We start from the raw sequence: 57,671 nt of genomic DNA on the forward strand, positions 1-57,671 counted from the left end.
CGAGGCTCCATGAAGCCACTGGCTTTATACTTGCAATCCTTGTACTTGGATGGTATTTGTTTTTTCTCCTCCAAATATATCGTTAGACGGTTCTCATATAAAACATGCTTTATAGGCTTCTTATCGAATCCAACAATATCAAAATACTCTAATATTCCTTCTGGTAATATTAAACTTAACAAGGATAACTCAGTGCCTTTATTCATCAATGTAATTTAAAGCACAAAGAAAATTATTTTTCTCTTTAGACCCAACTTTTGAGATTGATCCGAGGTTTCTACAGGGAATGAAAAAAATGGTTCGCGTCAGCGAAGTGTGGTTTTCTATTTGCAAAAGTGGGCATTACTGGTCCACGAGCACTGCGAGCTAACCTAGGTGGGACCACCAATAGAAGTGTCTGGTTTATTTATTAAGTTGGATTTTTTAACCCAATATTGATGGAGGTTTTTGGAATATTGAATATGCTCCAATAGAAATCAACTTGATTAGTTATTTGATTGTTGTAGGTATCCTAATATTAGGCATCTGAACCGTTGGATACTAATTAACAAAATTAAATATTCTGATAATTTTGTCCGAAATATAAAAATGAAATATCTTTACCGTGAATCCAAAAGAAAAGAATGTTCTCAAAAGCCTGTGAATACGGAATAAAAGCTGCTATATATATTGCCCTGCAGTCTTTGTTGAATAGAAGGGTGAGCCTGAAGGAAATTGCGGAAGAAATTGATTCGCCTTTGGCATTTACGGCAAAAATCCTACACCAACTGGCCAAGAATAATATTTTGGATTCAACCAAGGGACCTTCCGGAGGATTTCAGATATCAAGGGAACGAATCGAGGTTATAAATTTAAGCGATGTGGTCTATGCCATTGATGGGGATTCTGTATATGTTGGCTGCGGACTTGGGCTGAATAAATGTAATGCCAATAGACCCTGTCCTGTACATAATAAGTTTGCTGTAATCCGGGAAGAACTTAAACAAATGTTGAAAGGAACAAATCTTTTATCATTGGCAACAAGTTTTGAATCTGGAGTAACATATTTAAAAAGGTAAAATTTTAACAATATTTAAGATAAAATGGTCTTAATATCTGAATTAGTAAAAAATTGGAAATATTACCCCAATTTCCTAATGCCCGTCATACCAGATTTTGTCATGGTGCAAGCCCCTTTAAACTCCGATAATTGGGCAACGAGTCCGGGAATTATTGGGACATTGGTTTTAATCTTCATTGTACTGTTCGTTGCATGCATTATATTCTTGGTAAAGTTAAATGGATATATCGACAGTCTTAAGGCGAGGCAGATAGAAAAGAAAAAATTGGCCTTTAACGAAGAATTGATGGCGTTGGAAGAAAGTGATATAGACCATATTCTGGACAAACGGAAAAAGGCGTTAAAGTATAAGTTATCAGGAACCGAATTGGGCGGTCAGGAAAGGGTAATGGACGAAAAGGGTTTGGTCAATCGGGTTACCCATGAACCTGAAAATCCAATGTTCGATGAAAAGAAAAAGACACCTTTGAGCATCGAGACACCCGAACCACTTAAAAGTATTATTATATATTATTTGGGTGCAGCCGTCTGTTGGCTTGTATTCGGTACTTTGGTCGGCCAATACATAGGTATGAAATTCATTTGGCCCGAAATGGACAATTTATCCTGGCTTTCCTTCGGTCGGTTACGTCCAGTACATACCAATGCCGTATTTTGGGGCTGGGCCTCGTTGGCGATGATCGGTCTCGGCTACTTTGTGATCGCACGCACCACAAACACCATAATCTATAGTTATACGCTTGCATGGCGTGCTTGGATATTGATCAACTTAACGGTGTTATTGGGGACTATTTCATTAATGTCAGGAATAAACAACGGGGGAGGGGAATACCGGGAATATATCTGGCCTGTGATGATACTTTTTGCTATAGGGCTGGTCATAACCTTCTGGAATTTTTATAGAACAGTTGCCAGTCGCAAAATATCCGATATTTATGTTTCCAACTGGTATATCCTGGCGGCATTAATTTGGACAACCGTTCTGGCGATTATTGGTTATCTGCCTTTTTTTCAGAATGGACTTGGGGAAACGGTAATTCAGGGCTATTATATGCATCAAGGAGTAGGAATGTGGTTTATGACCTTTACCTTAGGTTTGGTCTATTACTATCTACCGTCCGCTCTCAACAAACCTATATATTCCTATTCATTGGGCGTATTGGCGTTTTGGACGCAAATGCTGTTCTATACGATGATAGGTACCCACCATTTTGTATTCAGTCCATTGCCTTGGTGGCTGCAGACCACCGCCATTGTATTTAGCGCAGGTATGTTTATTCCTGTTGTTGCGGGCACAACAAATTTTTTAATGACCATGAAAGGGAGTTGGAGCCATATCTCCAAAAGTTATGTACTGCCCTTCTTTTTGGTGGGGGTCATCTTCTATTTCGTAGGTTCTACCCAGGGCAGTTTTCAGGCCTTCCGGTTCACGAACTATGTATGGCATTTTACCGATTTTAATGTGGCACACTCGCATATGACCATGTATGGCATAATCACCTTTATACTTTGGGCATGTTTTTATACTATTCTGCCTAAGCTTACTGGAAAGGAGCCTCCCCAGGTATTGGTGGGGGCCCATTTTTGGCTGGCCTTTATCGGCCTCTTCGCCTATATGATTTCATTGATGGTTGGAGGCACCTATAAGGGCTTGGGTTGGATTGATGGTAATGCCTTTCTCGAATCTGTTATATTGATGAAGCCATATTGGGTTTGGCGCGCCATAGGAGGTTCGCTAATGTTCATCTCCCATCTGGTTTTTGCTTATAACTTTTATTATATGGTCCGGAAAAGGAAAGCTATAATCACTCTGGATGTACCCATATTGGAACGTGTGATCAATTAAAACAAGACAATATGTTCGATTTTCATAAAAACCACAAAACCCTTGTTCTTGCCACCTTTATAGGCTTTGTAATGCTGAGTTTTATCGTTGCCGTATTTCCCGCCTCCCAAATGCAGAACGTAAAGCCTTTGCCCAATCAGCCTTTTTTAACCGAGAATGAAAGGGAGGGTCTGCACATCTATATAAGTGAAGGTTGCGTTGCATGTCATACTCAACAGGTACGGAATATAGAGATGGATAATGTTTGGGGAAATCGTCCTTCCATTCCTTCCGATTATTATTACAGTAAAGAACGTATGGATTTTTGGCGACAATCACCCTCCCTTTTGGGGAGTGAACGTACAGGACCGGACCTTACGAATATCGGCGCAAGACAGTCGAGCAAAGATTGGCACTTGCTCCATCTTTACAATCCACGTACGGTTGTTGGGGAATCTGTAATGCCTTCGTATCCTTGGTTATTCGAGATTGTTGACAGTAATTTGGTAAAAGATGAGGATGTTGTGGTTAATCTACCGGAAGAGTTTGCCACACCATCAAAAACCACAGTAATCGCCAAGAAGGAGGTATTGCAATTGGTGGTCTACCTACAATCTTTAAAGCAAATGGAGTTGCCGGATGGAGAGGGAGGCAAATTTATCCCCCGATCGCGACAAATACATTCAGAGGGATTGGATGGGGATTTAAAAAGTGCAGCTCTCAACGGTGAAAACCTTTACAAACAAACTTGTGCCGTCTGCCACCAAGACAATGGTAAAGGAGTCGTTGGCGCCTTTCCCCCTCTGGCCGGCAGTGCCATTGTAACTAACGAAGACCCCGAAATGATGATCAAGATAATATTGCAAGGTTATGATGCCCGGACCGAATTTGCATCGATGCAGCCTTTTGCCGATCAACTTTCTGATGCCGAAATAGCGGCCATCGCTACACACGAGCGTAGTAGTTGGGGTAATAATGCACCAGAAGTAAAAGAGGAAGATGTGAAAAAAATTCGAGAATTCATTGCTAACGATCTAAATCCTTAAGAAATGAAAAGAAACATTTATTTGTACAGTCTATTTTATGTCTTTGGTCAAAAGATTATGATGGCCTGCGATCTATGCAAAAAGAACCAGCCAAAAGGCTTCGAGAATATCACACATGGTGAAGGACCTTCCGGTAATATTGATTATTTTATCACATGGTCTGCCATTATATTAGTGGCAATTACCTTATTTTTTAGCGTTAAATATTTGGTGCGCCCAAAAGAAAATCGTCCTGATCATATCAAGAACATTGTATGGGACAATAATTATAAAGAGCATGGAGGACAATAGAATTATAAAAGTGTATTTGGATGATGAGCCTAGACCCTTCGCCGAGTTTGCACCTCCTGTCAAATTTGTTTTGGACACAACCAAAATTCCTGACGGTCAGCACATATTAAAAATTGTGGCCAGGTCATCCAGTAATGTCGAGGGAATACGCACTATTCAATTCGAAGTGCGAAATGGACCAGAAATCTCAGTTGTCGGACTTAAGGAAAACGAAGTTGTTGATACGCTGGTTCCCATTACCATTAATGCCTATGGAAGTGAAACCAAGGATTCTTTTGTAATTAGGGGTTCTGAGACCCCAAAAGCGATTCCAGCGTGGGTCTGGGCATTGATAATTGCTTTCGTGGGCTTTGCGCTGTTCTATGTGATTATGTATTGGAATCCTGAACTCTATAAATCCTTTTTCTGATGCAAAGGGAATTACAAAATTTTGACGATATAATACTTTTGGTGGATGAATTCTATACCAAAATACGAAACGATGAATTATTGGCACCTATTTTCAATAAAGTGATCCACGACCGTTGGCCCTTCCATCTAAACAAAATGTACACCTTTTGGCAAACGGTATTACTCGAGGAGCACACGTATTACGGCAATCCGTTTATGCCCCATGTCGATCTTCCTGTTGAAAAACAACATTTTGTACGTTGGATCGAGTTGTTTTACCAGACCTTGGATGAACATTTTGAAGGAGGTAAGGTTGATGAGGCAAAATGGCGGGCAGCGAAGATGGCCGAAATGTTCCAGCATAAAATTGAACATTATAGAAGTACCAATACAAGACCTTTGATATGACCACAACTTTAAAATATCCGTTGGCATTGGCATCCGTTTTCCTATGGATCGGTTTCGTAAGTGCCATTAGTTTTATGGAGGCTTGGTTAAAATTTCGTGCCCCGGGCGTGACCATTGCTTTAGGCCTTGAAATTGGTCGTTTGGTCTTTGGTGCACTCAATAAGGTGGAGTGGATTTTATCTCTTTCCGTTTTAGCCAATTTGGTATATGTCGGAAAGTCGATGTATTCATTTAAGAACATATTTTATTTTGTCCCTTTCTTAATACTGGTTTTGCAGACTTTTTGGCTTCTGCCCGATTTGGATTTCCGAGCCGAACTTCATATTCAGGGAAACGTACCTGCAAACTCTAATCTTCATTGGTATTATGTGGGTATGGAAATTGTAAAGGTAATATGTCTTTTTATTTTTGGCATTAAACTTATTAAACTTGAATAACCTGTAATAGTAAAAGGGTGATGGGCTAATAGTAAACGAAATTTTTGTGACGATCAATTACAAGGGAAAAGAAACGTTTATTGCTGACGGGGGTGGGCATTACTCCTTTTATTTCCATCGTAAGGGATATAAGGGCCAAGGACAAAATTGGTAACAATCGGATGCTATTTGCCAATAATACCAAAGTAGAAAATATACTCAAAAGGGGCTTATAGAAATAATGTCCAATATTTTATCGGATGAAAGAACGGAAGAATATACCTACGGCTTGATCAGCAAAGATTTTATGAGGAAAAACTGTGCTGCTTTAGAAGGATATTTTTCATGTCTGTGGATATCCTCTGAGGATGGAATCCTTAGAAAAACAATTGTCCAAATTGAAAATTCATAAAAATTGATAGTATAGTGTAAATTTTAAGTTTAAATATTATGGTAAGATCGAGTACCAATTAAACTCAATTATTGGTACCCGACGTATAGATTACTCACCAGCAATTCAGCAAAATTTAGGATTTTCCTAGGTGTTGGATTTTTTAAATTATAATTAATGGAAAACAAACAACATATTTTGTATAAACCCATTGGCCAAATAGTAGCAGATGACTACCGTACTTCAGAAATCTTCAAAAATTATAACATTGATTTTTATTTTGAGGGGAACAGGAATATAAAGAAGGTTGCATACGACCATAAACTGGATCCAAAACTACTCTTGAATAAAATAGATACTATACAAAGGATTGAACGATTGGAATACATTTATTTTCAATCGTGGCCTCTTGATCTTTTAGTTGATTATATTGAGAAGAAGCACCATCGATTTATAAAGAATAAGGAATCTAATATTAAAATTCTTTTGAAAAAACTCTGCAAAACAAATGGAGAAAGTAATCCTATATTATACACCTTGGCGGAGGAGTTTAATGAATCCATTAATGGACTTTCAAGTTATATGAAAAATGAAGAGTTATTTCTTTTTCCAACTGTTCGTGAAATGATACGTGCAGAAAATGCTAAGGTAAAATTAACCAAAAGTATCTTCGGCAGTCTTGAGAATCCAGTAAAAAAAATGATAGAGGGACATAAGATTGAAAGTCTTCGTTATAGACGTCTTGAACAGTTAACAAATAATTTTGAAATACCGGAAAAGGCCAATGACTCTTATGGTGATTCTTTTAAAGCACTCCAAGAATTTGTCTGGGATCTAAAGACACATATTCATCTAGAAAATAACATTCTATTTCTTAAGATAAAAAGATTGGAAAAACAATTAAAGCATCAAGCTTAAATGCTTTGTTCAAAAAAGGTAGATATCCAGAGAGGTGGGTAGTTAGAATCTTAATAAGCAAATAATTCCTTGAGATTAAACATTTATTCGCCCTGATTCTTCCCGTTTTATTCTGTCTGGTTTAAAGGGAGGAGGGTATTCTAATAAAATTATACGCTCTAAGTAGGTGATAGTTTCTGTAACCTATTCGATAAACCCACTAAATTCAAAGTGAGTCAATTGTAATTGTTACGATTGATTTTCCAGGAATGGAAATCATATCATTTTCTATCAGGTCTACGAATTCTAAATTTTTACCATTGGAAGTAACATAGCTTTTGATTTGTATTATTTTTTCACCTTGATGCTCTAATTGAATATTCTTTTTATCTGAACCTGAGTTCACCAATACAACTATAGCTTCATTAGTGTGAGGGTTCTTATAACCTGAGAATAAAAAATTGGAATTTAAGGATCCAATATCTTTTGAATTTGCTTGTGATGTTAATTTTATACGTTTGTAGCCTGGTTTGATAAATCTACTATAATTGCCTAATGCCCAAAGCATTTTACTCTCATGGTAGTTTCCATCATGTTTATTTTTGTCTACATATATCAAACCATCTTTATAATCATAAGGTGAAATAGCCAACCACCAGTGCCAAGCCGTAGCATTTGCAATGGCCAAATCGGAATGAATCACTTTCGCAATATATAAGGCAGGATTGATACCAAGGTCACGCCCCTGACCTTTAATTTCTACGTTGTCTTCTAAAATTGTGTATTCAGACATCCAAAAGCGTAGGCCATTAGTGCTTTTTATTTTTTCTGCTAGTTTGGTTCGTTTCTCTATAAGCGTTGAAAAAGGATAGGTTGTAAAATAACTATGTCCTGAAATAGTATGACTCACATTGGTTAGATCACCAATATAATTTGATGAGCCTGTTGAGAAGAATTCGTTTATTTGATTACCGCGGTCTCCTTTATTACCTTTTTCATATAGAAAGTTAAGTTGCCCTGCTTCGGCAATATCAATTTTAGTCGTTATGTTCTTTTCAATCAATTTTGTGTTTAACGACCTAACAATGGCTGCAATTTCATCGTTAAAGAAAGGAGAGCCTTCTTGACCATCAGCCCAATCCCATTGAGGCTCATTTACAGGACTAACATAATCTACGGTTAAGCCTAGATTTTGTAATCCTTCAATGACATTAGCTAAGTAGTCACCAAAGGTCTCATAATTATTTTCAGTAAGATTAGAAATTGCACCATCAGCATTTGCCCTTCCATTTTTAGTGAAGTTTATATGGGGGCTATTGGGAAAAACTAAAAGTTTATCCACACCTTTCGTTTTTGCAGCTTGTGCAAACCATAGCTGTCCACGTTGTTTGGACCAATCATAGGTTCCGTTTTTTTGCAGAAAAGACTCGGTTCTTCTCCATTCATCATTAATATTGCTGGAAGCTCCTTGAGATGCACTTCCAGCTCCAATATTAAAACGCCATAAGGATAGCCCAATACCCAACGGATTTCCTTGAACGTCAACTTCATTGCTGAACAATAAATTGGCAATAGCTTCTTTTTTTTCATTAGGCCAATTACCTATATATTGACAGGACCATGCATCTGAAGCTCCAAAATGTTCTAAAGTCTGAAATTCTGTTTTAGCGTCTATATCAATAGTTGTTAATTGTACATGATTTTTTATAATCTGATTATTACTATTTTTATCGTATGACTCATTTTCTTCACAAGAAGATGGGAGAATAAGCACCAAACCCAATAATAATTTGAAGATATTCATTTTTTTTACTTTTAGAATGATACCTAATCGTTGGTGTAAAATTGAATAACAAATCCACCTCTAGGCGCGAGTGTAGTAGACCAATTTGAATCTAAAGGATAAGCGTTCGAAGCAAACTTCATTAAAGGGTCATCCCCTTCGGAAATCACTCTGAAATGGGAATAGATACTGCGATATTTTTCAAGGTTCAAAGTAACTGGTATATCTTGTGTAGTTCCATTAATTCCAACAATGTAAGAAAGGGAATCTTTTTCTCTTGCTAAAACAATTATTTTACCTGGTTCACATGTAATGCATTCTGTGTTATCCCAAGTAGCAGGCATTTCCTTCAATAAATTTTTAACATCTATAGGAAATGAATCAAACATTTCACGAGAATCTGCAAAATGGATAATACCAGAGGTGTACATCATTGCTGTAGCCAATTCATGCGCAGCAGAATTAAGACGAGGAAATTTTCGAATAGTCAGCGCGATTGGAGTGTAATCTGTTGGGCCTGCTACACTTCTCGTAAAAGGCAGCACGGTATTTTGTTGAGCTGCCAATGCAGGGTATCTTTCTTCAAAAAAATAATGCTCGGTTCCTACCACCGCCTCAGAGGTAATGAAATTTGGCCAAGTTCTATGCCACCCTCTCGGGATTGTAGTACCGTGAAGATTAACCATTAAATGTTCATTAGCAGCATCTTCAAACAACGAATGTAAGTTAGCCATTACTTCCTGTCTATCCGAACACCAGAAGTCGAGTTTAACACCGCTGACCCCCATATCGGCAAGTTCCTTAAACTTTTTCTTTCTTTCAATAGGGTCGAAGTAATTTGCCGAATATCCCCAAACCAAAGGTTTAATCCCTTTAGATAGGGCATAATCTAAAGTGCCACCATCTAAATTGGCTTGTTCCCATCCTGCATCAAATAATGTATAATCCCAGTTTAAAGAAGCAGCAAGATCCGTAAACTCATTATATATTTCTGGTGTTCTATCACGGGGGTGAGACCACCAGGACCAAGAAGCCTTTCCAGCAGCAATCCATGAAGTATCTTCAATTTTTGATTCAGGAGCTAAATCTGTAATTAGTGTTGATAGCATGATATCTCCAGCGTTATCACCCATTATTATAACTCTCCAAGGCATCGTCCAAGGTAGTGAAAATGTTGGCTCAACATTCGTATTCTTATCAATGGGTAGCGTTACTAATTCGTCTTTTTTTGCAAATGCAATAGTGTAAATACCATCTTTTGAATCTGGTTTCAAATGGCAGCCACTATAAGAGCCATCTGTTCCGGATTCCGCTATAAGAATCCAATTTGCTTTGTTGTTGACATTAAAGAGTGCTGGCATACACCAACCAACTGAAGGATTTCTTGGATTTGAAATGGTATCACCAGGACTTACATTAAAATAGAAATCTTCATAACCAGGGGTGACTTTTCCCGCTTTGTTGTATGGTTCTAACCAACCTTTTGCATTATTCTCTATTTTAAACCCAGTAATTTCTTCTTTAATAACTCGTAATTTGTCTCGATTTTCTGGAAATCTATAGCGAAAGGCAACGCCTTCTGCACCGGCAATCAAATCAATAATAATTAATGCTCCCGAGGCATTTTTAAATGTGGCACTTTTGGTGGTGAATACCTGATCTATTTGCTTGCTATTTCCAACTTTTAATTGATATTTCTCTCTTTGTTCTTCAATAGGGGAAGTTTCTACCAGTTCTAAACCTTGGGTGAAATCTTGGTCATCACTTAGTAAACCTAAGGGAGAATTTTCTATCATCACGTCACCTCTTCTTCTAACTTGGTAATGAAGTTCACCACTTTCATGTAACGATAAGGTTATTTTATTTAACCCATCTTTTGAAGTTAAGGTTAAATCTGAATTTTGTGTCTCACAATTGACAAATAAAATCAAGATTAATGAATAAACAAAATTGCTTCCAATACTTAAAATACAATGCTTCATTTTATTTGAAAATTAAGGTTTGACACGTGTTTGGTTTAATTAGTTTGATTCTATGGATAAATAATTAATTATAAGAAGGTGCTCCATTCTTCTATAACTAGTTTAGTATTTGTTGATAATGGGCATTTATTTGGATGGTTTTATAGCGGCGATTGTAAGTTCTTTATCTGGAAGATTTTCGGACTTTACCTTTATTTTAATATTCCCTTTATCCCCTGTACTTTGTATATAACCCCTTAGTTTTCCTAAATAGGTTTTTTTGTAATCTAGTTTATAGTTCTCCGTGTCTGATAAATTACCGCTTTCTAGGCCTATTAATTTAGCGGGACCTTTTACTTTTACGTATATTATTTGGTCATTATCCATTATTTCAATTCCATTTCTATCCGTTAAAGTAATATCTAGAAATATAACCTCCTTACCATATCCTGTTAGTGTTTTTTTATCCGTGACTACAATCCAATCCGAGAGCGAACCTGGGGTTAGAAGTTGGTGCTCTGCCACGATATCTTCCCCATTATATCCTTTAATTATAAGTTTACCGGGTTCATAGGGCACCTTCCAGGTTATTGATTTGTTCTCCTCATAAGATCCATTCTGTTTTCCGAGCGATTTTCCGTTTAAGAACAACTCCACTTTATCTGTATTGGTATAGCAAACGACCGATTTCAATTCACCCTTTTCCCCTATCCATGAAGATGACAATGGGTTATATGATTTTCCGGATTTTTTAATCGATTTTGTTCCGATATATACCATTGGCTCATCATTCCATAGACTTTTTCTGAAATAAAAGCTTGGCTTGGGTTTACCGGCCAAATCTATAATACCTGCACCACTGCTTCTTGCGGGCCAGGCACGCGCTTCTCCTAAAAAGTCGAAGGCAGTCCAAATAAATTGGGATGCTATATAATCATTGTTTTTCACAGCCAACCATGCTTCAAGGGAATCACCATTTTCACTTCCATATATCACCCTGTTTGGATAGTTCTTATGGTCTTCTTCATAACGGCGTTCTTGATAATTATATCCCACTATATCCAATGTAGAAGGATAATCTGAATGATTTGACATGGTAACACCTGCCAATGCAGCTGTGATGGGCCTAGTAGGGTCATATTCTTTGGCAGTTTTGACCAAATCTTTTGCTATTTCACCAAGTCGGCCCACTGGAGGGTTATCCTTTTGATAGCCTTTTCCATAAATTTGGGGGTTATTACCTTCATCTAAAATTGGGTGGGTATAAGGATCGTTCGGATAGTCTATTTCATTGCCAATACTCCACATGATTATTGAGGGACGATTTCTGTTTCTCAATATCATATCGGCAATATCTTTTTTGCCCCATTTTTCAAAAGAAATATGGTATCCATCTTTACCTGGCTTGCCTACATTCCATCCTTCTATCCATTTGTTTTTTCCTAGCTCCCATTCGTCAAAAGCTTCATCTTGTACTAGAAACCCCATTTCATCACACAATTCATATATATAATCTTGGTGAGGATAATGGCTCATTCTAATAGCATTACTTCCTAATTCTTTTAGGGTTTTTAATCGTTCTGCCCAAACCTCTTTTGGTACCGCTGCACCCAAAGTTCCTGCATCATGATGAATACAAACACCTTTGAGGAGCATATTTTTTCCATTCAAAAAAAATCCATGGTCTGGGTCGAATTTAAAATTTCTTATACCAACTTTTTCTTCCCATCGATCTATGGTTTTGCCATTTGTTTGAAGTTTAACGGTAAGAATATAAAGATTTGGAGATTTAGGTGACCAGAGCTTAGGGTTCTTGATTTCGAGATTTAATAAAGCTAGGTTCTTTTCATTTGGATTATTATGAATAGTTTTCTGCGATTGTGCCACAGTTGTACCCTCTAAATCTGCTACAGTTGCTATTAAAACTACTTCATTCGCATTTTTTTCATGGTTTTCAACTGTTACTTCTACTTCAGCATATGCTGATTTTTTGGTTATTTTTGGCGTCTTAAAGAATACCCCCCATTTAGAGATATGGTTGCTGGATTGTGTAATCATATATACATTTCTATAGATACCGGATCCAGTATAATATCTAGAATCTGCGTAATCACTATGATCTACTTTAACGTAAATTTGGTTTCCCTTAGCTCGTAGATAAGGAGTAAGGTCATATTGTATGGGTATAAATCCGTTAGGGCGCTTGCCTAAGTACTTTCCGTTAATCCAAACTTCACTATTTTTATATATTCCGTCAAAATAGATGGCATATTTTTTTTTGGGATTGTAGTGATTTATGGAAAATGATTTTTTGTACCAGCCAACACCCCCTGGTAAATACCCTGTTCCACTGGCCCATTTTTTATCAAAAGGCCCTTCTACACTCCAATCATGTGGTAGATCTAAATCTCTCCATTTCGTTGGGCCGACCTCTTTAGCTTCTTCCAAACCCGAATCTCCTAATTTGAACTGCCAGTCACTATTGAAAAGCACTTTTCCTTCTTCTTGGGCATAGAGGCCAATGTCCTGACAGCAAAGTACTATGATGAGGATTATACCTTGGAAGAAGTGTTTTTGGTTTTTCATTATAATTTGATATTAATTGTGTTTGGATTATATTTAGGACCATAAAAATGGTCTAAAATTAATTTTAAGAGGGTGTCTTGGTTTTGACCGAAACCGCCCAATATTTATTGAATATCAATTAGTTGTAATAAATCATTGTTCTTGGCTATAACTAAGGCCTTTCCTTTATTGGGAGTTGTAATTAGTTGAGCTTTTCTTACATCACCGTCAATATATAAGCCACTTTGATATGCAGGAACCTCTTCAAAATTACCTTTACCATCACCTTTTAAGAACAATCCGTAAGATGCATCATTTCTAGGTGTTTCAACTTCAGAAACATACCAATTGCCAGCAATGACAATATCCAAATTCCCGTCATTGTCAAAATCATTAATATTTATTGTATTAACAGATGATATTTGGGAGGAAAATTTTAATGGGTGTACTTGAAATGTTCCATCCCCTTTATTTTCGAAATAGCTTGTAGCAAATGTATTTGCGCTATAATGCAATGCATTGTTTAAATTGGGTTGGCCATAAACATCCATAAGTGTAGCCTCGGCAAATTGATGATATGTGGCGAATTTTTCTTTGATTGTAGGAACTTGATTGGAAGAACATTCACGTCCCCGTAACGGATACAAATTACCCAAATCATAATATCCTAAAACTATATCTTTGGTTCCGTTAGAATCAAAATCCTTTTGATATATTTCAAATGGTTCTTTTTCACTGGCATTGTATTTGTAGTTCATCCCCAAATTACCAGCAATAATGTCCTCATCACCATCGCCATCAATATCTGATGAAGCAACGCTAAACCACCATCCTGTTTGATTTTCAAGTTTCGTTCTTTCGGTTACGTCCATGAAATTACCATGTTCGTTTTGTAGTATTCTTGGAGACATCCATTCCCCTACAATAAACAAATCAGGATATTCATCCCCATTGCTATTAAACCAAATTGCATCTGTAACCATGCCTACGTTTAGCAATGAAGGGGCAACCTTCTTTGTTACATCCACAAATTTTATACTTCCTGTGGTACTATGGTTTTGCAGAATAAAACTATTTACCGGTTCAGGGTAGTTACCTGGCTTCTGTCTTCCGCCAATAAATAAATCAAGATCCCCATCTTGATCAAAATCACTCGCTTTTACACAAGAACCGCTGGTTTTTAATGATGGTATAGTCAATATTCTATTAAAACCCCCATTTATATTTTCATATAAACGGTCATTTAATCCTTCTGAGTTGTGTTCTTCTTCATTGCCGCCGCTTACAACGTATAAATCCAGATCACCATCATTATCAGCATCGAAAAATAGTGCCCCCGTATCTTCAAAATTACTATCGCTATGAAATGCAGGCTGGGTATGTTCAATAAAATTTCCTTTTTCATTTTGGAGAAAAATTTTTCCGGCCTGGGCCTTTGCACCTCCTATATAAATATCGTCTAAACCATTGTCATCAATATCGCCAATAGCCAATGCGGGCCCTGTTTGTGATAATTTATGAGGTAATAAACTCTCTCTTTTAAAATCATCATAATCATTTTCTTGATGTAGAAAAGAGAGTGATTTCTCAATAGTTATATCTTTAAAATATAGATTTTCTTTATCTGCAAGAGAGGTGTCATTTTTTGCGGATAAATAATCAGCCTCAAAAAGTTGATTTACCTTTAGGTTTTTATAGCTACTCTGTTTGCCATCGGGCCAGCTGACCGTTAGTTCATCAATCTCTTCTAAACTGCTTAGGCCAAAGTGAATATTTGTAGAAGAAGCTGACTGAAACCCTCTTGTTGGATAAAATTCTTGGACTTGTTTATTCTTGCCATACACAATTTTTACCCTGGCACCAACAGCATTTAAATTACCCTTAGGGCCTCTTAATTTGACTTTAAAAAAATTACCGGTTTCATTATTTCGTGCAGTGTTTTCGTAAATAAATGCAAGATTATCCATGTTGTTTACTACAATATCCAAATCGCCATCATTGTCTAAGTCGCCATAAACTGCTCCATTTGAATTTGTGGCTATATCTTTTGCCCAGAGGTTGTTTTTTTTTTCGTAACCTTGGCCATTTTTATTTTTAAAAAAATAATTGGGTTTACTTCTATTAGGCATTTCACCGACCAATTCAGAGATCAACGCTCTTGCTTTTTGTTTGTTTTGCGGGGTTTGTTCTCCATTTGCAGCAAAAAAAGCATCGAACCTTTTTTGTTTATATTTCAAGAAGTCGTTATTTCTAAAATCCTTTTTTATTCCGTTGGAGATGAACAAGTCTTTCCATCCGTCATTATCCATGTCAAATAATAAAGGCCCCCAACTCCAATCTGTGTTTGATACATTCGAAATTTGAGCTATATCCGAAAAAACAGGAACACCTTCCTTTTCGTTTAAAATGCCATTGTTCAATTGTAAGGCATTGTACATGTACTGATGATGCAGCCCTTTTTTAGTTAGGTCGTAGAACTTTTCAGGGTTCATACCGCTCATGGAGGTTTTGATATCATAGTTATGCTCGGACATCATATCCAATGTTATAAAATCTAGCCAACCGTCATTGTTGATATCCGCAATATCATTACCCATTGAAAAATAGGAAATATGTTTAGCAGCTTTTTTAATAACTTCTTCAAATTTTCCATTTCGTTTATTCAAATAGAGATAGTCTTTTTCTGAAAAATCATTTCCGACCAAAATGTCTGGCCAACCATCATTATTTAAATCGCCGATTGCAATACCTAAACCAAAACTTAGCCCGTTATCAATAATTCCACTTATTGCTGAAACATCTTTATAAAATCCTTTTTCATTTTTGAACAACCTTGAACTTTGAAAGGGAGCGGAAGTTTTTTGTAAACTGTCGATCATTTCATCCTCGTAGGGTTGTGTTCCGTGATTTATGAGAAACATGTCAAGGTCATTGTCCCTATCGTAATCAAAAAAAGCGGCTTGTGTAGAATAGTGAGGCAAATCTAGACCATAGTCTTTCCCTTTTTCTTCAAAAATTGGTATGCCATCTTTGTTGTTGCCTTTATTGATCAATAACTCATTCCTTCTATCGTCCGGATTGTTATACTTTCCTGATTTGCAAATGTAAATGTCAAGTTTTCCGTCAGAATTAATGTCCACCACAGTTACCCCTGTGGAATATCCATTATTACCTTTTGTATTGGATGTCTTTGTAATGTCTTTAAACTTTAAACCACCACTGTTCAAATATAATTTGTTCGAATTTAGATTCGATATAAAATAAAGATCTGATAGACCATCGCCATTAAAATCGGCCAAAGCCACCCCACCACCATTGTATAGATATTCATATAAGATACCATTTAGATTTGCGTTTTCGACAATGCTATTTTTGAAATCTATTCCAGTATCTTCAGATGTCCTTATGGTAAATAAATTGGGATCATCTCCTGCATTTTTTATCTCTTTCACCAGTTTATTACATCCCATTAGGACGAAAAAAGAAAGATAGGCGTAGCGCAGTTTTTGAGTATTTAATATTAATAAATTCATAAATGCTTTTTAAATAATCGTTTAATAGGAACAAGAGGTTAACTATACCCCTTGTTCCTTGATAAAGGATCAACACAACTATTTTCAAACGATAAACTCAAAAAACTTTATTAATATCCGGGGTTTTGTTCCAAAGCTCCACCCGAAGCCGTGATGTCTTCCAAAGGAATTGGGAACCAATAATGTTTTTGATCGAACGACTTTCCGTCAAGAGCTATTCTAGAATAATCGTAAGTAAATGAACCATCATTCTCCTTGGTAATAGTAACGCCCCTTGCAGGACGATTTTCAACATCCTCGGCAATCATCCATCTCCTAACATCAAAATACCTGTGTTCCTCAAATGCCAGTTCTACTCTTCGTTCATTCCAAATTCTTTCTCTCATTTGTTCTTTGGTAAGACCAGACAATAAAGGCATACCTGCTCTTTCCCTAATTGTATTTATAGCATCATATACATCTGATGTAGGTCCGGAAACTTCATTTTGTGCTTCAGCAAAATTTAGTAGTATTTCGGCATATCTAAAATATCTCCATGGTGTAGTACCCATATCATCCCATGAATTTAAATCGATATCTTCGCGCATAAATTTTCTCATCAGATACCCCGTTTTTGATGTATTCCATGGTTCATTACCATCGGGACTGTCCAATCCACCTGGTAAAAAAGACTCGTAAGGCCTATCCCTAAAAGTCATACTATTGTATACTACTGTTGCATAAAATCTAGAATCGCGGTCTGCATATGGATTTTGATCGTCATAACCTGAGGCAACATCATCGATTGGTAATCCGTTAGACATTTCAAAATCGTCCACAAAATTCTGCATTGGGCCATTACCTCCCCAGCCACCGGAACCGTTTGGTCCGTTCATTCTTTCAATGGGGATTGCTCTTCCTCCAGAACTGCTACTGGGCACATAGAATCTCATAAATATATCCTCACTTGTCATTGTCTGGGTTACAAAATATTTTCTGAAGTTTTCTACAGGATCGCTATCAAGGTTGGTCACTAGACTATATTTACTCAAATTCATGACATCCGTGGCCGCATCGGCTGCCATTTGCCACTTTGAGGTATCATCTGTCCCACCGGTGTAAAGAGGGCTGGCAGCATATAGAAGCACTCTTGATTTAAGAGCCATTGCAGCACCTTTGGTAGCTCTTGCACCATTTTCTTCAGGTAAATCGGCGATTGCTAATTCTAATTCATTCGAAATATAGTCAACTACTTCAGGTATTTCCTTTCTATCATATAAAGGGGAAAAGTCACTATCTAATTGAAAGACTTCATCACCTACTATTGATGTTTTACCAAATCCCCTTAAAAGTTCAAAATATCTAAATGCACGAATAAAATGTAGTTCGGCCGATAACCCCTTTTTGGTTTCTTCATCAAAAGGTGAAGATTCACTATCAATTTGTTGTAAAGCTATATTTACTTCACGAATATTTCGATAACTTCTTCCCCAAACGGTACTCATGAAACCATAATTACTAGGCGATAATTGGCCTCTTTGTACCAAATATGTGGCATCATCATTACTATAAATACACTCATCAGAAACTGAGTTCCACATCGCCCAATGAAACCCTCTACCAAAACCTGCGGGAGTATCACCGCCATTATGACCAGGTTCTTTATCTGCAATGCGAATACTTGTATAGAGTCCCCTTATAAATGCATCAGCTAATTCCGAATCGGCAAAAACTGCTTGATCTGTTAAATTGGAGCTATCTGTTTCAAGAAATTCCTTTTCACAGGAACTAAAAAGTAGTGATATGCTTAATAACACTAAAATTGATAAAATTTTATTTTTCATAATAATTAAAAATTAACATTTACTCCTATATTATAAATCTTTTGCTGAGGATAAAATCTACCATTTGATGCATCCCCCTCGGGATCAACATCTTTAGCCTTTGTGAATGTTGCCAAGTTAAAACCGCTGATATATAGTCTAGCTGATTTTAGACCAATGGAAGACAAGGTACTCTCAGGAATATTGAAACCAAATTCTACATTCTTTATTCGAAGGAATGAGGTATTTACCAACCAAAAATCATTGGTGAACAAGCCCTCATTTATACTTGAGGAGGTTCTTGTATCCACTCTAGGAAATGTACCATTTTTATTGTTCGGACTCCATCTATTATCCGCCCAGCTACTAAAGTAGTTGCCTATTTCGCCAGATTCGGCTACAATGTATTGTTCTGATTTTGCCTGTCCTTGAAAAAGCATGTTAAAATCAAAATTTCTATATTCCCCACCTAATGAAAAACCATAGATGATTTGAGGAACATTGGTTAAGTCACTCCTAACCCTGTCCAAATTGGTTATTTCCCCATCACCATCTACATCACGGTAAATAAGGTCACCCAACTGTTGGCCGGGGAGTGTAACATTATTGTCCAAATCTGCTTGGGTTTTAAAAATTCCCAACGCTTCGTATAATACTGGGGCATTAAGAGGTTTTCCTTTTGATAATTGATAATCTGGTAAACCGGCTGCGTCATCTAAGAATATTACTTCATTTTTGTTAAAGGTAATATTGGCATTCGCGAACAAACTAAAATCATTTATATTCCTTTTATAATTCATTATAGCCTCAAAACCACTGTTCTTTACTTCCCCTATATTTTCTTGTGGTATGATGGCGGACACATCTCTTTCGTTCACGATTCCCGATACCAATGGAAGTGATCCTGACCTTGCGGTAAGTAGACCTTCTCGGGTCTCATCAAAATAATTCAATTCTATATCGAAATCATCAAACAAACCGATATCTAAGCCAACATCCAATTTCTTTGCCTTTTCCCAGGTAATGGCGGGGTTAGCCAATTGAGCGATAATGAAGATAGGAAGTGGATTTTGATTTTGATCCACAAAATCAGTTGGTCTTAATCCAAATGTATTTAAATATTGAAAGGCATCGATTCTGTCATTTCCTAAAAGACCGTAGGTTGCCTTGATCTTAAAATTGTTTATGGATTCGCTTTTGAACCACTCTTCTTCCGATAGTCTCCAACCACCTGATACACTAGGGAAAAATCCAAATCTACTATCCTTTGCAAAACGTGATGAGCCATCGTAACGCGCCTGAAGTTCTAAAAGGTATTTTTGAGCAAAATCATAGGAAATTCTACCAAAGTAATTTTCTCTGGTAAATTTTTGACTATAGCCGTTATTACTGCTTTGTGTTGGGTCACCTCCGCCTAAGTCAAATTCTGGTATTTCTGCGGATAAAAATCCACTTCTGAATGCCTCGAACCTGCCAAAATTTCTTTCCTGTCTTTCAAAGGCCACAAAGGCACTCACATTATGGAAGCCAAATTTTTGTTCATAATTAAGCCTTAAGTTGGCAGTTTTCAAGGAAGTATTTTCTTGTCTCTGAGTCAGTTCAGGGGTGCCACTATTTGGTCCACCAATTACTTCGTTGAAAACGGGTGGGTTTGTATTTCCGTCTATTTGATATACGGTATAAGGCACTACAAATCTTTTTATGCTATGCAGGCTTTTATCTTCGGAATAAAACCCTTTTAGTGACAAACCGTCCAAAAAGGGAAGACTGTACTCAAAGTTTAAGGTAGTATTCACAACTGTTGTTTCTTGATTATCAGTCCCAGGTATAGCAGTTGGTAGAATGATCGGGTTTTGGGCATTTTCCACACCTGCGGTTGGAAGGCCATTGGAGTATTGGGCGGGGATTGTAGGGTAAGTTCTGTATATTGCCCTAAATATGTCCCCAGCACTTCTTGTAGGGTAATGGCGATTCTCTTTTCGAACATTGATATCAACTCCTAAATCCAAATTTTTTGAAACCTGCATATCTAAATTGGTACGTAGATTAATTTGATCATATTTGTTGATTCCATTTTTATAAATCCCTTCTTGGTAGGTTCTTCCCAATGACGCAAAATACGACATGCTTTCGCCACCTCCCCTTACGGATACATTTTCGCTGTCCTGTAGGGAAAAGTCCTGAATGGTTTCTGCGATCCAATCTGTATTCGGAAATAGATCTGGATTTGTACCATTTTCAAACGCTTGGATATCAGCTTCTGAATAAATTTGATTCATTCCGCCTGTTGGATTGTTGTAATAGTTTATCTCGTTAAGAATTCGGGAATACGTAGGCGAGTCGGCTAAACTTGGTAATTTGGTTGGTGTAACAAATCCTTGGTTATAGGACAAACTCACCTGTGGTGCTCCTTTAGCTCCTCTTTTTGTAGTAATTAAAATAACCCCGTTTGCGGCTTGTGAACCATAAATTGCTGCAGAAGCATCTTTTAAAACGGTTACATTTTCAATGTCATTAGGGTTTAATCTTTCCAATCCACCAAGACGATTGGCTATCCCGTCAATTACTACCAACGGGTTATTATCACCTGTTGTACTTATACCCCTAATTCTAATGGTAGATCCATCTGCACCTGGTTCCCCAGAACGGTTAAGGGCTATTACACCCGAAAGTCTACCCGCAAATGAATTGGATACGTTTGGCTGTGGGCTTCTGACCAATTCTTCGCCCGTTGTTGTGGAAACCGAACCGGTTAGGGTAGCTCTTGATTTTTGACCATAGCCTACAAGTACAACCTCATCCAAACTTGAAACATCTTCAGACATGGTAATATTAATTGTCGACTTACCACCAACTTGAATCTCTGTCGATTCAAAACCAATAGATGAAAACACAAGTACATCATCTGGAGAGGCTGATATATTATAATTTCCGTCAAAATCTGTGGCAACACCAGTGGCAGTGCCTTTGATGATAATACTGACCCCAGGTATGGGTTGTCCAATGTCATCTATTACTAAACCTGTAACCGTTTTATTTTGGCCGTAGGCACTGATTATTGTAAAAATAAAAAGTGCATTGGATAAAATCACTTTTTTAGTTGACCAAAACGACGAAAATGCGTTCCTTAAACGTTTCTTCATACTTTTAATTTTTTGGGTTGGTTAAATTTATTGACACCTAAACTTTTGTTTTTTCAGTTCTAAATCCTATCTTTTTAATTAAGAATTTATTGTGAACCAAAATGTGCAATACAATATTATTTAATGAATACTGCACATATAGGGGTCAAATTGGCAAAAATAGGGGCACAAATCGTTAATATTGATAAATTGAGGTATGGGTAATTGTGAATTTGGTAATCTTGCTAAACCAAGTTATTTTTAACACTTTTTTAAGGCTGTCATATGGGTAGGTCGTGTTTTTATTAAAATGTAGAAAGATTTAATGATTTTGCGTTGGATGGGCGATTAATTATCAAACTTGAATTGAGCAGTATAATTTCCCGTTTGTTAGTGAACAAAAATTTAGGGTTAGCCATACACATTCCAAAATGTAAGTTACACCATCTCAATAAAGTTTTCGTTTTATGATCGATTATTTAAATATCCAAAGAATATGTTTTGGCGAGTAAAATACTTATTGATTATCAGAAATAATAATTCAATTGACTCTATTGGTTAATTACATTATATTAAAATTGTTATTGGGAATTTCATATTGTTGTCTCCATTTATTTATAAAAGCAAGGAAGAAGATATTTATGGGAAAATTATTTTTGCTCTTTTCGGTAGTTTTTTTTACTCAATTCCTGTATTCCCAAAATAAGCACAACAATAACACTGTTGAAAGCCAATTGAATTTTTATTTGTTGGATGTAGAAGAAGGTCTCTCCAATAATTATATAAACGATATAGAACAAGACACGCTTGGTTTTATTTGGGTGGGCACTATAGATGGGTTAAATAGATATGATGGATCAAAATTCCAGCATTACAAAAAGAATTATAAATCAACAGGTACTGGTCTACAAAACAATCACATCAAACAAATTGAATTGAATCTTAATGGAGATTTATTGCTTGCTACAGATAGTGGACTAAGCACCTATCTCGCAGATTATGAAAGTTTTAATTCACTTTTGGATTATGAAAAATTAATTGATAAACCCATAAACTGTTTTACTTATGGACCTAATCAAGAATTAATTTGTGGTATGGTAAGGGCACCTGAAGGAGTGCATATAATCAACAAAGAGCAAAAACTTGAATCATATAAGTCCATTCCCAATGATAAAAATTCACTTTCATCCAATCATGTTTCAAGTCTTACAATGCAAGGCGATTCAGTTTTATGGGTAGGAACCTTTGATCGTGGTTTAAACAAGCTAGATTTTAAGACTAGGGTTATTACAAGAATTTCATACGAAAAAAACCAATCTATATCTTCTTCCTCAGTAAACTCTCTTTACACCGATCAAGAAGGGAATGTCTGGATCGGCTCAAAGGATGGTATGTATGTTATTACCACTACAGGGGATACCTTATCTTTAAAATCATCAGCTAATGTGGGTAATGGACTTACAGATAATAATGTACTTGCCTTTGAAGAAGATGATAACGGTCAAATTTGGATTGGTACCCGAAATGGCGGTTTAAATATTATAAACAAATCTCAATTTCTAAATAATGACCCTGACTTTTATGTAAAGTGGTATTTACCCAAATTAGATGGTACTAGCGTTTTTAATAGAACTGTATCATCTATAAAAAAGGATAAGAATGGTAATATGTGGATAGGTACCAGTACAGGATTAAATTATGTAAATCCTAAAGGTGAACCTGTTATTTTGTTAAAGAGAGATGAATCCAGTACAGAAACTCTTGGCCATATGCGAATTGGATCCTTAGCAGAAAGTAAGGATGGTAAAATTTGGGTAGGTACAGATGGAGGAGGGCTGGACTTATTTAATCCAAACACTTCACAATTCAAACATTATAGGCACAAAGCGGATAACCCGGCTAGTCTGAGCAATAACTATGTTATTTCATTGTTGGAGGATACAAGCCAACGTCTTTGGGTAGGAACCTACCACGGTGGTCTCAATAGATTGGATAATCAGAAACATATTTTTAAGAAATATTTACAAGGAACTATAGAAGAAGGTAGTGATGTTCGTAAAATTTTTGAGGACTCAAACGGAATTATTTGGGTAGGTACCAATAGAGGTGGGCTATATAAATATATAGAAAAAGAAGATGATTTTCAATATATAGAAACACTTGGGAAAATTGATGTTCGAGATATTAAACAAGGCAAAAAAAATCATTTGTGGCTAGCAACTTTTGGAGACGGGATAATAAGTTACGACGTCAGGGCTAATAATTCTACTTCATATAAATCGGAAAATACAGATTATTTGCCAACGGATGTGATTTTCTGCATTCAACCGCTATCTGATGGTACAATTATGGTAGGAACACGTTATAGTGGACTTCTGTTCTTAGATCCTGAATCAAGAAAAACAACTGGCTTAACTGAAAGGGAAGGTTTGAGCAATAACACCATTTGTAGTATGGTGATGGATTCAAATAATAAAGTATGGCTTAGCACCTTTAATAGTGTAGATTATTATGACATAGCAACCAAAACAATACACAACCTTAAAAATCAAAATAATCTTCAGCAGGGCGAGTTTAATATTGGTGCGGCAATAAGTAGCTCCTCTGGTTTATTATATTTCGGTGGAAATAAAGGTCTAAATATTATAAATCCGGCACAGCTAAATCGGATAGTTGAAAAACATTCCATTATTCTGGAAAGTTTAAATGTACTGAACAAACCCGTACCTATTACACCCAAGGATAACAATAGTGGAATACTAAATAAATCAATCGCCTATCAACATGAAATTGTTTTGAACCACAATCAAACATTATTTTCCGTTGATTTTACTTTGTTAAAATTTCCTGTGGCCAAAAACGTTTCTTATTCTTATTTTTTAGACGGGCATCATACACATTGGATAGACAATAAAAATATTGGTACTGCAACCCTTAGCAATATCCCTCCAGGGAATTACGTATTAAAAATGAAAGCAGAGGTAGGGCCCGAAACAATTTATTCAAAAGATCTGAGGATAACCCTAACACCTCCTTTATGGAAAACCTGGCCGGCATACCTTCTTTATTTTATTGTTCTTCTAGGATTGACTCTTGGTGTTATGAAATATTACTCCGTGAGGATTAAACTGAAAAACTCTTTACTTTATGAAAAAAAACAAAGACAGTTAGAACATGATTTAAACGAAGAGCGGATTCGTTTTTTTACCAATTTTTCACATGAGCTCAAGACTCCTCTAACATTGATATTGGCGCCAGTTGAAGATTTAATTTCCCAAATTAATGACAAAAAGCAGTTGATGAGTATTAAGTTAATTCAAAAAAACGCGAAGTACTTATTTCAAACTATTAATAAACTACTTGAATTTAGAAAATCGGAAGTTGATGCGAGTGATATAGTGGTCGGTCGATATAATTTAAATTCTTGCCTGAAACATTTAGTAGAAAATTATATCCCACTGTCAAAAAAGAGACACATAAAACTTATTTATTCTTCATCGGATGATACTTTCATGGCCTGGTTCGATTTGGAAAAATTGCAGATAGTGGTCAATAATTTGCTTTCGAATGCATTTAAACATACCCCAAATAATGGCACAATTGAAGTTATTACAGATTATGATAATTCTCACTTTAATATTAAAGTAAAGGACTCTGGATCAGGTGTTCATCCTAAAGATCTACCTCATATTTTTGAATGGTATTATCAATCGGGAAAAACAACAAAGAAAAAAGGTTCCGGTATTGGTTTGGCATTTTCAAAAAATTTAATAGAATTACATAAGGGAGAAATACTTGTATCTACCCAAATGAATGAAGGTACTATTTTTACGGTTTCCGTGCCAAGAAACAAATCATTGTTCGCAAATAAAGTAGTAAAGCAGTCCTTCGATTTTGTTGAAAAGGAGGATGTTTCAGCTTCAAATATTTGGGGGCCAACAATTCTTGAATCATCACTTGAAGAAAAGCATGCCCAAATTGAGCTTGATAAAAATCGAGAAGTATTACTATTGATTGATGATAATCCTGATATTCTCCAATATTTACAAGGACTCCTATCTGAAGACTATGATATTATTTTTGCAGAAAACGGTAAAAAAGGAATCGATAAATCCCTACATTACGTACCAGACCTTATTATTTCTGATATAATGATGCCAAAAAAAAGTGGAATAGATTTATGCGGAATATTGAAAAAAAACATATCAACTACGCATATCCCCATTATTTTGCTGTCGGCCAAAGATAACCACGAAAGTATTATGTTAGGCTTCGAAGAAGGGGCAGATGATTACATAATAAAACCTTTTAACGGTCAAATCTTAAAATCCAGAGTAAAGAACCTTTTAGAAAATCGCAAAAATTTAAGAACCTATTTTCAAAATCTCGATAATTCGATAGATGATCTCACCGATAAGCAAGCAACTTTATTTAATAGGGAGAAAAAATTTTTAAAGAGCTTGGAAAAAATAATATTAGAAAATTTGAGCAATGAAGATGTCAGTGTTGACACCATTGCCCAGGATATAGGAATGAGTAGAAGTTCACTTTTTAGAAAATTGAAGGCAATAACTGGTCATAATATTAATGAATATATAAGGATGGTAAGAATTAATAAAGCCGCTTCCCTCATTAAAAATGAGGGCTTTACTATCGCCCAAGCTACATATGAAGTTGGTTATAGTAGCGTAAAATATTTTAGAAAACATTTCAAAGAACAATACGGGGAATTACCATCAAGCTTTCAAAAAAAAATGGAAAGCTAAAAAACATTTTCTGTAGGATTTAAGAGGTTTATCTCTCAAGTTCTCTAAAAGAGATTATAATGGAATTAATAGTAACACTTAACTAATGGGGCACTATCCTAAGGATAAGATTAAAGGATAGTTAACCGGTCATGCTGGTCGATAGTTCAGAAATTTTGTCCGATTATAATAAAATAATGCATGCCAAATTCTCATATTTAAGACCAACTGCACAAAATAGGAATGAAATATAGGTTGTGGAATATCAGAATTTTAAGAATAATTTTATCAGTATATCAGATTTGGTAAAATGGGGTCTTTTTCATCTTTCCCAATTGGATCACCACCAATATTTTTATAAGCCTTTACCCTTACCGACGCTCCAATCATAATCGGATTTTGAGAGATATTTGTAAATTCATTATTTCTTATAGTAACCTCTGCAGACCCTTTAACGGCTATAGCGTGCTTGCCACCGCTAATGGTGTTCCCTTGCATAAGAATACGTTTGTGTAACCCTGATGTATTGGTGGTGGGAGCTTTTACGTGAAGAGCTATGGCCGATGCGCCATCCATGGTACCATCCTCTGGGCCTCCCAGGCCACAATTGATAAATTCATTATTTTCGATTACCACATCTTCCGACGCCGGTCCTTCTCCCCAATCTCCTTCGGTCCCAACGTGTATTGCTGTGCCCGTTGTGTTTTCAAAATGATTATCCTTAATCAGTACCTTTCGAGTTTTAACCAGTACCGAACGAGCCCGGTGAGACCTCACAATACAATTGACAAACTCCAATTTCGGAGTGGTTGATATATTGATAAGGTAGTAATCATCTGTTTTTTTTGGCAATTTCCCGTCATATTGAATGGTAACCTTGTCCTGTAATGGGTGGGGCCAAAAGCGCCTTACCTTAACATAACCGACCTCTTCAAGAGTGCTTTTTTTGACTATCGCCATAACATCATTATCCATAGGTTCATCCAAATAACTGCTATGGGTGTAGTTCTTGCGATCCACCGCAATGTCACATTGTTTTTTACTTGGATCATTGTTGAGTATATGGGTGTAATAGGTATGTACATTGGTGGCATCATCACCTTGTCCCCCAAACTCACAGTCATCGAAACGAATCAATCCTCGGTTTGTGGAAAAATGGGTGGCATCTGTATTTGTCGAGACATGACGACCTTTGGCTGGCACCACCTTCAAGCGGTTCATAGTTATGTTTTGGTTTAGATGGCCAACAATTCCCATACCGGCCTGTGAGTTGATAGTTACATCGTTCAGCACAATGTTTTTTGTTTTGTAGATTAGTATAGCGGGCCGGTAATGGAAACCAGAATATGTGATAAGTATATCTCCAATTTTCGCCTGATTTCGAATTCCATCACCATAAAATCTTATAGTATGTTTGTCGATCCATTCCATTCGTTTTTGATAAACACCCGCCCCTGAAAAAGATTTTTTTATTTTATCATAAATCATGATACGTAAAACAATTTGATTCTTTGCAAGGATTTCATCCTGTTGGAACTTTACATCAACAAAATCGTCTCCAAGTTTTATAATTTCCCCTTCATTGTTGGGGCGACGTTTATAGTCTATGGTTATACCATTGAGGATAATATTTTGCGCATTTCTAAAGGATAAAGGTTCCATCCAACCGTCACATATAAGATGAACATCTTTAGCTTGTATTTCAAGGTTATTAGCACCCAAGAGATCAAGTCCAATAACATATTCCTTATTGGGTACAAACAATTGATTTTGAGGGTTTTTTCCGAGTTTACCAGATAGGGCATCGTTTTGGATTTTGATAGCCAGGGAGTCGGAGATTAGATAGCGCCCGGGTGGGAAAAACAAAATTGATCCAGTTTTAGCTCTGGCTAAGGCAACAGCTGTTCTCAATGATTCCGTGTCATCTTTTCCGTCGTTGGGGAAAGCACCGTAATCGGAAACATTAAAGCGGGTTTTTTCGATAATCTCTCTATTCTCAACAAATCCGAAGCCGACGGACATAACAAGTAGCAAAAAGACTATTATAAGTGCCTGATTTTTAATATTCATTTCTTTGGATTTTTAATGGTTAAAAAGTAGTATTTGTTTCTCATAGAGGACAAGTTTCAGGAATTCTTTAGTTATTTCAAAATCCCTTCCTTCTTATGACAAGTTTTTGTTATATACAAAGTTACTTTTTTTTATTTTTCCTAATTTTTAGGAAGTTCCCTTTTGATTGAGCTTTACATAGTTTCACTTTGGGCTATTGAAGAAAATAAAGGAATGTTGGAAGAACAGAAGCTTAAAGCATTTAAAAAGGAAAAAGAATTGGAAGAAGCCAAAGCGGATCAATTGTTTACAGGTGCAGAAAATTGGAATAGGGCAGTAGTGACGGAGCGTTATATTAATGAAATGGAAAAGCAGACTATTATAAAAAACCAAATGAATCCAAATACTGAGAATTACCTTGCCTAGGCAAAAAAAATCTAAAATAGGTTGAATCCACTAAATGATAGAAATTGGTCAAAGCAGTAAAGTGGCAGCATCGTCATGTACAGTGCTTCCCAACTCCTTTTAGTTTTGAACAATTGGTAAAGTTATGTCCGGCAACACAACTGGACAAGGATTTGTTATTACCATAGAGATCGACTATTTCCTTCAGTGCTTATTATAAATGGTAATTTACAGTAATAATGCTGAGGCCTCGTCTAAGACTGAACTATCCCATTCTTTTAAATAAGCCTGTGTAACTGCCAAATTTTGATGTCTTATAGATTCAGTGATAACATCGGTAGCAACTCCTTTTTGCTTTAAGCAATTGGCATAACTATGTCTTGCGACGTAACTACTCAAAGGCTAGAACTACAATCTGGCAAACTAACTATAACTAATATTTAAATACGATTTAATAAACACTTGGACATATGGTTTTTTTATAATTTAATTCTTCGGTTCAATTAAACCTTAATTATTATATTCTTCTTGTACATATACCAAATAAGAATAAAAATCAATAGTGTATTTATTATGGAATATGCAAAAGATGCATTATAAGGGTTGAACACTGAAGTAAGAACCTCATTAAACATCCATTCCTTAGGGCTGATTTTACTCCCATTAAATGTAATAAATTGATTTCTGGTTACTAACTGACCAAAAATTCCTGCTACAAAATAAGCAGTCAAAGCATTGGTGCCAAAAGCGATAAAAGGCTTAATCCCTTTTTGAAATTTTTGAACATCCAAAAACCAAAAGGATGTGGCGAAACAAATAACAGCTATGCCGGATGTAAATAATACATAGGATGATGTCCACAATCTTTTAATCATTGGAAATTCATAGCTAAATGCCCAGCCTAGCATTAGAAATGTACATCCAATTATAAACATCCAAATTAGCTTTACTTCAGTTGCAATATCTTTCCTTACAAGCAAATGGCCATTGAGAACACCAAATAATCCAGAAGCTATTGCAGGAATCGTAGTGAAAATGCCTGTAGAATCATATTGCCCCTGTCCATGGCTACCTATATATCCTTCCAATATTAGTCTATCAAACCAAGCCGAAAAATTATTGATGGGATCCAAGTTTGACGGTCCAATACCGGGAACAGGAACATACATCATTACAATATAATACCCTATAAGAATTCCTCCAAACCAAATTATTTGGCTTTTTTTACTAGCATATAAAAATAGAATCGAACAAAATAGGTATACCAATGCTATTCGTTGAAGCACACCAGGAATTCTAATTTCGTTAAAATTAAAATTAGGCAATAAGTTAAGAAACAATCCAAGGGAAAATATAATACATGCTCTTTTTATAGTTTTCTTTAGTAGGAGTTTTTTGGTTGCCCCCTTGGTTAAAGCCTTTCCAAAGGCAAGTGTAATAGATACTCCAACAATAAACAAAAAGAAAGGAAATATTAAATCGGTAATGGTACACCCTTCCCATTTAGCATGCGATAATTGGTAATACTTTATTTGCCAACTCCCCGGATCATTTACCATGATCATTGCAGCAACTGTTACTCCTCTAAAAAAATCTAATGATGTTAGCCTCATATTTATTGTTCTGACACTGTGTTTGGTTTGACTATTACCACACTATGGGTATATTGTTTATTGTAAATCAACCCAATGAAAAAGACTTAAAACATTCCTTTTTTCATTTGTTTAAATGCATAATCACATGCTCTTGCCGTGAGTGCCATATACGTAAACGAAGGACTCATATACCCTGAAGAAGGCATACACGAACCATCGGTTACAAAAAGGTTGGGAACATCATGACATTGATTGTACTTATTGAGCACAGATGTTTTTGGATCATTCCCCATTCTCGCCGTTCCCATCTCATGTGTTGCATCGCCAACAATATGCGAACCTTCATGCACCTTTATATTCTTCGCTCCCATAACCTCCAACATTTCAGCAATTTGGGATTTCATGTCTTTTCTCATTTTCATTTCATTTTCCTTAAATTCAGCTGAAATATTCAATAAAGGAATTCCCCATTTATCTTTTTTAGTAGCATCCAATTCTACCTTATTTTCAAAATAGGGCAAGCACTCTCCATACGCACTAAGCTTCACTTCCCAAGGACCTGGCTTTGTTAATTTTTCTTTGAATTCATCCCCAATACCTATTTGTGCAGGGTTCACTCCCTGTCTAGCTGCCATGGCAGAAACGCCGTAACTTCTTAGGAAATCCATTTCCTGCTTCACTACATTTCGAAAGGTGGGAATCGCTAAATTGGATGGTCGATGTCCTTTATATATTTTATCTTCATACCCTTCCAGAATTCCTTCTCCCCCAATATTTTTATGGTGTCCCATTAAATAATGTCCAAGTACTCCGCTGGAGTTGGCAAGCCCGTTTGGAAAACGAGCCGATTTGGAGTTAAGTAGAATTCCTGTTGAAGCTAAAGTTGAGGCACAGAGAAAAATGACTCTGGCATAGTACTCATTGGTTTCTCCTGTATTTGCATCTATCACCTTTAATCCGATGGCCTTATTTTTTTCGGCATCATATATAACAGACGCTACTATGGCATTTGATTTAAAGGTGAGTTTACCTGTTTCATAAGCAGCAGGCAGGGTAGAACTATTACTACTAAAATAAGCTCCAAAGGGGCAACCTGTATGGCACATATCCCTTGATTGGCATTGGGACCTACCTTTAAATTGCCCTGGCTTTATTTTGGTTAAATGTGCCATTCTAGTTGGTGTCAACCTTCTATCCGGATAATGCGATTCTAGGCGTTCTTTAATTACCTTTTCAGCGGTATTCATTTCAAAGGCAGGAAGAAAATCCCCATCTGGGTAATGGGGTATATTTTCTTTAGTACCGCAGATCCCTATAAATCTTTGAACATAATCATACCATGGCTTTATATCTTTATATCGGATCGGCCAGTCTACTCCATGCCCATCCTTAAGGTTTGCTCCAAATTCAAGATCACTCATTCGAAATGTGCCCCTACCCCAAATTAAACTTCTCCCACCTGTCTGATAACCTCTAAACCACCTAAAGGGCTTATCCGGCGGATTCAAGTAAGGGTGTTCTTTGTCATTGACAAAAAAATGTTTGCTCGATGAATCAAAATTGTACTTTTTACTTTGTATGGGATACTGCTCTTTATCCTTAAGCGAATCATGGCCATGATACTTGTATTCCCAAGGAGCCTTATTGGTTGTTGAATAATCTTCAATATGTTTCACATCCCGTCCCCTTTCAAGAACAAGAGTTTCAAATCCTTTCTCTGTAAACTCTTTGGCGGCCCATCCTCCAGTCATTCCTGAGCCAACAACCAAAGCATCATATGTATTTTTCTCTTTCATAGCTGTTACATCCTGTTTCCTATAGTTATTTTATCCTCCTTTTTAAGTTCTATTTCCCCTTGATAGGGACCTGGTACCGGATTATAATTAAGATTGTTCAACGCCCCCTCTTTCGTAGAAAAGTAAGTCTTTATGGTCAACACCTTAAATGAATAATAAAAAGGCACCAAATCTCCATATTCCTTGCTCATAATATCTTCATCAACTTGTTTTAAATAATCATGCTGTTCCTTTTCGGTAAGATTTAAAAAACTTTTCCCTGTATTTGATTTACATGTTTCATCAAATTGTATCAATCCTTTTAAAAACTTTTGTTGAACGTCTTTTTCAAATACATCCTTGAGCAATAGATCTATAAAATAATTAACCTTTACATCCGATGCACTTGGAGTTGTTGTTCTAGGTATTATTGTATCTGAAATTGTTTTTATCAAATCATTTTGATAATCATTCAACACCAATAACTTGTTGGTTTCCGAAACTTCCTCCTGACAGCTTTGCAAGGCTGTCAAAAGTGTTGGTGCTAAAAAAGCCGATTTTAACAACCATGATATATTAACCAATGCTTCTCTTCTTTCCATGTCTGTTTTCTATTAGTTACATCTTTGCCTTTTTGTGGGTATTGGCCTTATAAAATTTCCCATGTTCCCTGTAATTTAAGTTTGTTGTGTTTTAGTGCCATATTTTTCGTAACTGCCTAAAAAAATTGCTACCCTTTTAATTATAGAATTTCACTTTAACCATGTAAGTAATTTGGATATTGTGAGTTGGCTTTCATTCGCATTAGTACTTATGACCATATTTTTTTCACCTCCTTTTTTCTTGTAAACTTCTAAAGGAAACTTAAGACTATTTTCAATGTTCAACATACTTGCCGGATGTCCGTCACCGGACATAGGATCAACTACCAGGACCTTACGCGGATACAACGAAGCCATTAAATCGGGCAAGTCATATTTTTCTATAGCGCCCGAAACGGTGTGCGGAATATAAGATGGGGCATACAGCTTTGTGGTAGCTATGTCTATATAACTAAGAAAAGGGTTGATCAGTGCGATTTTATCGATGTTGTTAGTGAAAGCAGCAGCATGAAGTAGTTCGCTACCTAGTGCGCCATTGGAAATGGCGGCAATGTTGGTGGCGTTTAATTCTTTTTCGGCAAAATGTAGGATTCTTAAAATATCTTCCGATCTAAGTCCTACAAAAGAATTAGCTGTTAGATTGGCAGCAAACCATTGGTTGTAAGAGACTTCTTTAATATAGGAATCCCCTTTTAAATAGCCAGGACCAAGCTCTCCGATTCCGGGTAAATCTGTTACCAAAACGGTGTACCCTTTGTCTAATATCCCGGAAACGATGCTGTCTTGTTGAACCGCGTGTTCTATTCCTTTTGTGTCAAAATACAGTACCACTTCATTTCTTATATTTTGTAGTGGTTTCAATAGGACTACAGGAAGCATGTATTCCCCGCTACCGGATACCAAATATTTTTCCAGTATACGGTTGCTTAGGTATCTTCCAGAAAAGATGACCTTTTTTAAATTGCTAGGTGCTTTAAACCCGGAGATTTGTTTCGCATCCGTTACAATTTTGTTGAGGTGTGCACTGTAATCGCTCCGTTTCTTTAATAGGGACGCTTCTTGTTTAGCAACCTTGGCTTTATTTAGTGAAAATATGGTTTCTTTATTAAAAGATGTATTTAGCTGACCGGTTTTGCTTATTTGAAGTTCTTTTACTGTGGGAACCTCAACTTCCATATCTACATTCGACCCTGGGTTATCCAACTCTTTCTGAAAAAAGGCATACATGGCTTCCCTGTTCTTTTTTGTTGATTGATGTATTGCATCATCTTCAATCATAGAAAGGTTTTGCGGTTTCCCTAAAGCGTCATACATAGTTTTGACCTCTTGAAAGGTTTCTCGTGTTCCCTGTATGCTGAAGAAATCGCGGGTGGTACTAATGATAAAGGTTGGTTTTGGGGCCCTTGCTTGAATGAAATCTGCATGGTCAAGTCCTTTGCCGACCATTTGATATAAATTTTGCTCGGCACATTGCGGGCCTCTTGATCGGTATAGGTATTCATAGCTTGTAATATAACATTCAGGCGCAGTGGCAAGGACCCTATCATCCAAAGCGCCTATATAGGCCGTTAGGTTGCCTCCACCAGACCTTCCGGTCATTCCCAGTCTATTGGGATCTACTTCTTTTCTAGTGAGGAGGTAATCGATGCCTCTAATAACGTCCCAAATAAAATAGCTTGCAGTAGAATACCCGGAAATTATACATTGTGCGCCGGCATATGAGTGCTCATGGTCAGGAATTGGTAAAATGGATTGGTTAATTTGTTCATCCCAATATTCGTAGCGTTCGCCTTGTCCCATGGGGTCAATTGTAAATACCACGAACCCTTTTTTAACCAAATTGATAATAATATGCTGGTATATTTCTACCCTGAACCCTTCCCGTGAATGTCCGCAAGCATAAAAAATGGTCGGAGCATTTTTTTTAACGCCATCTGGGATGTACAGGGCACCTGTGATAAAGTTATTTGGAACCGATTCGTAGATGATTTTTTCAATTCTAAATCCATCTTTTTTTAAAACATCGGTTATCTGGACATTTAAGGGTGTTTTTTCTGGAAATGGCCCAGCGGCCTCTAACAGTTTGTTTTTTACGGTAGTTTGCCTTTCTAGCCAGTCTTCGGCTGTCTTTAGGTTGTTGGTTTCACTTTTTGTCTGTTCTAGCTGATCATACGCAATAGCGCTAAAGTGTTTGTATAGGGAATTTTCAATATCCGAATACGATTTCCAGTACTCAAAAAAGCTTACATCTTCTTGCGCACTTAGCTGTTGTGTTAGAAAGCAGAAAAGAAATAAGAATTTGATAGCGTATTTCATGGTCCGTAACTTTAATTGCATTAAAAGATGGTTCAATAGTTGAAAGTGTTAGGTGAACTACAAACAATGGGCAGGAGGTCTAGGGGGTAACCTGTTCCCATACTATACTTGTTTACTCTATTTTTGGCGACCCGTGCCAAACACTGGATCCAAATGTAGTTAAGTATACCTTTTCCGTATTATTTTCATCAATAATTACACGGTGGCCCCAATGAAAATCGTAATCTTTGAGCTTATTCCATGTTTTTCCATAATCATTGCTCCTATACGCACCTTGATTAAAGGTGTTGCAATAAATCCGCCCCGGATGATAAGGATCAACGGTTACGTCATAGACATATTGATGTTCATCAAAAATTTGCTTCCAAGTACCCCCACCGTCTTCGGATACCAAGATACCTCCGTCCAAATCCATTAATTCATTTCCACCAGTGGCATTGGCAAGTGACCCCCCAATTAGATCACTTAAATGAATATCTGACCAAGAGCCTACATAAAGCCTATTTGGGTTTTGGGGATCAAAAGTGAGTCCGTTGGGAAACTGAACCTTATCACCAAGGTCTAGGGCTTTCCAGGAATTTCCGCCATCTATAGATTTGTACAGATTCCCCATAAATACCTCCCTGCCCGCTTTTTCGTTCTTATGTTGGGGTATGGGTGAGGTAATTAAAAACAAAGTTCCATCGTCTTGTATTGTGAGTTCAAAGGCAGCCAAACTGCCTTCTATACCGTTGTTATGTAGCTTCCAAGTTTTTCCATCATCAATAGATTTATAGACCCCTTTGCCATAGGCCGCTATATAAAGTGTTCTATTGTTTGCTGGAGAATTTTTGTCCAATACAATGGAAGTTGTTGGCGTGTTAGGGCCAAGACCTTCTATAGTGGGTTTCCAAGTTTTACCCCCATCAACTGAAACTGCTACCCCTCCTTTATAATATTTTTCTTTCCATTTTGGGCTTCTTGTCATTTTTCCTCTCGGAAAATCGTGTAATCCAGACCACACAGACCAAACTTTATCCTTTACTTCCGGGTCAAAAGCCATCCAATAACAAGTGTTCTGCCATTCAATAGGGATGCCCTTGGTGGATCTATACCAACTTTTTCCCCCATCGTATGAATGGTGGAATCCTATATCCGTAAAGCTTATTGCTATATGATCCTGATCAAATGGATCGAAATGGACACCATAACTTGTTGTAACATTAATACCTCGACTTGTAAAGCTTCCTTCTTTTTGCTTATTGCTATATATTTCGGTCCAAGTTTTACCTCCATCCACGGTTTTCATGGTGCGATACCAATCTGTAATTACAGCTACATCGGAATTGATAGGGGAAACGCCTACATCTATTAAAAGAATGAATTCTCCCCCGAAAGCTTCTTGAACCCATGCATCACTTAAGTTAGGTGCATCTTTTCCGTCCCTTACACCGTATTGTCCAATACCGCCACCTCCTTTCCATACCCAATTCCATGATTTACCTTTATCTTCAGACTTTAAAGTGCCATACCAGTGGGATAATCCATTGTCTTGTTTCTTCTCCTTATAGGACAAAGTAACCGCATAGACATTTTCGGCGTCGTTTTCGGAAGCGGATATACTTTTATAAGTTGGGGCTATAGATTGTGAATTGTTAAAGGTTGGATCTTGGTTTAGTTCCCAAGTAAGGCCTAGGTCATTGCTTGTCCATAAAGAAGTCTTGGCTACTGCATCTGGTCTACTGTCACTACCTGCATTGTTTTGTAAAGCATAGAAAATAAAATCTCCACTGTTTTTTATGTTGCCTCCAGTATAGGAAAAGGCCGGTTTCATTTCATTTGGGATTGGATAGGTGGTATGTTTCCAAGTACCTTTATCTATTTTAATGACGCTATTTGTTGTAAAAACATATACCGTATCCTTCAGATATTGCGCATTTGTGTATATGAATTTAATGTCATCATCCAGTGCTATCCTAGTCCAGTTTTCACCTTTATCCGTTGAATAGTAAAAAGCCTTGTTAATACTGAAATAAATATGGCCAGCATCTTTGGGGTCTGCTTTGATATTTTTTATTCGTATTCCTTTTCCACTATTGGCGTATAAGGAATTTTCTTTTGCTTTTATTGAATAATTGGCATGATCCCCAACAAAAATTTCCTCAATAATATCCTCTTTCTTTGGGAATATCATTTCCCATGTTTGTCCTCCATTTTCTGACCTATTTAAAGAGGATGCCCCAATATAGACCGTGTTCTCATCCAATGGATCATAGGCAAATGAAGAAGAACCATTTGGATAATTTATTTGTGAATAAGATTCTCCCCCATCCTTGGTTAAATAAGAGCCTGTCATATCACATCGTATAAGAAAATCGTCCGTACTCGAATATGAAAATGTAGGCATAAAAGTTGAACCTCCACCGCCGGGTCCCATATGGGTCCAGTTTTCAGAAGTCTCATTTCTTATGGTTTTATTTTTATCAACAGTAGAATCTATGCATGATATGAATACTGATTGTAATAAAAAAATACATGCTATTTTATGAATAAATCTCATATTTCTATTTTTATCTTATTTTAATTCGTCCTCTAAATAAATTGCGTTAGACGGCCAATTTCTATTTGTTGTTGAAATGGCCAATGTTTTTGTTGATAATAAAAACTAACGTTCAAACTAAAATGTGCATTAGGACTATTCAATAACAACGGATTTACCTATGAGAATAAAGGTTGGTTATATGAATAGCCAACCTATATTCAACAAACAACTAACTATAACAAACAATACTAAACTATTCCTTATTTTAAGACTGCACATTGGCCGCTATTTTCTGTTGTGGAACTGGAAAATCAACTCCCTACTCCACCAGTGTCCCCCCCTGTATATTCGAACGTAATGGTCATTTTTTATGCTTTATAATACAATACCATATTTTAAAGCGGTTTATTTTTGAGGAACCTCCAATACCATAATTTGACTTAGGGATTCGCCTTCGCCCATCACAATATACCTACCGTCTTCCGAAGATGTAACAGTCTCTATATTAAAGGACCTCCAACTAATTCCCTGTTCAATGCCTGGTGCTACCATTGTAAATTTGGGGTTTCCAAAATCATAAAACCCAAAATCTGAATCGTACCTGAATAAATGGGCGTAACCCGGTGTGCCACCAGCAACGCCATATAATTTGCCATTTCTTCCAAAACTTAGGCCCTTTAAGCGATTCAAGGTAATTGGCTTACCTAGATTTTTTACCACACCTGTAACAGGATTCAACGTAAACAATTGTCCATCGCCGGAATTGCCTCCATAAAGAATACCCTCTTTGTCTTTTGCCCAAGAATCAACCCTCCCAAGTATGTTTCTTTTCCATACCACTGGCAACGTATCATCAAGTATCCTTAAAGTTTCGGTACTTGGATCGAAGGAGAATAGTTTGTTCATGGGGGCGCTGCCATAAATTTTCCCGTCATTGCCTTGTATTAAGCTTCTGGACAGATAGTCTTGAGGGCGTAGGTCATACGTTTTGTATTCGGTAAGATCAGATTCAGAAGGAATAATGCCCTCAAATATTTTGGTCTTACCACTTTCGGTATCATACACAAAGAAATGCCCCTTTGGATAACTGATTCCATAAATTTGTGTTCCAGCCGTATCACCGACCAAGGTAAATATGCCTTCACCCTTTACGGGAACACCAAGGTCTATTATTTTTAATGCGCCGTTTGAATTAATTGAGATTTGGAATAGATGGCCCCCGTTTGTATTATTTTCCTTTGAATTGGACATACTTCCGCAATACAGTAATCCATCCTTGCCTATACCAAAACCCGATTGAATACTTTCCTGGCCTGGTATTAAGCTACCCAGATCCTTAAAATCTACAGGTTCCCTTTGACTTAACGATGCAGAAAATAGGAAGGGGGAAAGTCCTTCATTGGCGGTTGTACCTCCAATTATATAATCTCCGTATACATGAAGGGATGTAATGGAATTTCTATAAATAGGCAGTCTTTTTAAGTCGGTATTTTCTAAGGAAAGCTCTATGGCAAAGCCATCCGGTCTTTTGTTTACTTGTGAGCGTATATGTAAGAAACAAAAGAGGCACAATGCCAATAATGATACTCTTATTTTATTTTTCATTTAATAACGTATTTAGTATTTAAGATCCCTTGCAGGATTAAATTTGATCATAAAGGGAGTAGAGTTATGGTTATCGCCCTTTCTGCCGGCAAAGTATATATTGCCATCTTCATCGATCACATTGGCACCAGTGGCTTCATGTACTACCGAAGTAGGGTACTGGATCAATACTTTCCGTTCCCGTGTCTTAGGGTCAAATTCAATAAACAGCGTACTATTTTTAACAGCTTCAATGCCATGGCCACCTACAAAATAATAGAGCTTTCCGTTTTTGCCCATCGCTAGGTTTGGAACATAATAGTTCCATTTTTCCTTTCCTTTAGCATCGTAGACCCCACCTAAATCCTCCACTTTACCGAACCCGGTTTTTTGGGGGTGATAGGCTAATATTTTTCCGCCATAGGTTATTAAATAAACAATGTTGTTGGCAGTATCCTTTGCATAGGCAGTAATCCCCGTTATTATGGAATAGCCGGGTGTTCCGGGAAAGGAAGGCAGGCTTTCCTTCGCAAAAATGAGCTTTTCCTCGCTCTTCTCATATTTCACAAGCCGTTGCCTCCAATCTACATAGTAACAATTGCCCCAAGTATCGGTAAACAATACCCTAGGGACATGTCCCGACCCCAATCTGCCCAAATCCTTTAAATCGTTCTTATTTGCGTCATAGATGAGAAAATGAACTTGCGGAAAAGTGGTACCGTACAAATTCCCTGTTTCCATATCAATATCCAGGTCTTTGGTACTTTCATATTGCAAGCCCGTACCCAAATTGGTCAGTTTATTATCGGCTGGATTCCATTTCATAAAATAGCCGCCTACATAGCCAAGGGGACCATCCATAAAATACAAATGCCTATAATCCCCTCCATCTGTAGAGAAATAAACAGTGCCTTCTTTATCAAATACTATTTTTGAATGAATTTTTCCCTGCCATTGAAACGGCCTTAAATTGGCCATATCTGCAATAAACCCGTTCAATTTCATTTCGTTGCGGGCAATATCATATTCATAGAGGCCAACTTTATTCAAATGATTGGTTACACCTATGTACACTTTGTTATATACGGGATTGTAACCAATATCTCCCCATGTTGAGTGGGCTTCTGGAAATTCAGGGTAACTGATAAACTCAGGATTGTTTTTTATTTGAGTTGATCGTTTTTGTCCATAGGCATCAAAAGCAACTACAAGCAAGAGAAATAAAAATATTGCTTTCTGGTAGATGCTTGTGTATTCAAAATAAACAAACAATAATCCTTTTTTTCTTTTTTTCGTCATTTCCATTTTTTTAAACAAAAAATCAATTTATTTCTACGTTTCAAGTCTTTCTTGCATGCCGTTATTTATAAGTTAAAAACCAAGGCTTGTCTTATAGCTGCCAAACTATTTTCTAGCCTATGATTTATACCTTGTCATTGACAAATTTTTAATCCATATAGATTATATGCCCCATTGATGCCTTCGTTATATTAGCTATAACCAAAGGGTCTCCATGGCCTTTTTTTCTGATGTTTCCGTTAGTAGCCCCTGTTCGATTGAAACAATAAGGATAATGGACAAGCTTGTTTGGTTCCATTATTTATATTGTGTTCCGAAAATTGGTGAGAGACTTTTCTTGCTCTATCTTAACAAACATAGCCCTGCTGCATCCCATTTGGATAATTAGCCAAAAAAAACATTAAAAAGGTTTTAATCCTGGCATATTTGGGTGCAATAAAACAACCTTCAATAGGTCTTATTGCCAAGGGATTTAAATCCTAAAAGTTTAAAATCCGATGTACAATTTCTTGCGAAACCTAACACAATTGTTCCACTCACTTGAAAAATTGTCCATGTACTAAGAAGAGTGTACATCGGATTATTATATTTCTATTTTTTAATTCTTATCCCACCACAGAGGCGTGGTTATTAAATCTGGGCCACCTAACAAATTGATAGCCTCATCGACAGCTTCGCCGTTCGACTGCTTTTCGTATAAGAGAAAAGGAACCCTTCTAATCCATTGGGTGGTTGGATCGGTAATTTCAATATTATCAGAATTAGCTACAGGATATAAAGGCAGTCCCCGGCTACGTCTGTATTCAGCCCATGCCTCTACACCATCGGGAAATAGAGCAATCCATTTTTGCATAAATATTTGCTGGAACTGAATGTCCTCATCGGTAGTATCGAACTTAACCGGTATATCACCTATAGGAGGTGATTGTAGAAAATCGTTTGGAGCTGCAGGAGTAGCGTTGCTGTTAATATATGATTCTATGACCGAAGCGTCCGTAACACCCCATTGCATTAATGAATTTTCGATTCCTTTTTCATACAATTCTTCGGGGGATCCTCCCATTTCCCATCCAAGTAAAGCACCTTCAGCCCTTAGAAAGTAAGCTTCGGCTGAAGACATTACATTCAATGGTGTAGAATAAAAATCATCTATGCCTCCTGAAGCCGGAGATGTCCAACGAGGGCCAACATGTGAATTTGAGTGGGCACTATTCATTTCATCCGACAATTGTTCCACACTTAATCCATTTCTTAGGCCTTCATATTCACCGGTATTAACCGATGGTAAAAAATACTCAGGAGTTCTTGGGTCATCATATCCTACCAAAGCAGATTCCATTGCAGCACTCATTCTGAATTCATTCCATTCAGACATTTGTGAAATCGGATTTATGTCAATGGTATTTTGCTGAATTAGTGCATCATCCTCTGGACTACTTTCAAGAACAGTGTTGGAAAAGGCTTCCTCCCCCTGAACTTTTGCCAATTCTGGATTGGTTTTGGAGATTCTTATTGCCAGTCTCAGTCTCAAGGTATTGGCAAACTTAATCCACTTATTAATATCCCCTTCATACATTAAGTCATAGGATCCAAAGGGTTTCAGGTCGCTTGGCAAAGCCTTTAACGCCCCTTCAGCCCTATCCAGTCTTTCAAAAAAGTCATTATAAATACTTTCTTGGCTGTCATATGGAATTGAGGTACTTGCCTCACCAGCTTTTGAATAGGGTATAGGCCCCCAGTAGTCAGTAACCCTATGAAACGAATAAACCCACCATATTTCAGCAAGTGCATGTTCAGCTGAGTTTTCTTCGGAATTATCCAAAATAGTCTGTAACTGTGGCATAACATCTACATATATTGGGTTAAATGCATTCCTAAGCCAATCCATCCTTATTACCAACCTATCCGTTGGGAAATAGGAAGTTACGTTGGAAAAATATTGTGCGTACTGAGCTGAAAATAAATTTTCAGGAGTTTGTCCTCCAATAGGCACCCCAGTAAGCGCTTTTGAGAATAGAAAAGGCAACTCGGATGGGCCTACTGTGGCAATTGAGTTTACGTCCGTATTAATTTCAGTATAATCATCGGTGCAAGCGGTATGTATTATAATACTAACCGTAACCAAAAGGCACATTCTTAATTTTATTGTTATCTCTTTCATGATTATTCTTTTAAAATATTAGATTAAGATTAAAACCAAAACTCTGTGTTGATGGAATCGCACCATATTCGGTTCCATCCGCATATTTACCCATGTCAGGGTCAAACCACATCTTGCGTTTCCCTAATCCTGGAATATCCAATATAGAGCTGCCTCGATATATCCAAAATAAATTACGAGCTATAAGTGAAAATCTTGCTTTTTTTATAAATAAATTAGATGGCAACGGTATGTCATACCCTAATGATACTTCCCTTAGTCTAACGTTAGAGGCATCATAAGCAAAAAATTCTCCAACCCCTGAGCGTTTACCGGATACAGTTTGCCAAAATTGCTGGGAAGAAATGGTTGTTGAAACGGGATTCCCATTCAAATCAACACCTCCTAGATTCCATCCTCCCTCTCTGTATTTTGCAGTTGCTTCGGTTATACCGCTGAAAGACAGGTTCTGTTCGGTATTTGAAACCATTACCCCTCCAAACTTACCGTCAACCAACATCCTCAAAGAAAAATCCTTGTATTTGAATGTGTTGGTTATCCCAAATATTTTATCTGGATTTGCGTTTCCTATTACTTCTGGATCGAGACCGGATTGACTGGTAATAAAAGGGAGTCCGTCATCGGTAACGATATAGTTGCCATTATCATCCCTTTGCCATTGATCCGCTATTAAATCATTATAGCTACCACCAATTTTTGCTTGAGGAACAGCTCCAAAATTACCAAAGCTTCCCAAGTAAATAGTATCAAGATCATCTGTTAAACTGATTACCTTGCTCCCGTTGAATGAAAAATTCAGATCAACTTCCCAACTGAAATCTTCAGAAAATATTGGAAAGCCGTTTAGTACCATTTCCAAACCTTCATTCTGAATATCCCCCGCATTAATATATCTTTGGGAATAGCCTGTAGCAACAGGAAGTGAAATCCTAATGAGTTGATTGATCGCGTTGCTCTTATAGTAGGCAAGAGAAATTCCAGCCCTGCTATTAAAGAATCTCGACTGTAATCCAGCTTCCCAGTTTTTTACAATCTCAGGTTTTAAATCTGGAAAAGGAAGAACATTGCTTCTACTCAAGTACCCATTACCTGCTCCTTGACTGTAATTATAGGAGGAAGAAAGCAGTCCAAACTGCCCACCATTACCAACCTCGGCATAGGTAACATAAGTTTTTAGGAATGATATGGATTCAGGTAGTTCTATCAAGTCGGATAAGACCCCTGAAAGTCCTGTAGAATAATATTGGAATGAGTGTGGAGCCGGAAGACGTGAATCCCAATCGTTTCTAAAACTGCCATTTAGAGTTATGGCATTATCTTTAAATGATAAATTGAGATCTCCAAAAACAGACTGAGTTTGTATTTGGGTTAATGTGGAATTAAACTGAGGATTGGTAGCAAAATTTAAACTGAATTTATTGGCTACATTTAAACCATCGGCTATATCATTTTTTACACCAAATTGTCTGTCTTGATATATGGCCCCAACAGAATAATCAACACTAAAATTTTTGCTTAATTTATTATTCCCTTGTAAGATTAAATCGAACCATTTTTGAATACCGGAAATACCTGATTCTCGATAATACCCGCCCTTATTTCTGGCGAATAAAACTGTTCCAACATTGGTCATTTGTTTTTCTTCCTCAAAGGACTTTGCCAAATTGGCTCTTCCTGTTACACTTAACCAATCGGTTACATCCAATTTAGCAGATATAAATCCCGATAGTTGATCTTTCTTCCCTTCAAGGATATCCCTATTTACGATCCAATATGGATTTTGATAGTTAGAGGCCAATGTTGATGGCCAGGGAGTAGGCATGTAAACACCAACATTATCCAATGCCTGATAGTTTCTGGCATCAGCATCACTAACATTTCTAGGTATTTGATAAATATTCATAACAGGCGTATTATTCGCCTCACCTGCTCTGGTTTTATTGTCAATGATCTGGGTTAGATAACTTACTTTTGAATCTAGCGTAATTTTATTTCCAATTTTATTTGATATCCTGAAATTAAAATTATGACTCGTCAAATTATTGGATGGAATAATACCCTGGACATCTTTTTTGGTGTAAGACAAAAATGTTTGTGCTTTTTCCAAGCCACCAGAAACGCTTATGGAATTCGTGGAACTAATTCCATTATTAAAGAAGTCTTCTATATTATTGGGTTGAGCCGAATATTGTCTTGATTCACCCAAATAGTTTACGTATTCCTGACCTTCCATTTTAGCTCCCCAACTTTCTCCGGAAGCCGGATTTAAGAGACCGGCACTTCCTTGGCCATAAATATTTTGAACCATGGGTAATGCAAAAGGTGATTCAACAACAACGCTCGAATTTACATTTACGGACACATCGCCCCCCCTTGTCCCTTTCTTTGTGGTTATTATTATAGCTCCATTTCCAGCTTGACTACCATACAAAACACCTGCGGAAGCTCCGGGAAGGACACTTACCGACTCAATATCATCTGGATTAATGTTGGAAGTTGAATTGTTGTCGATGTTTGGAACCCCATCGACCACTATCAACGCGGAGTTGCTACCTGCAAGGGAACGGGAACCTCGGAGTATAATTTCGGAATCACTACCTACACCCCCTGCACTTTGTGTAATTTGTGCGTTGGCAATCTTGCCCTGAAAAGAGTTTATGAGATTATTTGGATCCCTAACACCGGTTAATTCAGAAGATTCAACACTTTGCGTGGTATAAGTTAGTGACTTTTTCTGTCTCCTTATCCCTAAGGCGGTAACGACCACCTCCTCCAAGCCTGAGGTAGTTTCTACTAAATTTATGGTAATGGTGGATTGCCCGCCAAGATTAACTTCTTTGGTTGCAAATCCAAGATAGGACACCACTAAAACGGCATTTTCATTGGCTACTGACATGGAAAAATTACCGTCAAAATCGGTGAGTGTACCATTGGTCGTCCCCTTTTCGATAATATTGGCACCTGGTAAAGGTTGTCCATCATCATCCAAAACAGATCCTGACACAGTGAAAGTCTGTATTTCCTCACTGGTGGACTCGGTAGCAATAATTACGATTTTATTGCCCTTAATATTTAACTCGAAATCTTTACCGGAAAAACAGGTTTCCAATAATTTATTGGCACGGATTATGCCTTTTTTAAGTTGTACTTTAGGCGTATCCTTAAATAGGTTTTCTTCATATATGAACGTGTATTCTGTTTGATTTCTTAATAAGTCGAATACCGCATCAATGGATACTACCTGATCCTTGTCAATATGAATTTTAGTATTCTGTGAGAAAATATCACTCGAAGTAAATCCAAAGGCAGTGGAACAAAGCAAAAATATGAATGTTCTCATAATGAACTTTAGTAGCTCTTTCCGCTGACGGAAAATAGTGTTAGTAAATTTAATTTTCATAAATTTGAGTATTAGTTGGTTAATATTATTAATCAATTGATGCAAAGAGGGGACAAAAGCACAGTACTGTCCAGGTATAAACTTTGTTCCCTTTCTTTATTTAATAGTAATCTTTTTGTTCTTTATTTCATAGGCATTTACGGAATTAGTAGTTAAGATACTGTTTAATATTTCTTCGATAGCTTCTTCTTTCTTCAATACGCCATTAAATTTCACGTATTTAAGCTCAGGTGTTGAAAACTCTATATCTACGTCATACCAGCGTGATAGGACCATGGCAATTTCTTGTAACGACTTGCTTTTAAAACTAAAAAGCCCCCTTCTCCATGCAATCTCTTGGCCTACATTTGTGGGGTTGATTATTATAGTATTATTCTTGAGGTCTAAATTGGATTGCTGATTGGGTTTTAGTACCTGAGTAGTTGTAGCAGTACTTACAGATACCATGCCCTCTACCAGGGTGGTATATATATTGGTTTCGTCTTTATAGGCTTTGACATTAAACTCGGTGCCCAGTACCTCTATCTCTTGGGATGCGTTTAAAACCTTAAATGATGCTCCTTTATGCTCCGTACTTGGAGATACCTCAAAATAGGCTTCACCATAGATTAATTCTACAATTCTAGTGGTTCCCTCTGCAAAGGCAACGGGATACTTTAACTGACTATCGGAGTTAAGCCAAACCAATGTTCCATCTGCCAATTTTATGTGAAATTGCCCCCCTCGTGGAATGGTTAGGTAATTGTATGCTATCTCAGTGGTTATTTTATTGGAGGAGTCATATACCAATTCCTCCCCATTGCTTTTTATATTTTCAGTTTGTATTGTTTTTCCTTTTTCCAAATCAATACTTGTACCATCTTCTAAAGTAAGGATGGCCTTGTCCGTTCCTGTTTGGATAATATTTACAACCTCTACCGCTGTCTTTGTTTTAGGGTCTAAAGTATCCGATCCACTATTGATTATTTCATTTTTGAAAAGATATCCAATGCCCAGAACCATAAGTATTACGGCAGCGTATTTTACAAAATTCCTGAATTTACGCATTTTAGCCGCTCTTTTTTCCCGCTCGATAAATTGTAGCAACTGTATCTTAGAATCATCCGTGCCAAATTTTTTCACATTCAAATCTATTACATGGTTGATTTTCACGTACTTTATAAACTCCTCCTTATTGGAAGGGTCTTCAATCCATTTGGAAAGCTGATCCAATTCAGAAAGGGAAGCTTGTCTTGTAAAGTATTTTACGATTAGATTTTGGATCATTATTGACAACAGAAATTGAACTACATAATTAAAACGCAATAATTTTCTACAACCCTTGCTTTTTTACGAATTATTTTTCTTACTTGTCAAATATTTACAATTATTATTGCAATTCCTATATTATGAAAATGGATTTTATCAACGAAGTTATCTTAGTTCAGGGATTAAAAAAAGGTGACTCCAAAGCTTATACCTATTTGGTTGAAACATATCACCAAAGACTATGTACCTATGCATTTGGACTTATTGGGGATTATGATATTTCGGAAGATATCGTTCAGAATGTCTTTATAAAAATCTGGAAACAGCGAAAAAAGTTAAAGGACGACGTTGACCTAACAAATTATTTATATAAATCCGTATATAATGGGTTTGTTGACCAATACAGAAAGATAAGACCTGTTTTTTCATTGGAAAAAGTACATATCGATTCCCTTAGGGTGTTTGTCCAAGATGATTCGGAAAATTCTTTGGAGAGATTACTTGTTCAGGTGAAAATGGAAATCGAGAACCTACCTCCCAAGTGTAAGCAAGCATTTTTGTTGAGCAAGCAGGACGGACTTACCAATATTGAAATTGCTGAGTATTTGAATATTTCCAAGAAGTCCGTTGAAGGACATATTACAAAAGCATTTTCTATTTTACGTAAAAGCTTGGATGGTAAAATGAAAGGCGTTTTCCTACTTCTTTTTGGAATGGATTTAAAAAAGGAGGTCTAAACTCCTTAACCAATGGCTAGTATATAATTTGTAACCCGAAAATTTTCAAGTCAATAATACACGCACCACATTCAAGACAGCCCTATCCAACTCTTTTAATCAAGTCCATATCTATGGCCAATTTTGTTATCCCATAAGATGCTTGGTAAGGTCGGTAGCGCTTCCTTTTTGCTTTAAACAGTTGGCAAAACTTTGACTGACTACCTAACTGCCAAAATGTTTATATATTCACACCAATTATAAAATCCTTTAATTTCCTCTTGTAGGCGTGATGGGTTTATGTTTTCCATTTGTAGCCGGATTAAACCCTCCTTTATTGGAATGGGGAATACCAATGGTTTTCCCAGGGAATTTCGTTATTGTGGGTAATATGTGGATTGACAGGAGTTAATTATATCCTAGTCCTTTGTATATTAAAACCATGATTTGATACAAAAAGAGAAGGTTTAGGTTTTATTTAGTTCTTTTTTTGTGTTATCGGATTTAATAGTATTCCTTAAATTATTTAAAAATAGAATAGTGATCGTATATAGTTATAGCCATATTGGCAAAAAAAAGAACAATGAGGATGCACTTCAATTTAATGAAAGGTGCCTGCTGATATGTGATGGTGTTGGAGGGGGTGTAAAAGGAGAATTGGCAAGTAAAGAAGTTTCGAATTATATTCTTCAAAACTTTGACAATGAGCCGTTAAATGAACCGAGCTTAATAGAATTGGCCCGGAAAGCTCAAAATCAATTGAATAACTTGGCATGTAACGAAGCTGGTTTGGATGGTATGGCGACAACCATAGCGGCAATTTTTTTGACAAAAACAGGACTTTTTACTATGCATGCCGGTGATAGTCGAGTGTTTTTTGTAAAACCTAGGAAGAAAAAATTTTGGCAAACTTGGGATCATTCCTTGGTATCATCCTTGGTTAGATCAGGTGAGATAACACGGGAACAGGCAAGGAAGCATCCGCTAAATAATCAAATTAATAAGGCATTCATAGCTAACTTGAAAAATAGTACCATTGAACCGGAGATACATCTTTTATCGGATTTAGAGGAGGGCGACATATGTTTTATATGTTCGGATGGGGTACTGGAAGCATTTTCGGACTATGAGCTTTTAAGTTTGCTAAGTGAAGATAATTTGGATTTGAAAGAAAAACTGGAACACATAAAGGAAAGGTGCAAAAAGGAGAGTAGGGATAATCATTCGGCTATAATTGCTGTATTTGAACAAAAGGACATAATTTTTTTCTCCCATTATCCAACAAATTGGTCTTTAATAGATTATATAGTCACAAGTTAAGTTTTAAAACCATTTTTTTTTATTTTGTCGAGCAAAATAAAAACAAGGAGTGGTTAGCAAGGGTACCTTATTAGAATTTGAGAACTTTCCCGATTTAGAATCCGAAGAAAGCATAAAAAGACAATGGGCGTTACATAAAAATGCTTTTGTGGATAATGGCGAAAAACTGGTCTTTTTTTATCTTGAGGGCAACAGGTTGGAAGATAGGATTAAACTTAGGGGTTTTTTAAGCTATTACAGAAATAACGAAAGGGAGCTTAACAAACAAAAAAATTTAAATAATCATGCCAGAATAGTTGTTACGGTTAGGGAGGCTTCTCTTTTTTATAATTTTTATGGATGGGAGGAAGATATTTCATTTTGTTACAATTTGGACAATGATCCTAGTGATGTAATGAAAAAATTGGTAAATAGGTTAATGTACTATCCTTTTGATAAAAATGCGCCTATAGAGAAAATGAAAATCAAATCAAAAGGAAGTTTTGATCTGGAATTCATTTCTGATATCTGTTATTGTGTGGCTTCACAAAATTATACGGAGATTCATTTGGCCAATGGAAAAAAAAGATTGGAAAGCAAGGCCATTGCGTTTATTGAAAAAAGATTGCGCAATGTTTCATGTATTCAAAAAGTGGGTAGGTCCTATATGATCAATAGAAATAGAATTTTAAAGGTCGATGCAGAAAAAGTGTGGTTTACGGCAAACCATGGTTGTCCTTCACGAATAGTAAGTCTAGGGCCGGAGTATATAAAAAGAATCCGAAAATTTGTTTACTGGTACTGATATGAAATTTACTATAGGAAGAAATGGGGATAACAATTATATAGTTGACCACGATACTGTAAGTGGTAATCATGCTGAAATTCTTGTTTCCGATGATTTTAAAAACTTTACCCTGGTGGATCTTGAATCAACAAATGGCACCTATGTAAACGAAATAGAAATTGTATCAAAAAAGATTACGGCAAAGGATGTAATTCAGTTTGGAAGTCAAAGGGCAGACCAAGAGAACTTATTCGATCATCTATCAAAATATATAAAATCCCAAAGAACAGACTTTTCCCCTGAGTTTGGCCAGCTCCTTAAAATTGAAACTGCCTATAAAGCCAAACGAAGGAGCCTTAATAAGAATTATAAGCTCATTGCCATGTTGCCAAGACTGATCATAACGGTTTTGGTGGTGGTGGTAATTTACTTTTTTCCCAATATAAAATCGGAACTAAGGTATCCACTGATGATTGGGGCAACTTTTTTAGGAAGTACAATTTCAACCTTGGGCATTTCAGAAAGAAAAAAAGAAGAACTTTTGGACAAACTGAAAACTGAGTTTCAGCTAAGTTTTGTATGCCCTAAATGCGGTTCCGAGTTATCGGGAAAGGAGGGTATTTTCTGGAAAGAAAAAAAAGCCTGTAGAAATAAACAGTGTAATGCCACTTGGCAAATTAAATCATAATTATGAAAGATCTTATCTATGAAATAGAAGTTGATGAACCTTCTATTATTGAGGAGCTTCATGTAAGTGAAAACAATTTCATTGAATTGGACTATAGTTATTTGGATGAAGAGATTGAAGAGGAGGTTGACATGGATGCTGAAGTTGAAGATTCTCTTTATGATGATGAAATAGACGAGGGGAATGCAACAGGAACGGACGATAATGACGATGACAACTACGAGGACGATAATGAGGACCTAGAATTTTAAATATGCAGCATACGTGTAAATCTTGTGGGACTAGGGTTAAAATTCCGGAGGAGTGGATTCTAATAGGGCTGGATCAAAGAATAAAATGTCAGGTATGCGGCAATCGAGTTAATCTCAAAATAAAAGAATTTGTTGATAAGACAAATGGCTCGGAAGGTAACGTTAAAACCCCAAAAGGCACAGTTATTATAGCCCCACAAAACGAAACAAACACAAGATACCGCCTTTCCATTACCGATAGGAATACAAATAAAACCCTTGCCATATTGGAAATCGATACCCACAAAACCTATATTGTAGGCAGAAGCGTACAAAAAATAAATCTGATGGACCAAAGCGCTGAGCCTATCATAATACCTACCGAATTTGATCCAGCAGTTTCCCGAGTACATTTTGAACTAAAATTCAGATCCATAAACGGTAGGTCAAAAATTGCGATCAAAGATTTAAATAGCCTGCATAAAACCCATTTGTTGAGGGATGGAAAACCTCAGACCTTGGAGGCACAGGAACAGGTTTTTGTGGATATATCGGATACCATAAAAATAGGGCAGAATACTTTAATTGGTTTATCAAAGAGCGACTTTTAGTCTTTGATATATCAAAAAGCCCGTTTCGTGTAAGAATTGAATAGTTATAGCATTTGTGATACTAGTTTTAAATCAAAATAAGTCAATGAGCAAAGAAAATATAAAATTAAAGGTGAACCCCAACCAACACAAAAAACTCACTTTTAGAGTTACGCCGGAAGGAGCCCAGTTATTGAAAAATGGTCAAATGCCTTTGACGGCCTTGGCAGGATTGTTAGGAGGAATAGGAGGTGTTAAGGGTGTTGAATATGCCAATGATAGATTTGCGGAAAGGGATGATTCGTCAGGTAGTGATGATATTGAGGATGCTGATATCGAAGAAGATTCCAATGACCTATGCGAATATGAAGTGCCCACCTCTGTTGAGTTTTCGGAAAGTGTAACAGATGAAATGTCCTTTAATCAAGCTTTTCAAACGGCAAGGGAAGAATTGGGACAAGGAGGTTTTTTTACATGGAGAGGGCAACATTATAATACCTATAATAAAGAGGAATGGGATTCATTTTCTGAGGCGGATAAAAAGGAATTTTTCAAAATGTTCCAGGAGAATACTGATTTTGAAAACGGAAAGGATAACACCCATGAAGATACTATAGTGCCAGATCACGGAGAGAGTGAACCGGATCCCAATAGGAATCAGGAAAAAGAACAGGAAGACGATGAGGGAAATGAAAGCAGTGAAAACGAAGAAGTAACCTTGGAGGAAATAGGTTCGGATGAAGAAATTATAGAGGGTTTAAATGACGGGGAAGCTTATACAGAAGAAGATAATTTAGGAGAAGATATTACATAGAGCAATGGATTGGAAAAGATTGTTTCCCTTATTTCTTTTAATGCTTACGGCCTGCGTTTCATGTACATCAACAAAGAAATTAACCGTTGGGGAAGAATTTAAAATTGTTTTGGAGGGTGAAGGTGATGGTGGATTTTCTTGGCAATTTGTGGAAAATCCGGAAATCGTATTAACCGATTCTTTAAAAATAGACAAGGAAAAGGAAAATGGCCTTTCTGAATACTCCAAAGTTTTTGTTCTAAAAAGTCTTAAATCGGGTTCATATATTTTACAGTTTAAAAAAATAAGAAGTTTTGATCCCGATTTAATTTTAGAGGGTCACTTAAAAGAAATAACAGTCAACATTAAGAAATAGATAAAATGAAAAAAGTAATTATTGGTTTACTTTGTTTAATGTTCTTTCAGATTATAGTATCCCAAAACAAAGGTACTGGCTTAATTCCCTTGACCCCTGAGGAAATGTTAAAAATCCAGGAGGTCCACAGTGAATTTATTGGAGCAGGGGATTTGTTATACGACAAATTATCAAGTTCCTACGGGGACGAGAATCAAGAACGTTTTGACTTGCGTTCGGTAAACGGAATATCCGAAGTTAAAGATCAATTCGAATGTGGGTCTTGCTGGGCTTTTTCCACCTTGGCAGCGATGGAATCGAGCAACCTGCTAATTAATCAAAAACAAATAGATCTAAGTGAACAGCAATTGGTCAATTGCATAGGACAAAGCAAAGGTTGTAATGGAGGTTACCCTGAAATGGCATTACAAGAGCTACTAAAAAGTGATAAGGGAGTAGTAAGTGAAAAGGAAATACCTTACCAAAATAAAAAAGGGTATTGTGCCATTGCCCAAAATTCACCTGTAAAAGTTTCCAATTGGGGACAATTGGATGATAATGCCTCCATAACTGAAATTAAGAGGGCTATTGTAAAACACGGCGCCGTCATAGCTGCTTTAAACGCCAGTAGTACCGCTTTTCAGTCTTACAATAGTAAATCTGGAATATTACAGGATAAAAATACAGGAAAGGTGAGTCATGCCGTGGTCCTGGCGGGCTGGGACGATACCAAACAAGCTTGGCTCATAAAAAACTCTTGGGGAATAAAATGGGGGCAAGAGGGCTATGGCTGGGTAAAATATGGTAAACAGGACCTTAAACGTTTTTCATGGGTAGATGTTACACGGTTGGATGATAGTTATCAGTTGCCACAATTTACGGAAGCTGATAAGTATACATTAAATATATCAAGTGTGTTGGGATCAATCCAAGATTATCAAATCCTTGGCTTATTTATAGATAGCGGTAAAAAAGTTTATAGATATGGCATGAACAAAAAAAATGTCAAGTACAATAATAAGGTGAAATTAACTCCAGGAGCACACAAAATTGTGGTTGTTACCTATTCGAAAGTTTCCAAGGATGGTAAAAAATCTACGATTTTGGGTGAAAGTGTGGCCAAAACAGTTGTGATGAACGCAGATAAATCGTTTAAATTATCGTACAAGAAACGTATAAAAAATCCAAATGTCTTTTTAATTGAATTGGAGGAGGTAAAAGTAAAGCGGTAAGGGATTCTTATAAGAAGCCATTGGATTAGCGCAACTTTTCCTTCCAAACTAAGAATAACCAACTAATAACCAGTTAAGTGACCAGACAAGAGTTTCATAATAGATATAAATACAATAACAAAGACCATAAAATTGGTGGCGGCGCTTTTGGTACGGTGTATAAGGCGTATGATTGCACTTTGGATAGGGAGGTGGCCATAAAGGTACAGGAGATACAGGAAATTGAGGGCAAAGAGTTTTCCCTTCAGTTGGAGTACGACGCTATAAAGGCATTGGAAGATCATCCAAATATTGCCAATTATGAAAGTGTATATAGGTATGCGGACGGTCCGGGCCTTTATGATTATGCCATTATGCAGTTTTATCCCTTGGGGAACCTTTCATCTTATCTGAAAAACAATACTATTGGCAATGGGGAAAGGAATAAAATTTTGGTTCAGATTTTACAAGGTATAGCCTACCTACATCATAATAGAGTGGTACATAGGGATATTAAACCTGGGAATATTTTGGTAGTGAACCGGCCCGGGGTAGGAATAATTCCCAAAATAACTGATTTTGGACTGAGCAAGTTAGCGGAAATCCAGAATGATTATTCACAATTTCAAAATAGTTTTGCAGGAGGTACTGTGGAGTATAGCTCCCCTGAGCAACTTAAGGGACTTTCCCTAAAATTCAATACGGATTTATGGAGTTTTGGCATTATCATATTTGAGATTTTTACAGGAAGAACTCTTTTTGATGTAGACGGATATGGTGCTGGCAGTGCAGGGAAGCAGGGTGAAATTATGCAACAAATATTTAAGAAAGACTTACGTGACGATATGAAATTGCTTCCGCAAGATTGGCAACCTATTGCCATGCTTTGCTTGGAAAGGGATCCGGAAAAAAGACCTTCTACGGGTAGGGAACTGTTGAAAAAATTGCCGAAAGAATTCTATAAGCTGGAGGAAGATTCCTTTCTAAGGGCAGAAAGCGCATTAAAATCCAGTAGGCAGGAATTATATGGCCATATGGATGATTGTAATGAGGTTACCACAATTTTAAAAAATGAGGTGGCGATTGATGATAAGCCAACGGTAGTTAACCTCAATAATCAAGAAGTATCAGATAAACCCATACAGGAAAGTCCAAAGCCCATTGGGAAAACTAGATCCAAGATCAATAAACCAATAGTTATTGCTGCTATTGCTTTAGTTTGTATTGGTTTATCGGCATTCCTAATTTTCAAGTTTTTAGGGGGTAGTCATGTACCTAAATTTTCTGCAATGGTACAATTGGAGGGTAAGACAGGTTATATTGATTCCCAAGGAAACTCAATTTTGGAGCCAACTTACAAAGGTGGGTTAAATTTTAAGGAAGGTGTGGCCCCTGTTAATACCGAAAATGGATGGAATTATATTGACATTGACGGAAATTTGACGATAAAAGGCGATTTTGATCTGGCTACTCCGTTCTCCGATGGTTTTGCTTTGGTGAAAAATAACGAAGGGTGGTTCTTTATAAATAAAGACGGTGAAAATGCCTTTAATCAATTTTATAAAGGTGCTAAGTTATTTGGCGACGGTCTTGCTCCCATTAGAACAAGTGAAGGATGGAGTTTTATAGATAAAGATGGAAACATTGCTTTTTCTGGTATATATGACGATGTAAATTCTTTTTCGAATGGTTTGGCAGGGGTTAAAAAACAGGGAAAATGGGGCTTTATCGATATAACTGGAGAACAAGTGATTAATTTTAATTACTTAGGAGTAGAAAATTATTCTGAAGGATTGTTTGGGGTATTAATTGGTGAGAATAAATGGCAATTTATGGACAAGTTTGAAAATGTAGCCTTTGATGATTTTTTTGACCAAGTGGAAATATTCTCTGAGGGTTGGGCAGCGGTAAAAAAAGGTAATAAATGGGGGTTTATTGACAAAAACGGAAAATTGAAAATCGATTTTAAATATGAAAATACAGGGAATTTTATTAATGGGATTGCACCGGTAAAATTAAACTCCAAATGGATTTATATAGATAAAAACAATAAGCAAATCATAGAACAAAGTTATGACCGAGTAGAAGATTTTGAACTCGTTAATTGAATTGAAAAAATTATTGCATTATAAATTAAAACACCAAATGAAAATGAAAATACAAACTTTAAAAATGAAGAACACCATACTTTTTCTTATTGTCATATTGAGTATTTCGTCAGGGATATCCCAAAATTCCAAAAATAAGAAAACAACCATTGGTCTTACAACTTTTGAGGCCTTGGACGAAAAAAATTACAGGGAAGCGGAATTGCTGACAGAAACGGTCAAGGAGCTTTTTGTAGAATCCAAAAGGTATATCCCATTGGATAGGACCACCTATGCCGAAACGGCCAAGTATAAGGAAATAGAGGTACAAAAGAATGTTAGTTTTATAAATGGGGTAGTAGCCAAACAAGGACTTCAAAAGGGAGCAAAGTACTTAATTGGGGGTAAATTAACGGCTGTTGAATATGCGGATATGAAAAACGGTATCGATTGTAAACTTAGTTTTAGTATAAATATATCCAGTGTGGAGACAGGCGAGTTAATGGCTTCAGAAACATTTACTCCGGGACCTATATCAATTTCAGCAGATGGTATTGACGAAATTAGCGCTATGTCGACTCAAATAAACCTGTTAAGAAATAAAATAGGGAACTTCATTATTGCCAACACGCCCTTTTCAGTAGAGATAATTCAATTGGAAAAAACGAAGAAAGGGGCCAATATTCTTATTAACGTAGGGGTGGATGAAGGTGTTGAAAAAGGAAACAGGTTTGCAATTTATAAGGTTTCCAGTATTGCTGGGCTTACCCGTAAACAAGAAATCATTAAGTTTTCCATAGACGAAGTCCAGGGGGGTATTTCAGTTGGTGGCATCAAAAAGAATATGGTAGATGAGTTGGATCAATTGATTAATGATCCAAATGTGGAGCTTAGTTGTGAAGAAATAGAATGCAAAATATGTTTTAATAAATTTAAAATATAATGAAGAACAAATTTACCATTATAGCATTATTAGTTGTTCTTGTTGTACAAGCACAAAAATCCAATGAGCGATTGGTTCTGCCAAGTATTATGATTATGCCTGGGGAGAAGGCCTATAAGAATATTATAGATAATAAAATACCATTTAATTTAAAGGCAGGAATGGCTACCGTTAATGATGCTTTTAAAAATTTCGGTTTTGACACTAGGGATTTTGAAGCGGCATTCAACAAACTCATGCGAGATGGCAAGTTGGACGATTGCAGTCAGTGCGACCTAACAGAAATGTTATTTGAAGATGCGGTTGCTGATGTATTGGTAGAATTGGAGTTTGAATACGTAACAACAGCACACGGAAATAAAGTAACAGTGATCGTGGAAGCAATTCACTTCTCTTCTGCAACATCCTGGGCCAGTGAAGTATGTGAGTCAAATTATTTTAACACGACCGATATTACAGCCCTGACAAAGTCGGCCATTAATCAAATAGCTTATGAAGATAAGAAGGGGAATGATGTTTCGTATATAGAACATTTTATGCAGGAAATAGTGGATTATTTGGAAAAGTGCAGTGAGAACGGGGCTATTGCCGATATCAGATTTACTATAAGTGGAGATTCGGATTGCAATATGGACTGCAAATTACCGCAGGCCGACAATACTAGGTTAAAGTACGTCTTGGAAGATTGGATAGAGGAAACATCCAAGGATGGGTACTACAAGATTAAGAGCCAAAGTGAAAACCAACTAATTGTAGAGGAATACCGCTATGAGTGTAATTCA

General features: G+C 36.7%; 41 protein-coding genes and 2 pseudogenes (1 of these 43 running past the window's edge). 24 read left to right on the forward strand and 19 right to left on the reverse strand.

Annotation, left to right across the window (positions count from 1 at the left end; all coding sequences use genetic code 11):
• Nucleotides 1-206 (reverse strand): annotated as a pseudogene (locus C7972_RS24040) (hypothetical protein); the annotation flags it as partial.
• A 417-nt stretch (nucleotides 207-623) separates the two neighbouring features.
• On the opposite strand from C7972_RS24040, the gene C7972_RS00010 reads away from it, so the two are divergent.
• The 10 genes from C7972_RS00010 to C7972_RS00050 all read left to right on the forward strand — a co-directional run bounded on the left by C7972_RS00010 (nucleotide 624) and on the right by C7972_RS00050 (nucleotide 6,745).
• Nucleotides 624-1,058, forward strand: a complete 435-nt coding sequence (locus tag C7972_RS00010; protein ID WP_110354171.1) for an Rrf2 family transcriptional regulator — start codon at nucleotides 624-626, stop codon at nucleotides 1,056-1,058.
• A 102-nt stretch (nucleotides 1,059-1,160) separates the two neighbouring features.
• Nucleotides 1,161-2,906, forward strand: a complete 1,746-nt coding sequence (locus tag C7972_RS00015; protein ID WP_258364759.1) for a cbb3-type cytochrome c oxidase subunit I — start codon at nucleotides 1,161-1,163, stop codon at nucleotides 2,904-2,906.
• A gap of 11 nt (nucleotides 2,907-2,917) precedes the next feature.
• Nucleotides 2,918-3,931, forward strand: a complete 1,014-nt coding sequence (locus C7972_RS00020) for a cbb3-type cytochrome c oxidase subunit II (protein WP_110354172.1) — start codon at nucleotides 2,918-2,920, stop codon at nucleotides 3,929-3,931.
• 3 nt (nucleotides 3,932-3,934) lie between these two features.
• Complete coding sequence (locus C7972_RS00025) at nucleotides 3,935-4,222, forward strand: hypothetical protein (RefSeq protein WP_110354173.1); 288 nt, start codon at nucleotides 3,935-3,937, stop codon at nucleotides 4,220-4,222.
• Nucleotides 4,209-4,631: a cytochrome C gene (locus C7972_RS00030; protein WP_110354174.1), complete on the forward strand. Its 423-nt coding sequence runs from the start codon at nucleotides 4,209-4,211 to the stop codon at nucleotides 4,629-4,631. Before C7972_RS00025 ends, C7972_RS00030 begins: the two co-directional genes overlap by 14 nt.
• Nucleotides 4,631-5,020, forward strand: a complete 390-nt coding sequence (locus C7972_RS00035) for a group III truncated hemoglobin (RefSeq protein WP_110354175.1) — start codon at nucleotides 4,631-4,633, stop codon at nucleotides 5,018-5,020. Before C7972_RS00030 ends, C7972_RS00035 begins: the two co-directional genes overlap by 1 nt.
• Nucleotides 5,017-5,457, forward strand: coding sequence for a hypothetical protein (locus C7972_RS00040; RefSeq protein ID WP_110354176.1), 441 nt, complete (start codon nucleotides 5,017-5,019; stop codon nucleotides 5,455-5,457). Before C7972_RS00035 ends, C7972_RS00040 begins: the two co-directional genes overlap by 4 nt.
• A 92-nt stretch (nucleotides 5,458-5,549) precedes the next feature.
• Nucleotides 5,550-5,672, forward strand: a complete 123-nt coding sequence (locus tag C7972_RS24365; protein ID WP_220020836.1) for a hypothetical protein — start codon at nucleotides 5,550-5,552, stop codon at nucleotides 5,670-5,672.
• Nucleotides 5,673-5,677: 5 nt separating this feature from the next.
• Complete coding sequence (locus C7972_RS23710) at nucleotides 5,678-5,848, forward strand: hypothetical protein (protein ID WP_181422780.1); 171 nt, start codon at nucleotides 5,678-5,680, stop codon at nucleotides 5,846-5,848.
• 156 nt (nucleotides 5,849-6,004) lie between these two features.
• A complete protein-coding gene (locus tag C7972_RS00050) occupies nucleotides 6,005-6,745 on the forward strand; it encodes a DUF542 domain-containing protein (RefSeq protein ID WP_110354178.1) in 741 nt (246 codons plus the stop codon).
• Nucleotides 6,746-6,950: 205 nt separating this feature from the next.
• On the opposite strand, the gene C7972_RS00055 is transcribed toward C7972_RS00050, so the two are convergent.
• The 7 genes and pseudogenes from C7972_RS00055 to C7972_RS00080 form a co-directional block, all read right to left on the reverse strand.
• Entirely contained in the window at nucleotides 6,951-8,528 is a 1,578-nt protein-coding gene (locus tag C7972_RS00055) for a glycoside hydrolase (RefSeq protein ID WP_110354179.1), read from the reverse strand.
• Nucleotides 8,529-8,551: 23 nt separating this feature from the next.
• On the reverse strand, nucleotides 8,552-10,489 hold the full coding sequence (locus tag C7972_RS00060; protein WP_110354180.1) for a glycoside hydrolase family 97 protein: 1,938 nt from the start codon (nucleotides 10,487-10,489) through the stop codon (nucleotides 8,552-8,554).
• Nucleotides 10,490-10,615: 126 nt separating this feature from the next.
• A complete protein-coding gene (locus C7972_RS00065) occupies nucleotides 10,616-13,054 on the reverse strand; it encodes a glycoside hydrolase family 2 TIM barrel-domain containing protein (protein ID WP_110354181.1) in 2,439 nt (812 codons plus the stop codon).
• Nucleotides 13,055-13,158: 104 nt separating this feature from the next.
• Nucleotides 13,159-15,864: a VCBS repeat-containing protein gene (locus tag C7972_RS00070; protein ID WP_258364739.1), complete on the reverse strand. Its 2,706-nt coding sequence runs from the start codon at nucleotides 15,862-15,864 to the stop codon at nucleotides 13,159-13,161.
• A gap of 282 nt (nucleotides 15,865-16,146) precedes the next feature.
• Nucleotides 16,147-16,566, reverse strand: a pseudogene (locus C7972_RS24370) (FG-GAP repeat domain-containing protein); the annotation flags it as partial.
• Between the two features lie 110 nt (nucleotides 16,567-16,676).
• A complete protein-coding gene (locus tag C7972_RS00075; RefSeq protein ID WP_110354183.1) occupies nucleotides 16,677-18,389 on the reverse strand; it encodes a RagB/SusD family nutrient uptake outer membrane protein in 1,713 nt (570 codons plus the stop codon).
• A 5-nt stretch (nucleotides 18,390-18,394) separates the two neighbouring features.
• Nucleotides 18,395-21,511, reverse strand: coding sequence for a TonB-dependent receptor (locus tag C7972_RS00080; protein ID WP_110354184.1), 3,117 nt, complete (start codon nucleotides 21,509-21,511; stop codon nucleotides 18,395-18,397).
• A gap of 620 nt (nucleotides 21,512-22,131) precedes the next feature.
• Between C7972_RS00080 and C7972_RS00085 the strand changes: the two genes are divergently transcribed.
• Complete coding sequence (locus C7972_RS00085; RefSeq protein WP_110354185.1) at nucleotides 22,132-26,256, forward strand: two-component regulator propeller domain-containing protein; 4,125 nt, start codon at nucleotides 22,132-22,134, stop codon at nucleotides 26,254-26,256.
• A gap of 267 nt (nucleotides 26,257-26,523) precedes the next feature.
• Here C7972_RS00085 and C7972_RS00090 read toward each other — a convergent pair whose 3' ends face one another.
• Nucleotides 26,524-28,305, reverse strand: a complete 1,782-nt coding sequence (locus C7972_RS00090; RefSeq protein WP_110354186.1) for a right-handed parallel beta-helix repeat-containing protein — start codon at nucleotides 28,303-28,305, stop codon at nucleotides 26,524-26,526.
• A 162-nt stretch (nucleotides 28,306-28,467) separates the two neighbouring features.
• On the opposite strand from C7972_RS00090, the gene C7972_RS00095 reads away from it, so the two are divergent.
• The gene (locus C7972_RS00095) at nucleotides 28,468-28,710 is read left to right on the forward strand and encodes a hypothetical protein (protein WP_110354187.1); all 243 of its coding nucleotides are present in this window, start codon (nucleotides 28,468-28,470) and stop codon (nucleotides 28,708-28,710) included.
• A 482-nt stretch (nucleotides 28,711-29,192) separates the two neighbouring features.
• Here C7972_RS00095 and C7972_RS00100 read toward each other — a convergent pair whose 3' ends face one another.
• The 10 genes from C7972_RS00100 to C7972_RS00145 form a co-directional block, all read right to left on the reverse strand.
• The gene (locus C7972_RS00100) at nucleotides 29,193-30,302 is read right to left on the reverse strand and encodes an acyltransferase family protein (RefSeq protein WP_110354188.1); all 1,110 of its coding nucleotides are present in this window, start codon (nucleotides 30,300-30,302) and stop codon (nucleotides 29,193-29,195) included.
• Nucleotides 30,303-30,388: 86 nt separating this feature from the next.
• Complete coding sequence (locus C7972_RS00105; protein ID WP_110354189.1) at nucleotides 30,389-32,080, reverse strand: GMC oxidoreductase; 1,692 nt, start codon at nucleotides 32,078-32,080, stop codon at nucleotides 30,389-30,391.
• A gap of 5 nt (nucleotides 32,081-32,085) precedes the next feature.
• Entirely contained in the window at nucleotides 32,086-32,661 is a 576-nt protein-coding gene (locus C7972_RS00110) for a gluconate 2-dehydrogenase subunit 3 family protein (protein ID WP_110354190.1), read from the reverse strand.
• A 150-nt stretch (nucleotides 32,662-32,811) separates the two neighbouring features.
• The gene (locus C7972_RS00115; RefSeq protein WP_181422781.1) at nucleotides 32,812-34,977 is read right to left on the reverse strand and encodes an acetylxylan esterase; all 2,166 of its coding nucleotides are present in this window, start codon (nucleotides 34,975-34,977) and stop codon (nucleotides 32,812-32,814) included.
• 112 nt (nucleotides 34,978-35,089) lie between these two features.
• Nucleotides 35,090-37,516: a hypothetical protein gene (locus tag C7972_RS00120; RefSeq protein WP_110354192.1), complete on the reverse strand. Its 2,427-nt coding sequence runs from the start codon at nucleotides 37,514-37,516 to the stop codon at nucleotides 35,090-35,092.
• 387 nt (nucleotides 37,517-37,903) lie between these two features.
• Nucleotides 37,904-39,103, reverse strand: coding sequence for a PQQ-binding-like beta-propeller repeat protein (locus C7972_RS00125; protein ID WP_110354193.1), 1,200 nt, complete (start codon nucleotides 39,101-39,103; stop codon nucleotides 37,904-37,906).
• 12 nt (nucleotides 39,104-39,115) lie between these two features.
• Nucleotides 39,116-40,381 carry a hypothetical protein gene (locus C7972_RS00130; protein WP_220020837.1) on the reverse strand — a complete coding sequence of 422 codons (1,266 nt, stop codon included), beginning with the start codon at nucleotides 40,379-40,381 and terminating at the stop codon, nucleotides 39,116-39,118.
• A 598-nt stretch (nucleotides 40,382-40,979) separates the two neighbouring features.
• Entirely contained in the window at nucleotides 40,980-42,542 is a 1,563-nt protein-coding gene (locus C7972_RS00135; RefSeq protein ID WP_110354194.1) for a SusD/RagB family nutrient-binding outer membrane lipoprotein, read from the reverse strand.
• Between the two features lie 10 nt (nucleotides 42,543-42,552).
• Nucleotides 42,553-45,882, reverse strand: coding sequence for a SusC/RagA family TonB-linked outer membrane protein (locus tag C7972_RS00140; protein ID WP_181422782.1), 3,330 nt, complete (start codon nucleotides 45,880-45,882; stop codon nucleotides 42,553-42,555).
• A 156-nt stretch (nucleotides 45,883-46,038) separates the two neighbouring features.
• Entirely contained in the window at nucleotides 46,039-47,208 is a 1,170-nt protein-coding gene (locus C7972_RS00145; RefSeq protein ID WP_110354196.1) for a FecR family protein, read from the reverse strand.
• Between the two features lie 122 nt (nucleotides 47,209-47,330).
• Here C7972_RS00145 and C7972_RS00150 point away from each other — a divergent pair, with 122 nt between their 5' ends.
• The 12 genes from C7972_RS00150 to C7972_RS00205 all read left to right on the forward strand — a co-directional run.
• Nucleotides 47,331-47,927 carry an RNA polymerase sigma factor gene (locus C7972_RS00150; protein WP_258364740.1) on the forward strand — a complete coding sequence of 199 codons (597 nt, stop codon included), beginning with the start codon at nucleotides 47,331-47,333 and terminating at the stop codon, nucleotides 47,925-47,927.
• A 519-nt stretch (nucleotides 47,928-48,446) separates the two neighbouring features.
• Nucleotides 48,447-49,226: a PP2C family serine/threonine-protein phosphatase gene (locus C7972_RS00155; protein ID WP_181422783.1), complete on the forward strand. Its 780-nt coding sequence runs from the start codon at nucleotides 48,447-48,449 to the stop codon at nucleotides 49,224-49,226.
• A 49-nt stretch (nucleotides 49,227-49,275) separates the two neighbouring features.
• Nucleotides 49,276-50,010 carry a LytTR family transcriptional regulator DNA-binding domain-containing protein gene (locus C7972_RS00160; protein WP_110354198.1) on the forward strand — a complete coding sequence of 245 codons (735 nt, stop codon included), beginning with the start codon at nucleotides 49,276-49,278 and terminating at the stop codon, nucleotides 50,008-50,010.
• Nucleotide 50,011: 1 nt separating this feature from the next.
• Complete coding sequence (locus tag C7972_RS00165; RefSeq protein ID WP_110354199.1) at nucleotides 50,012-50,680, forward strand: FHA domain-containing protein; 669 nt, start codon at nucleotides 50,012-50,014, stop codon at nucleotides 50,678-50,680.
• Between the two features lie 2 nt (nucleotides 50,681-50,682).
• On the forward strand, nucleotides 50,683-50,931 hold the full coding sequence (locus tag C7972_RS00170) for a hypothetical protein (RefSeq protein WP_110354200.1): 249 nt from the start codon (nucleotides 50,683-50,685) through the stop codon (nucleotides 50,929-50,931).
• 2 nt (nucleotides 50,932-50,933) lie between these two features.
• The gene (locus C7972_RS00175; RefSeq protein WP_110354201.1) at nucleotides 50,934-51,521 is read left to right on the forward strand and encodes an FHA domain-containing protein; all 588 of its coding nucleotides are present in this window, start codon (nucleotides 50,934-50,936) and stop codon (nucleotides 51,519-51,521) included.
• A gap of 85 nt (nucleotides 51,522-51,606) precedes the next feature.
• Entirely contained in the window at nucleotides 51,607-52,314 is a 708-nt protein-coding gene (locus tag C7972_RS00180) for a hypothetical protein (protein WP_110354202.1), read from the forward strand.
• Nucleotides 52,315-52,318: 4 nt separating this feature from the next.
• Nucleotides 52,319-52,669, forward strand: coding sequence for a protease inhibitor I42 family protein (locus C7972_RS00185; protein WP_110354203.1), 351 nt, complete (start codon nucleotides 52,319-52,321; stop codon nucleotides 52,667-52,669).
• Between the two features lie 5 nt (nucleotides 52,670-52,674).
• Nucleotides 52,675-53,880, forward strand: coding sequence for a C1 family peptidase (locus C7972_RS00190; RefSeq protein WP_110354204.1), 1,206 nt, complete (start codon nucleotides 52,675-52,677; stop codon nucleotides 53,878-53,880).
• Nucleotides 53,881-53,957: 77 nt separating this feature from the next.
• Nucleotides 53,958-55,967, forward strand: a complete 2,010-nt coding sequence (locus C7972_RS00195) for a WG repeat-containing protein (RefSeq protein ID WP_110354205.1) — start codon at nucleotides 53,958-53,960, stop codon at nucleotides 55,965-55,967.
• 43 nt (nucleotides 55,968-56,010) lie between these two features.
• Complete coding sequence (locus C7972_RS00200; RefSeq protein ID WP_146216248.1) at nucleotides 56,011-56,889, forward strand: hypothetical protein; 879 nt, start codon at nucleotides 56,011-56,013, stop codon at nucleotides 56,887-56,889.
• On the forward strand, nucleotides 56,889-57,671 hold the 5' portion of the coding sequence (locus tag C7972_RS00205; RefSeq protein ID WP_110354207.1) for a DUF6175 family protein. Its footprint extends 105 nt past the window's final position; 783 of the gene's 888 nt are visible here — the first part of the coding sequence; its start codon is at nucleotides 56,889-56,891; its stop codon lies off the right edge, out of view. The genes C7972_RS00200 and C7972_RS00205 overlap by 1 nt, the downstream gene beginning before the upstream one ends.

Source organism: Arenibacter sp. ARW7G5Y1 (assembly GCF_003201775.1).
GTDB lineage: Bacteria > Bacteroidota > Bacteroidia > Flavobacteriales > Flavobacteriaceae > Arenibacter.

Excerpts from the sequence above, each read along its gene's own strand:
- C7972_RS00090 (WP_110354186.1), bottom strand. The coding sequence starts at position 28,305 with ATGAATATTAAAAATCAGGCACTTATAATAGTCTTTTTGCTACTTGTT.
- C7972_RS00015 (WP_258364759.1), top strand. The coding sequence starts at position 1,161 with ATGGTGCAAGCCCCTTTAAACTCCGATAATTGGGCAACGAGTCCGGGA.
- C7972_RS00080 (WP_110354184.1), bottom strand. The coding sequence starts at position 21,511 with ATGAAGAAACGTTTAAGGAACGCATTTTCGTCGTTTTGGTCAACTAAA.
- C7972_RS00120 (WP_110354192.1), bottom strand. The coding sequence starts at position 37,516 with ATGAGATTTATTCATAAAATAGCATGTATTTTTTTATTACAATCAGTA.
- C7972_RS00030 (WP_110354174.1), top strand. The coding sequence starts at position 4,209 with ATGGAGGACAATAGAATTATAAAAGTGTATTTGGATGATGAGCCTAGA.
- C7972_RS00105 (WP_110354189.1), bottom strand. The coding sequence starts at position 32,080 with ATGAAAGAGAAAAATACATATGATGCTTTGGTTGTTGGCTCAGGAATG.
- C7972_RS00180 (WP_110354202.1), top strand. The coding sequence starts at position 51,607 with ATGAGCAAAGAAAATATAAAATTAAAGGTGAACCCCAACCAACACAAA.
- C7972_RS00200 (WP_146216248.1), top strand. The coding sequence starts at position 56,011 with ATGAAAATACAAACTTTAAAAATGAAGAACACCATACTTTTTCTTATT.
- C7972_RS00035 (WP_110354175.1), top strand. The coding sequence starts at position 4,631 with ATGCAAAGGGAATTACAAAATTTTGACGATATAATACTTTTGGTGGAT.
- C7972_RS00055 (WP_110354179.1), bottom strand. The coding sequence starts at position 8,528 with ATGAATATCTTCAAATTATTATTGGGTTTGGTGCTTATTCTCCCATCT.
- C7972_RS00060 (WP_110354180.1), bottom strand. The coding sequence starts at position 10,489 with ATGAAGCATTGTATTTTAAGTATTGGAAGCAATTTTGTTTATTCATTA.
- C7972_RS00115 (WP_181422781.1), bottom strand. The coding sequence starts at position 34,977 with ATGAAATACGCTATCAAATTCTTATTTCTTTTCTGCTTTCTAACACAA.
- C7972_RS00165 (WP_110354199.1), top strand. The coding sequence starts at position 50,012 with ATGAAATTTACTATAGGAAGAAATGGGGATAACAATTATATAGTTGAC.
- C7972_RS00125 (WP_110354193.1), bottom strand. The coding sequence starts at position 39,103 with ATGAAAAATAAAATAAGAGTATCATTATTGGCATTGTGCCTCTTTTGT.
- C7972_RS00135 (WP_110354194.1), bottom strand. The coding sequence starts at position 42,542 with ATGAAAGAGATAACAATAAAATTAAGAATGTGCCTTTTGGTTACGGTT.
- C7972_RS00065 (WP_110354181.1), bottom strand. The coding sequence starts at position 13,054 with ATGAAAAACCAAAAACACTTCTTCCAAGGTATAATCCTCATCATAGTA.
- C7972_RS00085 (WP_110354185.1), top strand. The coding sequence starts at position 22,132 with ATGGGAAAATTATTTTTGCTCTTTTCGGTAGTTTTTTTTACTCAATTC.
- C7972_RS00170 (WP_110354200.1), top strand. The coding sequence starts at position 50,683 with ATGAAAGATCTTATCTATGAAATAGAAGTTGATGAACCTTCTATTATT.
- C7972_RS00110 (WP_110354190.1), bottom strand. The coding sequence starts at position 32,661 with ATGGAAAGAAGAGAAGCATTGGTTAATATATCATGGTTGTTAAAATCG.
- C7972_RS00020 (WP_110354172.1), top strand. The coding sequence starts at position 2,918 with ATGTTCGATTTTCATAAAAACCACAAAACCCTTGTTCTTGCCACCTTT.
- C7972_RS00130 (WP_220020837.1), bottom strand. The coding sequence starts at position 40,381 with ATGACGAAAAAAAGAAAAAAAGGATTATTGTTTGTTTATTTTGAATAC.
- C7972_RS00145 (WP_110354196.1), bottom strand. The coding sequence starts at position 47,208 with ATGATCCAAAATCTAATCGTAAAATACTTTACAAGACAAGCTTCCCTT.
- C7972_RS00100 (WP_110354188.1), bottom strand. The coding sequence starts at position 30,302 with ATGAGGCTAACATCATTAGATTTTTTTAGAGGAGTAACAGTTGCTGCA.
- C7972_RS00040 (WP_110354176.1), top strand. The coding sequence starts at position 5,017 with ATGACCACAACTTTAAAATATCCGTTGGCATTGGCATCCGTTTTCCTA.
- C7972_RS00050 (WP_110354178.1), top strand. The coding sequence starts at position 6,005 with ATGGAAAACAAACAACATATTTTGTATAAACCCATTGGCCAAATAGTA.
- C7972_RS23710 (WP_181422780.1), top strand. The coding sequence starts at position 5,678 with ATGTCCAATATTTTATCGGATGAAAGAACGGAAGAATATACCTACGGC.
- C7972_RS00190 (WP_110354204.1), top strand. The coding sequence starts at position 52,675 with ATGAAAAAAGTAATTATTGGTTTACTTTGTTTAATGTTCTTTCAGATT.
- C7972_RS00175 (WP_110354201.1), top strand. The coding sequence starts at position 50,934 with ATGCAGCATACGTGTAAATCTTGTGGGACTAGGGTTAAAATTCCGGAG.
- C7972_RS00150 (WP_258364740.1), top strand. The coding sequence starts at position 47,331 with ATGAAAATGGATTTTATCAACGAAGTTATCTTAGTTCAGGGATTAAAA.
- C7972_RS00140 (WP_181422782.1), bottom strand. The coding sequence starts at position 45,882 with ATGAGAACATTCATATTTTTGCTTTGTTCCACTGCCTTTGGATTTACT.
- C7972_RS00185 (WP_110354203.1), top strand. The coding sequence starts at position 52,319 with ATGGATTGGAAAAGATTGTTTCCCTTATTTCTTTTAATGCTTACGGCC.
- C7972_RS00010 (WP_110354171.1), top strand. The coding sequence starts at position 624 with ATGTTCTCAAAAGCCTGTGAATACGGAATAAAAGCTGCTATATATATT.
- C7972_RS00025 (WP_110354173.1), top strand. The coding sequence starts at position 3,935 with ATGAAAAGAAACATTTATTTGTACAGTCTATTTTATGTCTTTGGTCAA.
- C7972_RS00075 (WP_110354183.1), bottom strand. The coding sequence starts at position 18,389 with ATGAAAAATAAAATTTTATCAATTTTAGTGTTATTAAGCATATCACTA.